Source organism: Pseudomonas sp. MRSN 12121 (assembly GCF_000931465.1).
GTDB lineage: Bacteria > Pseudomonadota > Gammaproteobacteria > Pseudomonadales > Pseudomonadaceae > Aquipseudomonas.
Map to the genome: position 1 here is coordinate 4063660 of NZ_CP010892.1, position 57671 is coordinate 4121330.

The window sequence follows — 57671 nt, forward strand, 5'->3', positions numbered from 1 at the left end:
TGGTTGATCGAACCCTTGTCGGTGATTTCACCGCGATCGATGGACGCCGGCTCGTCGAGCAGCGCGATCCATTCCAGGCGGCTGGCATTGCCACTGGCGCCGCGGTTGAGGCGTTGCAGCCAGGCGCCGAACCACTGGCGCACCGGCGCACTGGCCAGCACCTGGGCATCGCTGGCCGTCGCCGGCAGGCCGGACAGCCGCCGGCACTCGTACAGCCGGGGGAATACCAGGGCCCCCAGGCATTCGCGGTCCGGCGCAGTCACCACCAGGTCCTGGACATAGGGCGAACCTTCGAGCACCGCCCGGTTGCGCAACGGGCCGACGCTGACGAAGACCCCGGAGCCAAGCTTGAAGTCCTCGGCGATGCGCCCGTCGAACATCAGCCCCAGTTGCGGGTCGGCGGGGTCCACCAGCTTCAGCGCATCGCCGGAGCAGTAGAAGCCCTGCGCGTCGAACGCCGCGGCGGTCTGCTGCGGCGCGCGCCAGTAGCCCGGCATGATGTGCGGCCCGCGAAAGCGCCCCTCGAGCTTGCCGTCCACCGGCACCAGGCGCACTTCGCAGCCCGGCGCCGGCAGGCCGATGTAACCGGCCATGGACAGCGGCCCAGTGGTGAAGGTGCAGGACGGCGCCGCCTCGGTCATGCCGAGCCCGGCCATCATGCGGATGCGTTCGCCGCAATGGGCTTCGGCCACCCGGTCGAGGCGATCCCAGGTGCGCTGGGACAGCCCCGCCGCGGCGAAGAAGAACAGCTTGACCCGCGAGAAGAAACGCTCGCGCAACTCGGCGTCCTGCTCCAGGGCGCCGACCAGTTCTTCCCAGCCCTTGGGCACGGTCAGGTAGGCGGTGGGCGCGATCTCCCTGAGGTTGCGCAGGGTCTCGACAAACCCCTGGGCCGTGGGCTTGCCGTCGTCCAGGTAAAAGGTGCCGCCGTTGTAGAGCACGATGCCCAGGTTGTGGCTGCCGCCGAAGGTGTGGTTCCACGGCAGCCAGTCCACCAGCACCGGCGGCTCTTCGCCGAACACCGGGAAGGTCTGCAATAGCATCTGCTGGTTGGCGCAGAGCATGCGCTGGGTGGTGATCACCGCCTTGGGCAGCTTGGTCGAGCCCGAGGTGAACAGGAACTTGGCGATGCTGTCCGGGCCGGTGGCGGCGAACGCCGCTTCGGCCTCGGCGCCGCCGGGTTCCTGCAACAGGCTGGCGAAGCGGATCTGCGCCCGCCCCGCCACCCTGCCCCGGGCCACCACCAGCGGCGTGTCGGCGGGCAGCACGGCCTCGATCGCCCGCTCGAAGGCCGCGCCGTCGCTGACGAACACCAGCCCGGGCTGCAACAGGTCGCAGACATGCCGCAGCTTGGCAAAATCCTCGGACAGCAACGAATAGGCCGGCGACACCGGGCAATAGGGAATGCCCGCGTACAGGGCGCCCAGCGCCAGTTGCAGGTGCTCGATATCGTTGCCGGACAGCAGCACCAGCGGGCGCTCCGCCGACAGCCCGCGTCCCAGCAGGCCCTGGGCGATGGCGCGAACGCTCACGAGCATCTCGGCGTAGCTCACCCGGCGCCAGTCGCCTCCGTCCTGGCGGGCGGCGATAAAGGTCTGCTGCGGCCGCACCTGGGCCCAATGCAGCAGGCGATCCAGCAGGCGTCGGGGCAGCTCGCCCAGGGGTTCGCGGGAGCGCATCTGCAGGATGCCCTGCTCCTGGCTGACCTCGACCGCGGGACGGGCGATGGACACCGGGCGATAACGGGGCGCCTCGGCCTCGGCCTGGTCCTGGTCCTGGCGAGGCGGCGATCTGAATTCGGAATTCACGTGTTTGTCCTCCATCGAGGCCGCTACCGGGTTCTGCCGGAAACAAGCGGCCTGGTCATTGTCGGGCCCGCAAGCCGGCTCTTCAGATCGGGTAGTGCCGCGGCCCGTGCTGCAGGGTCACCCAGCGCAACTGGGTGAACTGCTCGATGGCCGCCTGGCCGCCGAAACTGCCGTAGCCGCTGGCCTTGACCCCGCCGAACGGCATCTGCGCCTCATCGTGCACGGTCGGGCCGTTGATATGGCAGATGCCCGACTCGAGCCGCTGGGCCAGGGCCAGGGCGCGGCTGGTATCGCGGCTGAAGATCGCTGCCGACAGGCCGAACTCGGAGTCGTTGGCCAGGCGCAGCAAGTCTTCGTCGCCCTCGCCGCGCAGCACCACCGCCACCGGCCCGAAGGACTCTTCGCGGTACAGGCGCATGGCGGCGGTGACGCCGTCGAGCAAGGTCGGCTGCAGGATGCTGCCGTGCAACTGCCCGCCCGCGACCAGCGTCGCGCCCTTGGCCAGGGCATCGTCGATCAGGCCCTTGATCCGCTCGCCGGCGCTGGCGTCCACCAGCGATCCCAGCACCGAGCCGGCAGCCTCGGGGTCACCCGCCGGCAAGCGGGCGATCTTCGCCGCCAGCTGGTCGACGAAGGCATCGGCCACCCGCGCATCGACCACCAGGCGCTCGGTGGACATGCAGATCTGCCCCTGGTTGAAGAAGGCGCCAAAGGCCGCGGCCTGCACCGCCGCCTCCAGGTCGGCGTCGTCCAGCACCAGCAGCGGCGCCTTGCCGCCCAGTTCCAGCAGGGCCGGCTTGAGATGGCGCGCCGCCAGTTCGCCGACGATGCGCCCGACCCGGGTCGAGCCGGTGAAGTTGACCCGGCGCACCGCCGGGTGGGCGATCAGCCGCTCGACAATCGCCGGGGCATCCTCGGGCGCGTTGCTGATGACATTGACCACGCCGTCGCCCAGGCCGGCGTCCTGCAGCACCTGGCCGATCAGCCGGTGCACCGCCGGGCTCAGCTCGGAGGCCTTGAGCACCACGGTATTGCCGCAGGCCAGCGGCATGGCGATGGCCCGGGTGGCGAGGATCACCGGGGCGTTCCACGGCGCGATCCCCAGCACCACGCCGCAGGGCTGACGCAGGGCCATGGCGAAACTGCCGGGCACATCGGAGGGGATGACCTCGCCCTTGACCTGGGTGGTCATCGCCGCGGCTTCGCGCAACAGGTTGGCCGCCAGTTGCACGTTGAAGCCGTACCAGTTGGCCATGGCCCCGGTCTCGCCGGCCGCGGCGATGAACTGCGCGCTGTGCGCCTGCAACTGCTCGGCGGCACGCAACAGGCGGCTGCGGCGTTCGTTGGGGGCCAGGGCGGCCCAGGTCGGGAACGCCGCCTGGGCCGCGGCCACGGCGGCATCGGCGTCTTCCAGGGTGGCGGCGGCGACGCGCGAGACCAGCGCGCCGGTCACCGGATTGCGTCGTTCGAAGGTGCGGCCGTCACGGGCGGGGCACGACCGGCCGCCGATCAGCAGGGGCACGTCCAGCATGGTGATTCCTCTTTATTGTCGTTATCGGGAATACAGGGTGGACGGGCCACCGGGCCCGCCCTGGGTCGCTCAGCGCTTGTACGCCTGCAGGCCGGGCTTGATGCTCTTGTCGTCGAGGAACTGCTTCATGCCCTGCTCGCGGCCGCCTTCGGTGTCCAGCAGGCGCGACTGGTCGAGCTTGGCGTACAGGTAATCCTCGTTCTGCTCCCAGGTCAGCTCGCGGCAGCGCTTGAAGCCATGCTTGGCCGCCCGCAGCACCACCGGGTTCTTCTCCAGCAGGTTGCGCGCCAGTTCCAGGGTAGTCTCGCGCAGTTGCGCCAGGGGCACGCTCTGGTTGACCAGGCCCATCTCGGCGGCTTTCTGCCCGCCGAAGGTCTTGCCGGTCATGATGTAGTACAGCGACTGGCGGTGGCCCACGGTGTCGGCCATGGCCTTGCTCACCAGGTTGCCCGGCGGGATGCCCCAGTTGATTTCCGACAGGCCGAACGTCGCCTCGTCGGCGCAGATCGCCAGGTCGCAGGCCACCAGCGGGCTGAAGCCGCCGCCGAAGCACCAGCCGTTGACCATGGCGATGGTCGGCTTGGCGCACATGCGCAGCAGCTTCCATTGCCATTGCGAGGCTTCGCGGCGGATTTTCTCCTGGAGGATTTCCGGCCCCGCGTCCACTTCGCGAAAGTATTCCTTGAGGTCCATGCCCGCGGTCCAGGCTTCGCCGGCGCCGGTGAGCACCAGCACGCCGGCGGCCGGGTCCTGCTCCAGGGTCTCCAGCACGTCGACCATTTCGCGGTTCAGGGTCGGGCTCATGGCGTTGCGTTTTTCCGGGCGGTTGAGAATGACCCAGGCGACGCCCTCTTCGATCTCGACCTTGACGGTTGTCCAGCGACCTTCGTAGTTGCTCATGGCGATTGCTCTCTTTGTTCTTGGCTTGAGGATGGGCAAAAACTAAACCGGCAAATTAGTTATGTCAATTAACTATTAACAAAATTAACCAAGCGATTTTCAACCCACGGAGCGCTCCCATGCAGAGGAATCTGCCGGCAGCCATAGATATCCCCGGCCAACCCCGGCAAACTGGATAGCCTTCTTAACCACTCGCCAAGGATCGACCCTGCAATGGCCACGTCTTCCAAGAATGCCGCCCCCGAGGCCCCTGCCGCCGACAGCGACGTCCAGGCGCCCCTGGACTCCGCCCTGGACGACCTGATCGGCTACGCCCTGCGCCGGGCGCAACTGAAGCTGTTCCAGAACCTGATCGGCCGGCTCTCGGCCCACGACTTGCGGCCGGCGCAGTTCTCGGCCCTGGCGATCATCGAGCAGAACCCCGGGCTGATGCAGGCCGACCTGGCCCGCGCCCTGGCGATCGAGCCGCCGCAAGTGGTGCCGCTGCTCAACAAGCTGGAAGAACGGGCGCTGGCGGTGCGGGTGCGCTGCAAGCCGGACAAGCGCTCCTATGGGATCTTCCTCAGCAAGAGCGGCGAGACCCTGCTCAAGGAACTGAAACGGATCGCCGCCGAAAGCGACCAGGACGCCACCGCCGCCCTCGACAGCCAGGAACGCGAAGAACTGCTGCGCCTGCTGAAAAAGGTCTACCAGCCGTAACCCCCCCCCACGATCCCCGTAGCCGCTGCCGAGCCCTGGCGAGGCTGCGATCGGCGGCGCAGCCGTCGCAAGCCGACCGACGCATTTTTCCAGGCAGATCGCAGATGCAGGTTTTGCGGCAACTGCGTTGCCGATCGCAGCCTCGCTGGCGCTTGGCAGCGGCTACACAGACACCACAATCCCGTAGCCGCTGCCGAGCCCTGGCGAGGCTGCGAACGGCGGCGCAGCCGTCGCAAATCGGCCGACGCGGTTTTCCTGGCGGATCGCGGACTCAGGTTTTGCGGCAACTGCGTTGCCGATCGCAGCCTCGCTGGCGCTTGGCAGCGGCTACACAGACACCACAATCCCGTAGCCGCTGCCGAGCCTCGGCGAGGCTGCGATCGGCGGCGCAGCCGTCGCAAGCCGGGGCCGGCCGGTGTGTCACCAGAGCGGCAAGCTGTAGATCACCAGGAAACGCGTCTGGTTTTCGTCGCGGAAGGCGGCGCCGGTGGGGAAGTCGTTGCGGTAGATCGACTTGCGCGCCAGCAGCCCGAGGTTCTTCAGCGGGCCGCTCTGGATCACGTAGCCCAGCTCCATCTGGAACTCACGCTCCTGGCGATCCCCGGCCTGCAGCGCCGCCAGCTCGATATGCTCGCCGCGCACATAACGCAGGCGGCTGCGCAGCCCGGGCAGCCCCAGCGCGGCGAAGTCATAGTCATGGATCGCCTGCCAGGTGCGCTCCTTGGCGTTGAGGAAGTCCGAACTCATGGTCAGCTCGCTCATGCCCATCAACTCGGTGCCGGAAAGGTAAGGCGTCGCCGTGTCGCCACTGGCATGCATGTAGCCGAGGCTGACCCGATGCCCGCCCAGGCGGTAGGCGAACAGCGCCGAGAGGTTGCGGTTGTCCACCGGCCCGGCCTTGGCGCTGCCGTCCTCGCGGCTGAAAAAACTGCGCAGGTCGCTGCTCAGCACCCCGTCCCCCAGCTTGAGGTTGTGCAGCAGGGCCAGGGTGTCCTGCTGGTAGAGGTCCGCCACTTCGGCGTGATAGGCGCGCAGGCTCAGGTCCGGATTGACCTGGTAGTCGCCCCCCAGGTACGCCAGGTGCGAGGACGTGGCCGCACCGTTGAAACGCCGGTTGGGCGAGGCGATGGCCAGCGCCTGGTAGTCGCTGGAATCACGCTTGTTGATGCGGTCGATATAGCCGGTGTTGAGCGTCAGCCCGTCGATGTCCTGCGAGCTGAGGGTGGTCCCGCGAAACGTCTGCGGCAGCAGCCGCGAGGGGCTGGCGAAGGCGAACGGCAGGAAGATCGACACATCCCCGCTCTTCACCGTGGTCCGGGCCAGGCGTAGCTTGGCGGTCGGCGCCAGCCGCGAGTAGTCGTCCGCGGCGCGCTTGTCGCTGGCCGACACCGGCAGCAGCTCGGTGCCGCTGCGGTCCGGCGACGAGTCCAGCTTGAGCCCCAGCAGCCCGCGCAGATCCAGGCCGAAGCCAACGGGGCCCGGGGTGAACCCCGACTCCAGGTTCAGGATGAACCCCTGGGCCCATTCCCGGGCCGCGCTCTTCGCGCCGTCGTCCTGGTACTCCCGGTCCAGGTAGTAATTGCGCAAGGTCAGGGTCCCGTGGCTGTCATCGATAAAGCCCGCGGCCAGCGCCTGGGCGTTCAACGCGCAAACACCCGCCAGGACGACGCACAGGCGTGCAGGCAGGGCCAGGGTCGCCGCGGGGGCGTTCCATGAGAGGTTGGGCATGGTCGAAATCCACTTATTGTTGTTGTTTTGGGAAATGGCATTCCCTGGGTCATCCAGGGGCCGCGGGCAGAGAATGGGAACAGTCGAGAACGGGCGTCAATCCACAATGACCGATAATCGAACATTAATATTGTTAACTATTTGACCTGGAATCAGCGATATCCAAACCAAGCCATTGATTCACATAAGGTTAATAGCCAGGAAAGCCAACCGGACGTCACCCTTCAATTTTTAGTTTATTTTGTTAACCTTATTTTCAGCCCACTCCTCACCCGATGAGGACGGCCCGCTGCACGCCATCAACCCCAACAAAAACAACAATGAGGTTTGCCATGGACGCTTCATCACGTCGCCCGGCCTTGACCGTCGCCCTGTGTTTTATCGTCGCCCTGATCGAAGGGTTCGACCTGCAGGCCGCCGGCACCGCCGCCGCGGGCCTGCGCCAGAGTTTTGCCCTGGACCCGAAAATGCTCGGCTGGGTGTTCAGCGCCGGGATCGTCGGCCTGCTGCCCGGCGCCTTCTTCGGTGGCTGGATCGCCGACCGCATCGGCCGCAAGAAAATCCTGGTCGCGGCGGTGCTGCTGTTCGGCCTGTTCTCCCTCAGCACTGCCTATGTCGACAGCCTCCAGGGCCTGCTGCTGGCGCGCTTCATGACCGGCCTGGGCCTGGGCGCCGCCCTGCCCAACCTGATCGCCCTGTGTGCCGAAGCCGTCGGCGAGCAACGCCGCGGCACCGCCATCAGCATCATGTACGCCGGCGTGCCCCTGGGTGGCGCCCTGGCGGCGCTGGTGGCGATGCTGTTCAGCGAACGCTGGCAGGCGACCTTCGTCATCGGCGGCCTGGCGCCCCTGCTGGTGGCGCCGCTGATGCTCCTGCTGCTGCCCGAGTCCAACGCCTTTCGCCAGCAACAGGGGCACCCCGGCCTGGCCCGCACCAGCACCGGCCAGGCGCTGTTCGGCGAGGGCCGGGCGCGGGTCACCCTGGCCTTGTGGCTGAGCTATTTCTTCACCCTGACGGTGATGTACATGCTGCTCAACTGGCTGCCCTCGTTACTGCTGGAACAGGGCTTCAGCAAACCCCAGGCCGGGCTGGTGCAGATGCTGTTCAACCTCGGCGGCGCCCTGGGCTCGGTGCTCGGCGGCCTGCTGCTGGATCGCTGCAACGGTATCAAGGTGGTGGTGGGGGTCTACGCCGGCTTGCTCGCGGCGCTGGCCGGGGTCGGCCTGTCGGTGGGGCTGCTGCCCATGGCTTGCGCCGGGTTCGCCGTCGGGCTGTTCGTGATGGCCGCGCAGCTGGTGCTGTACGCCCTGGCCCCGCCCGCCTACCCGACCCGGGTGCGCGCCACGGGCGTCGGCGCGGCGGTGGCCATCGGCCGCCTGGGCTCGGTGGCCGGTCCGCTGGCCGCCGGCCAGATCCTCGCGGCCGGCGCCGGTACCGCCGGGGTCCTGCTGGCCACCTCGCCGGGCCTGATGCTGGCCGCCCTGGCGGCCATCAGCCTGCTGGCCCGCGCGACCCCGCCAGGCGCACCCGGGCTCGACACCACCCAGGCGGCCGCGCCCAAGTCCTGATCAGCGGATGGCCGGCGCGCCCCGGCGCTCGAGCCGCTCGCGCAAAAACTCGATCAGCACTTGCACCGGCCGCGAGCCCTGCCGGTGCTGCGGGTAGACCGCCGACAAGGCCAGCGGCTCGGGCAGGAACGCGTCCAGTACCGTCACCAGTTGCCCGGCCTCCAGGGCCGCTTCGACAATGAAGGTCGGCAGGTAGGTGATGCCCATGCCGGCGATGGCCGCGTCCTTGAGCAGCTCGCCGTTGTTGACCCGCATTCGCCCGGTGACGCCGACCGCCAGGGGCTTGTTGCCCGGCCCGGCGAAACGCCATTGCACCTGGCGCCCGTGGCCATAGGGCAGGCAGTCATGCTGTTGCAGGTCCTCGGGTGCCTGCGGGGTGCCGCGCGCGGCCAGGTAGGCCGGGCTGGCGCAATACACCCGCTGGATCGAGGCGATGCGGCGGGCGATCAGGGTCGAGTCTTCCAGCACGCCGATGCGCAAGGCCAGGTCGTAGCCTTCGCCGATCAGGTCCACCGGCCGGTCGCTGAGGTCGACTTCCACCGAGACCTCGGGATAACGCTCAAGGAAAGCCGGCAGCAGATCCCCCAGGTGCGCCATGGCGAACGACAGCGGCGCGCTCAGGCGAATGGTGCCCCGGGGCTCGACGGTCTGGCCGGCGATGCCCTGCTCCACCTGCTCGACCTCGCCCAGCAGGCGCAGCGCCGACTCGTAGTAGCTCTGCCCCAGGGGCGTCACGTCCAGGCGCCGGGTCGAGCGATTGAGCAGGCGCACGCCCAGGCGCGCCTCCAGCTGCATCAGCCGGCGGCTGACGAATTGCTTGGACAGGCCCAACTGGTCCGCCGCCGCGGTGAAGCTGCCGGAGTCCATGACCTGGCAAAAAATACGCATATCTTCGAAGGGGTTCATTGTCACTTCCTGGTGGACAGCCGAGCGCTTTATAGCGGCTTTTTGGCTTTCTGGCACCTCATCGATCGGTGTCCACGGCGGAGGTTGGGTACTGGGCGACTGGCCGATCCGGGCGCAGGTACGACCTGAACCTTGGAGTCAAAAATAAGATTGGTCTGATGTAACCCCGCGCCAGAAATCAATAGCCTTGGCCCCCGAACTCCTCAGTCCGATCAGGTACAGCATGCTGTTCAAAAAAATCTTTTCTACATTGATATTGATTACCGGTTTCGGAGGAGCCAACCAAGTCCTTGCCCTATGCGCCTGGAATTCTGCTGCCCCCGTACCGACAGAATTCACCATCCCTGCCCTGCCGAGCGCCCTGACACTGTCGCCCGCCAAGATCGGCGGTGTCATGGGAACTCAGGCGGTCTATTTTGGTAACAGCTACAAATTTGGATACGACTGCACTGGCAATGACAGCAAATACGGCATGACCCTGAATGTCCCAGGCCTGGTTCCTGCCGGGCTGCCCAATGTGTATCAGAGCAATGTCGAAGGGATCGGTATCCGGCTTGGTTTTGAAAACAGAAACAACGGGAACTGGGGGGGAATCAAATACCCACCGTTTGAGTACTCAATCTCCAATGGGTACATCATGGTCGGCCCCAATCAGATGGTCATTGACTACATCCGTACCGGTATTGCTGTCGGCCAGGGGACTGTCGCCTTCGACGTGGATGCCGAATTCTGGATCACCTCCAACAGGGGCGCACGTGTAAAGATCAGCGGCAAGAATCTGCACAGCAACCTGACCAACAGCATCTACTTCAGCAGCTGCGAATCACAGGACAAGAACATCAACGTCCCCATGGGCAAGGTACTTATCCAGCATGTCCTTAATGGCAGCGCGGAGCGCAAGAACTTCAACCTCAATGTCCACTGCAATGGCATGCGCCCCAGCCAACCGGTACCGGTGAAGATTTACTTCGAAGGCGCCACCACCAGCAACGGTCTGCTGGCCCTCGACGGCGCCGGACAAACCCGGAGCGCCAGCGGCGTGGGCATCGAGCTCACCGACAGCACGGGCACCAGGCTGCCTTTCAGCAAAGACAAGGCCATCAGGCTCGACTGGCAAGGTAGCGCCCCCGAAGCCGAGCTCTATCGTTTCTCCGCCCAGGCCCGCTACGCCCCAAGCGGCGGGAAGATAACACCGGGGCAGGCCAATGCGTCGCTGACCTATATGCTCGAATACAACTGAGCGCCTGGGCCAGGATCGAAAAATGCCCGCACAACGGCGGGCATTTTTTCGATCAGCGCTAGCGCATGGCTTACTTGGCAGTGAAGGCCGAGTAGCTGTTCATCAGGTTGCGGTAGTTGGGGATGCGCTGCGACAGCAGGTTGGCCAGGCCTTCCATGTCGTTGCGCCAGTCACGCTGCAGCTCGCACGCCACGGAGAACCAGTTGACCAGTTGCGCACCGGCGGCGGCCATGCGGGCCCAGGCGGCCTGCTGCACCACTTCGTTGAAGGTGCCGGACGCATCGGTCACCACGAACACATCGAAGCCTTCTTCCAGGGCGCACAGGGTCGGGAACGCCACGCAGACGTCGGTCACCACGCCGGCGATGATCAGTTGCTTGCGGCCGGTGGCCTTGATCGCCTTGACGAAATCTTCGTTGTCCCAGGCATTGATCTGGCCTGGACGGGCGATGTACGGCGCGTCCGGGAACATTTCCTTCAGCTCGGGCACCAGCGGGCCGTTCGGGCCGGATTCGAAGCTGGTGGTGAGGATGGTCGGCAGCTTGAAGAACTTGGCGCAGTCGGCCAGGGCCAGCACGTTGTTCTTGAACTCGTTCGGCGAGAAATCCTGGACCAGCGAGATCAGGCCGGTCTGGTGGTCGACCAGCAGGACCACGGCGTCGTTGATGTCCAGGCGCTTGTAGGTTGGGTTGCTCATGTGGAACTCCTTGGTGGATGGGTAGAGCGGTGAGCGCCGGCCACAGCAGCCGGCGCCTTGGGTGGATGATCAGAAGGCGAAGCAGGAACAGCCAAACGCCCCCCAGAACCCCTGGAAGTCGCTGACCGGCACATTCGACAGGCGCGCGCGCTCGTGGCTGTGGGAGTGCACCGCGCACGGGCCGCTGCACTGGTGCACCTGGGCCACCAGCGGCGAGCTCGGGCGCCAATGCCCGGGGACCTTGACCACCGGCGACCAGTCCGGCAGCACCGGCACCGAAGGCGGCGCGAGCTTGGAGAAATCGTCGGCGGCGTACACCACCTTGCCGTCGACCACGGTCAGCACCGACTCGATCCACTTGATGGCTTCTTCCTCGACACTGAAGAAGTCCGCCGACAGCGCCGCCAGGTCCGCCAGCTGGCCGACCTTGATCTGGCCCTTCTTGCCCTGCTCCGAGGAGAACCAGGCGCTGCCATGGGTGAACAGTTCCAGCGCGGTCAGCCGCGGCAGGCCTTCGGCATGCAGCGCCAGGCCGCCCACGGTCTTGCCGCTGACCATCCAGTACAGCGAGGTCCAGGGGTTGTAGCTGGAGACCCGGGTGGCGTCGGTGCCCGCCCCCACCGGCACGCCTTCGGCGAGCATGCGCTGGATCGGCGGGGTCTGTTCGGCGGCCTTGGCGCCGTAGCGGTCGACGAAGTATTCGCCCTGGAACGCCATGCGATCCTGGATCGCGATGCCGCCGCCCAGCGCCCGCACCCGCTCAATGTTTTTCGGGCTGATGGTTTCGGCGTGGTCGAAGAACCACGGCAGGCCGTTGAACGGAATGTCGCGGTTGACCTTCTCGAACACGTCGAGCATGCGCGAGATCGACTCGTCATACGTGGCGTGCAGGCGGAACGGCCAGCGCTGTTCCACCAAGTGCCGCACCACCGGCTCCAGCTCCTGCTCCATGGTCTGCGGCAAGTCCGGGCGCGGTTCGAGGAAGTCCTCGAAGTCGGCGGCGGAGAACACCAGCATTTCCCCGGCGCCGTTGTGGCGCAGGAAGTCGTCGCCCTGGTGCAGCTTGACGCTGCCGGTCCAGTTCTTGAAGTCGGTGAGTTCTTCCTTGGGTTTCTGGGTGAACAGGTTGTAGGCGATGCGCACGGTCAACTGCTGTTCCCGGGCCAGTTGCTCGATCACCGCGTAGTCGTCCGGGTAGTTCTGGAAACCGCCGCCGGCGTCGATGGCGCTGGTCAGCCCCAGGCGATTGAGTTCGCGCATGAACTGGCGGGTCGAGTTGACCTGGTATTCCAGCGGCAGCTTCGGCCCCTTGGCCAGGGTCGAATACAGGATCATCGCGTTGGGCCGCGCCACCAGCATGCCAGTGGGTTCGCCGTTGCTGTCGCGGACGATCTCGCCGCCCGGCGGGTTCGGCGTGTTGCGGGTGTAGCCGGCGACCCGCAGCGCCGCGCGGTTGAGCAAGGCGCGGTCGTACAGGTGCAGGACGAACACCGGGGTGTCCGGCGCCGCCTGGTTCAACTCCTCCAGGGTCGGCATGCGTTTTTCGGCGAACTGGAATTCGTTCCAGCCGCCCACCACCCGCACCCACTGTGGCGTCGGGGTACGGTCGGCCTGCTCCTTGAGCATGCGCAGGGCATCGGCCAGGGATGGCACGCCTTCCCAGCGCAGCTCCAGGTTGTAGTTCAGGCCGCCGCGGATCAGGTGCAGGTGCGAGTCGTTGAGGCCGGGAATCACCGTGCGCCCCTTGAGGTCGATGACCTGGGTGGCGCTGCCGCGCAGGGCCATGGCCTCGGCGTCGGTGCCTACGGCGATGAAGCGCCCCTGGCTGATGGCGACGGCACTGGCCCGGGGCTTCTCGCGGTCGACGGTATGGAATTGGCCATTGAATAGAATCAGATCGGCGTTCATCGGCTTTCCTTCTGGATGGGAAGAGGCAAGGGACAGGCGCGGCCAGAACGCCGCCGCGGCACTGAGCAGGGAACCGGCGGCGAGCAACTGGCGCCGCAGCGGATCCCGTGGATCGTCGTTATTGGCCATGCTCGGGCTCCAGTGGGGGATGGACGACCGAGGCTTGCAGCCAGGGGGCGAACAGCCGGGTCGCCAGGGGCATGAACAGGTACACCACCGAGATCACGATAGTCAGGGTGATGAGAAAGGTCGCCGCCACGTAATTGGAGAGCCACGCATGGAGTTGCAGCACCGGCCCCCAGAGCAGCGGCACCAGCAGGGTGTGCGGCAGGATCACCAGCAGGGTCAGCAGCGCCTGCTTCCAGCGCGGCGGTGGCGCGGCGGCCTCAGGCAAGGCAAACCAGAATTCGTCGCGCGGGTGGACCTCGGTGCGGTCGCCGTCCGCCAGCATCGGCGCGGCTTCGTCCACCAGTGCCTGGCGCTGCGGCGAATCGAGCCAGCGCTGCATCGCCGCGGTGGAGCAGAAACGCAGCACGCAGGTGAACAGGTCGAGGCCGGCGCTCTTGCCGCGGATCACGTCCACGCCCAGATGCCCCTCGTACTCCCCGGCTACCCGGACGATCCGCCGCAACCAGGCTTCATAGGGTTGCTCCAGGCCGGCCTTGACCCGGTGCTTGACGATCAGCGTCACCACTTCATCGGGACCCGGTGGCTGGGCGGCTTGGGGACGATCGACATCAGACATGACGCAAGGCTCCGGTAAATCGATGATTGAGCGCCAGGCTTCCCGGCCCGGCGATGAAGATGGCGCCGAACAGGATCAACAACAGCCAGGCGAACTGCCCTTCGGCCAGGCTCCATTGCGGGTGCACCACCAGCAGCGCCACCAGCAGCACCGCGAGGATCGGCAGGCACGCCAGGCGCACCAGCACGCCGGCGACGATCAACAGCGGGCACAGCACTTCGGCGAAGATCGCCAGCATCAGCGTCAGGTTCGCGCCCAGGCCGAACGGGTCTTCGATGCGTTGCAGCTCGGCGCTGTAATCGAGCAGTTTCGGCAGGCCGTGGACCCACAGCAGAAACAGCCCGGCGCTGACCCGCAGAAACAGCAGCCCGAGGTCCCGGGCCCGCTCATCGCCTCCTGAAGCCTGCATGACGCCCTCCGTGCACGCTGGAAAATTCCGGTGCCCCACCCTTGCAGGTCACACCCTGACCGAATGGTGCCGGGGCACGGGCGGGAAAAATTGCATGTACGTGCTCTTTTTGCCCTCAGGTGACATGCAGCGCCCGCGCCTTCGGCAGCGGCTCAGGAGGCCGCGATCGGCAACGGGGCGGACATGAACTGGGCGATCCGCGAACGCAGCCAGCGCTCCGCCGGATCGTTGTCGTGCACCCCGCTCCAGGCCATCGACAGCTGCGCCGCCTCGATGGCGAACGGCGGGTCTTCGGCCCTCAGGGCGCAGCCTTCGACCAAGGCGCAGGCGGCGTAGTCCGGCACGGTGGCGATCATCTCGGTGCCGGCGAGCAAGGCCCGCAGGCCGCTGAACTGCGGTACGCCCAACACCACCCGCCGGCGACGACCGACCTTGGCCAGGTCGAGATCGATATTGCCGCTCAGGTCGCCCGAGAACGACACCATGGCGTGGGGGCGCCGGCAGTATTCGTCGAGGGTCAGGGGCTCGGGGCGGTTGTCGCCGCGCAGCACCTTGCAGCCGATGTCACGCAGCTTCTTGCGCTTGGCATTGGCCGGCAATTCGGTGGTGTAGCTGACGCCGACGGAGATCTCGCCCGACGCCAGCAGGCTCGGCATCAACAGGTAATTGGCCCGGCGCACCACCACGACGATGCCCGGGGCCTCCTCGCGCAGCCGGCTCAACAGCGGCGGGAACAGGCCGAACTCGGCATCGTCCGACAGGCCGATGCGAAACAGGTCGCCACTGCTGGCCGGGGCGAAGGCCTTGGCCCGGCTGACCGCACCGGAGATCGCATCCATCGCCGGTTGCAGCTCTTGCAGGATCGCCAGCGCCCGCGCCGTCGGCTCCATGCCGCGGCCGTTGCGCAACAGCAGCGGATCGTCGAACAGGTCGCGCAGGCGGCCCAGGGCCGCGCTCACCGCCGGCTGGCCCATGAACAGCTTTTCCGCGACCCGGGTCAGGTTCTTCTCGAACATCAAGGCTTCGAAGATCACCAGCAGGTTCATGTCCACGCGGCGCAGATCGTTACGGTTCACAGGCAGGTTCCTCTTCGATGTGTGCGGCCCGGTACGGCCCCGATCATGCCCGCCTCCGGCCCCGGAAAATTGCAGCGGTGTGCTCAATCGAGCGGCCTGCCCGCCAGCGGAATTAACAACGATTAACTCGCCCGCCCCCCGCCTGGCGCCCAAGAATGAAGCCCTCTGTGCAGACCTGTTTTCCAAAGCGGGAAGCGGCCGGGCACCGACCAGCTCGCCAGCGAGCGGTGCACCGGCGTCTTCCCCTCGACACGGAATTTCGTCATGGCCCACCTTCCGCCCCACGCCCTCAGGGCACCCGTCGCGCCCACCGGCAAAACCGCCACCGGCGGCCTTTCTCCCTGGCGCGAGAACCTGGTCAAGCAACTGATCCTCGAGCGCCTCGGCGAACCGCTGGAAGTCAGCGAACTGGCCCGGGCCTGCGCCCTCTCGCGCAGCCATTTCTCCCGCGCCTTCAAGTGCAGCACCGGCCTGTCGCCCCAGGACTGGATCCGCAACCAGCGCATCGCCCGGGCCAAGCAATTGATCCTGGACACCGACCTGACCCTGACGCGGATCAGCCTCGAATGCGGCTTCTGCGACCAGGCGCACTTCTGCCACATGTTCACCCACAGCGAAGGCATCGGCCCGTTCGCCTGGCGCTGCCGGATGCTGCGCGCACGCCCCGGCTCCATCCCACAGGCCAGCGAGACCGCCGCGCGTCTGCAGTAGCGGGCCGGCAAAAAAAACGCCGAGAGGCGCAAGCTCCTCTCGGCGTTTTTCGGTTCAACCGCGCATCAAGCCTGGATGAACGCCAGCAGGTCGGCGTTGAGCCGCTCCTTGTGGGTGTCGGTCAGGCCATGGGGCGCGCCCGGATAGACCAGCAGCTGCGCGCCTTCCACCAGCCTGGCGGCGGCGATGCCCGAGGCTTCGATCGGCACGATCTGGTCGGCGTCGCCGTGGACCACCAGGGTCGGCACGTCGAACTTGCGCAGGTCTTCGGTGAAGTCGGTTTCCGAGAACGCCTTGATGCAGTCGTAGGTGTTCTTGTGGCCGGCCAGCATGCCCTGCATCCAGAACCAGTCGATCATGCCCTGGGACGGTTTGGCGCCCGGCAGGTTGAAGCCGAAGAACGGCCCGCTGGCGACGTCCTTGTACAGCTGCGAACGGTCGGCCAGCGACGCCTGGCGCATGCCGTCGAAGACTTCCATCGGCAGGCCGCCGGGGTTGTTCGCGGTCTTGAGCATCTGCGGCGGCACCGCGGAAATCAGCCCGGCCTTGGCCACCCGGCCGGTGCCGTGGCGCCCGATGTAGCGCGCCACTTCGCCACCGCCGGTGGAGAAGCCGAACAGCACCGCGTCGCGCAGGTCCAGGTGTTCGAGCAACTGGGCCAGGTCGTCGGCGTAGGTGTCCATGTCGTTGCCCGACCAGGGCTGGCTGGAGCGGCCATGGCCACGGCGGTCGTGGGCCACGACCCGGTAGCCGTGCGATGCCAGGAACAGCATCTGCGACTCCCAGCTGTCGCTGTTCAGTGGCCAGCCGTGGCTGAACACCACCGGTTGGCCGCTGCCCCAGTCCTTGTAGTAGATCTCGGTGCCATCGCGGGTAGTGAATGTGCTCATGTTGATTGCTCCTTCAGGGGTGGGTTGAATCGGATCGATGCGCCGCCATACGCTCGGCCAGGCGTGCCACCCGCTCACCCAGGTGCGCGGCGGTACGACGGTCTTCGAGGGGCGGCGCCTGCTCGGGGGACTGTTCGACATTCGACTGGGCCATGGCCCCCAGGGAACTGCCGAGGCGGTTCAGCTGGCCATCGAAGGTGCCGGCGCCGGAGCGCGCCGGCAGCAGGTCGAGGCCGACCCAGATCATCGAATGCTGGGCGGCGAAGACCGCCATCTGCAGCAAGGTGTTGAGCTTGTCGCCGCAGAGGAAACCGGAGTTGGTGAAGCCCGCGGCCAGCTTGTCGCGCCAGGGCCGGGCCAGGTAGAACGCTGCCGTGGCCTCCATGAACGCCTTGAAGGACGCCGAGGCGCTGCCCATGTAGGTCGGGGCGCCGAAGATGATGGCGTCGGCCTGGTGCAGGCGCTCCCAGTGCTGCTCCACCTCCTCGACCGGCACCAGCCGGCAGGCGCTGCCCCGGTGGTGCTCGACACCCTGGGCCACGGCCTCGGCCATGGCCCGCGTGTGGCCATAGCCACTGTGATAGACCACTACCACCTTGCTCATCCGGCATCCTCCAGCGCTGTTCATTCCTTGGCTGGCCCGGGCGAAACACCGGTGTGCCAGAAAGCCGGATTCTTGGATGCGCGGCGGATGCGCGGCGAGTTAAACGTTGTTAATTTTCGCTGCGCCACTGCCCCGGGCTCCGCCCCTTGGAGCACCGCCAAAGCCCCTGGATACGACACTTGCGCGGGGCGCGGGACGACCACCCGCGAGCGCTGCGCCGCGCCCTGGCCCGAACCCTGCATTGCGTTGTCCGCGCAACCGCTGGAACATGCGCGGATTGCGCGAGACAGAGAGCTACAGGCCGATGGCCTGGCCGCTGTCCGCCTCCCCGCCGGTGCAGCGGGGAGCCATAAGAAAAAAGCAGTCGCAGGAGTGAGCCGTTGACCCTTTCCACCGAACAGGCCGTGCATTTCGGCCCCTACCGGGTCTACCCCGGACAACGCCTGATCCTCGAGGCCGACCAGCCCCTGCGCCTGGGTCGACGCTCGATGGACATCCTGCTGATCCTGCTCGAACACGCCGGCCAAGTGGTCAGCAAGCAGCAGTTGATCGCCCGGGTGTGGCCCACAAGCGTGGTCGAGGACACCAACCTGCGGGTGCACATGGCCGCCCTGCGCAAGGCCCTGGGCGATGGCCAGGCCGGCCAGCGCTACATCGTCACCGTGGCCCAGCGCGGCTACAGCTTTGTCGCGCCCTTCTCCCTGGAAACCAGCGAGCAACGCCCCGACAGCCCGCCGCCGGCAGCGAACGGGCACAACCTGCCGGTGCGCCACACGCGGCTGATCGGGCGCCAGGCATTGCTGGCGAACGTGATGACGCAGCTGGCGCACCAGCGCTTCATCACCCTGGTCGGCCCCGGCGGCATCGGCAAGACCACCGTGGCCCTGGGCGTCGCCGAGCAACTGATCGGCCAGTACCGCGACGGCATCCGCCTGCTGGACCTGGCGCCGATCAACGACCCGCGGATGATCGGCGCCCACCTGGCGACCCTCCTGGGCCTGGCGCTGCACGACGACGCAGCGGCCGACAGCCTGGCGTTTTTCTTGCGCGAACAGCAGATGCTGCTGGTGATCGACAACTGCGAACACCTGCTCGACGCCGTCGCGCCGCTTTGCGAGAGCATCCTGCGCACCGCGCCGCAGGTGCATATCCTGGCCACCAGCCGCGAGAGCCTGCGGGCCGAGGGCGAATACGTGCAGCGCCTGGAGTCCCTGGACTGCCCGCCGCCCATCGCGGTCCTGGACCGCACCCAGGCCCTGGGCTTCTCCGCCCTGCAGCTGTTCGTCGAACGGGCGATGGCCAGCCACGACAGTTTCGAACTGAGCCATGCCGAACTGCCCCTGGCGATCGAGATCTGCCGGCGCCTGGACGGCATTCCCCTGGCCCTGGAGCTGGCCGCGGCGCAGGTGGCCAACCTCGGCCTCGGCGGGCTGCTGGCCCAGTTGCAAGACAGCTTCCGCCTCCTGGCCCACAGCGCCCAGGCCGCGCCGGGGCGGCACCAGACCTTGCGCACCACGCTGGACTGGAGCTTCCGGTTACTCACCCCTTGCGAACAGGCCTGCCTGCGGCGGCTGGGGATCTTCCGCGGCAGTTTCACCCTGGCCTCGGCCGCGGCGGTGATAGTCGGGGAGCAGATCGCTCCCGACCGGGTATTCGGCGCGATCACCCAACTGGTGGCCAAGTCCCTGCTGAACGTGGAAGTGGGCGACGAGGAGGTGTTCTATCGCCTGCTGGACACCACCCGCGGCTATGCCCTGGAAACCCTCGAACAGGCCGGCGAATTGCCCGAGACCCGACAACGCCACGCCGAGCGTTGCCTGGCCCTGATGCAGCAGGCCCGGGACGAGTGGGAGCAGACCCCGACCGAGCTGTGGATCGAGCGCTACGTCCGCGGCCTGGAAGACCTCCGCGCGGCCCTCGACTGGGGCCTGCACACCCCCGACGCGCAACCGCTGGCGATCCGCCTGGCCGCCGTTTCCACCCCGTTGTGGCAGGAACTGTCGCTGCTGCGCGAACACGGCGGGTATGTGCGCCAGGCCCTGGCGCTGCTGGAGGCGAGCGCCGAGCCCTGCCCGCAGTTGGCCCTGGCGCTGCAACTGGCCCTGGGCAGTTGCTGCTACCACACCCAGGGCGACAGCCGCGAAGCGATCGACGCCTTCGTCAGCGCCCGGGCCCTGGCCGAACGCAGCGACGACGTCGCCGGACAGCTCAAGGCGGTGTCCGGGCACCTGGCGGTCAATCTCAGTTGCGGTCACTACCAGCCGGCCCTGGAGCAAAGCCGGCAGTTCGACGGCCTGGCGTTGCGCGGCGCGGCCCCGACCCAGTTGGCCTTGAGCACGCAACGCTTGCGCGTGCTGGCGCTGCACTTCGCCGGCCACCAGCCCCAGGCCCGGGAAAGCGCCGAACAGGTGCTGCAACTGATGACCCGCAGCGGCCATCGCGGCCGCTTCACCCGCGGCTTCGGCGTGCAGTACGACCAGAGCGTCGCGGCCCTGACGATCCTGGCGCGGATCCTCTGGCTGCAGGGCCAGCCCGAGCAGGCCTGGCGCACGGCGCGCCAGGCCCTGGACATCGCCCTGCAGATCAACCACGGCACGTCCATCTGCTACACCCTGGCGCTGGCCGGCTGCCTGATCGCCCACTACAACGGCGACAGCGCCACCGCCCGCGAGCTGCTGCGCCTGCTGCTGGAACAGGCGCAGAAGCATTCGGTGCTGCTGTTCTACACCTGGGGACGGCACTACGCCTCGGTGATCGAGGGCGCTGCGCCCACGCCCCCGGTACCCGCCGGCAGCGGGCTGGTCGGCGAAATCATGGTGACCCTGGACAGCAGCCGGGTCGACGACCTGCTGCTGCAACGGGCCGAAAGCGGCGCGGCGGGCTGGAGCACCGCGGAAATCCTCCGCGCCCGGGCCGCCGGCCTGCTGGCCGAACAGCGCCAGGACGCAGCCGAAGCCGTGTTGCAGCAGGCCCTGGAAGTGGCCAGGGCCCAGGGCGCCCTGGCCTGGGAGCTGCGCAGCGCCACCGCGCTGGCCCGGCTCTGGCAGCGCCAGGGCCAGCACCGGCGCGCCCATGACCTGCTGCGGCCGGTCTACGCGCGCTTCAACGAAGGCTTCGCCACCCCGGACCTCGCCGGCGTGCGCTTACTGCTCGACGAGCTGCAGCGCCCGCTTGCCGTCTAATACCCGCCGGGCGCGGCTGATGTAGCGCGCCTGGCGTACCTCGAACATGCGCAGCAGCCCGCCCTGCTCGAGCTTTTCCCGGGCATAGGTGCGCGTGGTATTGAGCAGCCGGTAACGCACCGGGCCGTCGCCGCGCACCACCGCCAGCAGGGATTTTTCCACCAGCCGCTGCAACGCCTGCGCCACCAGTTCGGGCAGCAGCACCGCGCAACTGATGACCCCGATGGCGGCCTCCAGGGTAAAGGCCACCTTGAACACCGCCAGCCCCTGCAACACGCTGCGTTCCAGGGGATCCAGATCGCGGTAGCTCCAGTCCAGCGCGGATTTCAGCGTCTGGTGCCGGGCCACGGCGGTGCGCCGGCCCTGGGTCAGCAGTTGAAAACAATTGTCCAGCTGGGCCTGCAGCCCCACCAGCGCCAGCGCATCGATCTGCGCCGCCGCCAGCTCGATGGCCAGGGGCAGGCCATCGAGCCGGCGGCAGATGTCACACACGGCGTGCAGGTCCTGTTCGCGCAGGACGAACCCTTGCTGGCAGGCACGGGCGCGGCTGACGAACAGTTGCACCGCCGAATGCCCCATGACCTCGGCCACGCTGTACAACTCCGCAGCCGGTGGCACCGACAGCGCCGGCAGGACGTGCAGGGTTTCCCCGGGCAGCCCCAGCGGCTCGCGGCTGGTGACCAGGATCGACAGCTGCGGCGCCAGCGCCAGCCACTGCTCGACCAGCACCCGGCAGGCGTCGAGCAGGTGCTCGCCGTTGTCCAGCACCAGCAGCAGATGCCGGGCCGCCAGTGCGTCCAGGCCGGCTTCCAGCCGCAGCACCCGAGCCACCTGCGCGGCCACTTGCGCCGGATCGTCGAGGGCCGCCAGATCGACCCGCCACGCACCGTCGCGATAGTGCGGCAACAGATGCTCGGCCACGCGCAGGGCCACCGTGCTCTTGCCGATCCCCGCCGGGCCGACCAGGGTCAGCCAGCGGCGCACCGGCAATTGCCCGACCAGGCTGGCGACCAGCGCGTCGCGACCGACCACCGGGGTGAGCCGGGCCGGCAGGTTGTGCCGGACCTGGGGCAAGGCATCCAGGGGCTGCGCCACACCCAGCGGTTCGCGCCGCACCGGGGCGGTGAAGCAGTAGCCGCGCTGCGCCAGGGTGACGATGTAGCGCTGCCCGTCCCGGCCATCGCCCAGGGCCCGGCGCAGGGCCGCGATATGCACCCGCAGGTTGATCTCCTCGACCACCGAATGCGGCCACACCCGGGCGATCAGTTCTTCCTTGCCCAGCACCTCGCCGGCGCGCTCCAGCAGCACCCGGAGGATCTCCAGGGCGCGCCCGCCCACGCCCAGCGGCCGGTCGCCCTCCAGGACCAGGCGCCGACGCGGGTGGAAGACATAGGGGCCGAATCGCAGCACCTCGTCGCTGTTCAAATCTCTGATGCCGTTCATGCCATCCCTGTGCGCCAACCTGGCCCGGTGCACGCCAAGGCAGCGTGCGGCGCGGATCCGGCCAGGCCTGCGCACCTCCCTTTCGAAATATTCCCGGATATCTTCGCAGGCACCGATGACGCTACAACTCCCACGGGGGGAGCGACACGGCCATCGCGATGCGCCGGACGGACACCCTGCCCGCCCGCACCCGGCGGCTATCCACCCTCCGCTTTTCGTAGGAGCGCCGCGTGCTCGCGATCAACGATAGCGCGGTCGGCCGGAGATCCCGCGCTGCGCAGGGCAAGCGCTAACTGAATTGCTGGCGGTACTGGCTGGGCGTCAGGCCGAGCTTTTCGCCGAACAGGAAACGCATGTGCCGCACGCTGCCGAAGCCGCTCTTGTAGGCCACGGTCTTGAGCGGCAGGTCGCTGCTCTCCAGCAGGTTGCGGGCGCGATCGATACGCGCGCTCTGCAGGAACTCCATGGGGGTCATGTTCACCTCGCGGGCGAACACCCGGGCGAAATGCCGCGTGCTCATGTTCGCGAGGCTGGCCATGCGCTCGATGCTGAAGGCTTCGTCGAGATGCTCCAGCACATGGTTCTGCACCCGGGTCACCGGGGTTTCCTGGGGCGCCACCGCGGCCGTCAACGGACTGAACTGCGCCTGTCCGCCCTGGCGCTTCATCACCACCAGCAACACCTTGGCCACGTCCTGGGCGACCTTCTTGCCGTGGTCCCGGGCGACCACCGCCAGCGCCAGGTCGATGCCCGCGGTGATACCGCCGGAGGTGATCAGGTTGCGGTCCTCCAGGTAGATCCGGTCGGTTTCCACCGTCGCCTTGGGGAAGGCGCGAATCAAGCGCTCGGTGTAATGCCAGTGGGTGGTGACCCGGTAACCGTCCAGCAGGCCGGCGTGCCCAAGGACGAACGCCCCGGTGCAGATCGAGCCATAGCAGCCAGCGCGCGGCACGGCCTCCTGCAGCCACTGCAACAACGCCGGATGCCGTTCGTTGTAGGCCCCCGGGCCGCCCGGCACCAGCAGCAGGTCATAGCCCCCGGCGGCCTGGTCGAGTTGCAGGTCGGCCTGCACGCCGACGCCGTTGGACGCGCGCAGCAGCCCCGGCTCGGTGCCGATGGTCGAGAGCCGGTAATGGTCCTTCGGTTCCAGGTAACGGTTGGCCACGGAAAACACTTCCATGGGCCCGGCCATGTCGAGCAGGAGAAAGTCGGGAAACAGCACCATTGCCACAGTTTTCATGGGTCGAAAATCACCGGTATCGAAGGAAGCGAAGCCTGACGCAGAGGCCGGCCATTATGCCCAGCCGACGTGCGAGCGTTGGCGAAGAATACGTGATTCGGTGCACATTTTTGTCAACCTGAAAGGGACAGTCTTTCAATTTCCATCTACTTATTGCGCACCAGAGTAGACATTAACCTTCTCCTCAACCGGACGACTTCTCGTCCCTACAGGAGATTTCAGCATGCTCACCCTACGCAAAGCCTCTGATCGCGGCGCCGCCAACCATGGCTGGTTGAAGTCGTTCCATACCTTTTCCTTCGCCAACTACCGCAACCCGCGGGAACAGGGTTTTTCCGACCTGCTGGTGATCAACGACGACCGCGTCGCCGCCGGCAAGGGCTTCGGCCAGCACCCGCACCGCGACATGGAGATTTTCTCCTATGTGCTCGAAGGCGCCCTGGAACACAAGGACACCCTGGGCACCGGTTCGGTGATCCGCCCGGGCGACGTGCAGTTGATGAGCGCCGGCAGCGGCGTGGCGCACAGCGAGTACAACCACTCGGCTACCCGCCCGGTGCACTTCCTGCAGATCTGGATCGTGCCGCAGGTCGCTGGCGCCAAACCGCGTTATCAGCAGGAGCACTTCAGCGCGGAGCAGAAACGCGGCCGCCTGCAACTGATCCTCTCCCCCGACGGGGCCGAGGGATCGCTGCAGGTCCGCCAGGATGCACGGGTCTATGCCGGCCTGATCGACGGCCCGGAAAGCGCCACCCTGACCCTAGACGCCGACCGCTACGCCTACGTGCATGTGGCACGCGGCAAGGTCGAGCTCAACGGCCTGGCGCTGCAGGAAGGCGATGGCGTGCGGGTACGCGATGAACAGCTGCTGAACCTGAGCCACGGCGTCGACGCCGAAGTCCTGGTGTTCGACCTGCGCCCCCAGGAACTGCCGCAGATGCCTTGAGCGACCCCTGCCTCGAACCGGAAATGGGTTCCGGGCAGGCAGCCTCATCGCGTCTTGGCATCGACGCCCATCAATTCCGTCGGCTGACGCGCTTTGTGTAGCCGCTGCCGAGCCCTGGCGAGGCTGCGATCGGCCCGACAGGGCCGCCAAGCCTGCCACCGCGTTGAATCTGGAAAATCGCGGAGCCTGCCCTGGCGAGCCCTACGGCCTCGATCGCAGCCTCGCTGGCGCTCGGCAGCGGCTACGGGAATGGGGTTTCAGGCAGGTGCTTTCGCGACGTTTTTAGCATCGATGAAGATCGGTTCTTCCGGCTGACACGCTTTGTGTAGCCGCTGCCGAGCCCTGGCGAGGCTGCGATCGGCCCGACAGGGCCGCCAAGCCTGCCACCACGTTGAATCTGAAAAAACGCGGAGCCTGCCTGGCGAGTCCTGCGGCCTCGATCGCAGCCTCGCTGGCGCTCGGCAGCGGCTACAGGGATCCGGGTTGTCAGCCAGGCCGGCCGGTAGGCCGCCGTCTTGCTTTTGATCTGAGCGCCCCGTTAACCACGATGGCCGAACGCAGGCATGCCGAGCCTCAGCGAGGCACCGAGTGGAGGGGCAAGCGTTTTTGGTTCCTTTTTAGGCGTTTGTAAAAAGGGACCCGCCGTAAGGGCGGAACCATAAGCCGCCGTGACCGCAGCAATGGATATGTACACCATCCAGAAAATGCAGCGCCAGAACGGACGTCATCGCGAGCAAGCTTCGCTCCTACAGAAGAAGCAGCCGTTACCACAGCAACGGACATGTACCCCAAAAGAAACGCCCTGCCCCCTACGCCAAGACAAGTCTTTTTCTCCCACGAAACCGCTTCCCAATCGACGCAGCCAGGAATAATGTAGAGACATCTACACCTCAAGTAATCAGCATTACATGAAAAACTGGCTAACCCTGATCCTCGGCCTCCCCACCGCCCAGGCCACAGAGCGCATGCGCGCCTGGCGCGCACTGAAGGCCTGCGGCGCCGCAGTGCTGCGGGACGGCGCCTACCTGCTGCCCGACACCCCCGCCTGCCGCGAAGCCCTGGCCGCGATCGAGCGAGACATCCTGGCAATCAATGGCACCGCCTATGTGCTACCGGTGGTGGACCCCGACGGCGCCCGCTTTACCGGCCTGTTCGACCGCGGCGAGGACTACGGCAAGCTGCGCAGCGAGATCGAGGCATGCCGCAGCCAGCTCACGGCCGACACCGCGCTGGCCAGCACCCGGCTGGTGCGCAAGCTGCGCAAGGCCTACGACCAGTTGGCCGGCATCGATTACTTCCCCGGTCCGTCCAGGCAGCAACTCGACGCGGCCCTGCTGGAGCTCGAGCGCGCCGTCAGCCGCGCCCTGTCGGCGGACGAACCCCATGGCCAGGACCTGCCGATCGCCCGGCTCGACCCCGGCGCCTACCGGGGCCGCACCTGGGCCACCCGCCAGCGCCCCTGGGTCGACCGCCTGGCCTGTGCCTGGCTGATCCGCCGTTTTATCGACCCCCAGGCGCGCATTCTCTGGCTGGAGCAGCCCCAGGACTGCCCCGCCGATGCCCTGGGTTTCGACTTCGATGGCGCGACCTTCAGCCATGTCGGCCAGCGCGTCAGCTTCGAAACCCTGCAAGCCAGCTTTGCCCTGCAAGCGCCCGGCCTGGAACGCCTCGCCGCGCTGGTGCACTACCTGGACATCGGCGGCCTCCAGCCCGTGGAAGCCGCCGGGGTCGAACGGGTGCTGGCGGGGCTGCGCAACACCCTTTCCCATGACGATCACCTGTTGGCCGCCGCCAGTGCCCTGTTCGATGGCCTGCTCGCCGGTTTTGCGCAAGAGGAACACGCCCATGACTAAAACCTGCGACACGGCAGTGGAAGCGGATCTGCCCCGGCCCGAGCCGATCGGCCTGCGCGAAGCCTTCTGGTTCTGGCTCAAGCTGGGCTTCATCAGCTTCGGCGGGCCGGCGGGGCAGATTTCGATCATGCACCAGGAGCTGGTGGAGCGGCGGCGCTGGATCTCCGAGCGGCGCTTCCTCCACGCCCTCAACTACTGCATGTTGCTGCCCGGCCCCGAGGCCCAGCAGCTGGCGACCTATATCGGCTGGCTGATGCACCGCACCTGGGGCGGGGTGATCGCCGGCGCGCTGTTCGTCTTGCCGTCGCTGTTCATCCTGGTTGCCTTGTCGTGGATGTACATCGCCTTCGGCGAAGTCCCGGTGGTGGCCGGGCTGTTCTACGGCATCAAGCCGGCGGTGACGGCGATCGTGGTGCAGGCCGCGCACCGGATCGGCTCGCGGGCGTTGAAGAACAACTGGCTGTGGGCCATCGCGGCGGCGTCCTTCATCGCGATCTTCGCCTTCGATGTGCCCTTCCCGCTGATCGTGCTGGGGGCGGCGCTGATCGGTTATGCCGGCGGCCGGCTGGCGCCCGCGAAGTTCAGCACCGGTGGCCATGGCGCTGCGCGCGCCTCCTTCGGCACCGCCTTGATCGACGACGACACTCCCACTCCTGACCACGCGCGCTTCAGCTGGCTGAAACTGACCCGGCTGGTGCTGGTGGGCGCGCTGCTCTGGGCCTTGCCGATGGGCCTCCTGACCGCGCTCTTCGGCTGGGGCGGCACCCTGACCCAGATGGGCTGGTTCTTCACCAAGGCCGCCTTGCTGACCTTCGGCGGCGCCTATGCGGTGTTGCCTTATGTCTATCAGGGCGCGGTCGGTCACTACGGCTGGCTGACCCCGACCCAGATGATCGACGGCCTGGCCCTGGGCGAAACCACGCCCGGGCCGCTGATCATGGTGGTGGCGTTCGTCGGTTTCATCGGCGCCTATGTCGGCCAGGTGTTCGGCGCCGACCAGGTGTTCCTCGCCGGCGCCCTGGCGGCGACCCTGGTGACCTGGTTCACCTTCCTGCCTTCGTTCCTGTTCATCCTCGCCGGCGGGCCGCTGGTGGAGTCGACGCACAACGAACTGAAGTTCACCGCGCCGCTGACCGCGATCACCGCGGCGGTGGTCGGGGTGATCCTCAACCTGGCGTGCTTCTTCGGCTATCACGTGCTGTGGCCGAAGGGCTTCGGCGGCGCGCTCGACTGGCCGTCGGCGCTGATCGCCATCGCCGCGGCGATCGCCCTGTTCCGCTTCAAGCGCGGAGTGATCCAGGTGCTGCTGGCCTGCGCCCTCGCCGGCCTGGCGGTGCACCTGTTGCGTTAGCGTCCCGGCGCTTCTCCAGCGGGCCTCGCGCCCGCCGGATCATCCATGGGCGAAGCGGCGCACGCCTGTGCTGGCCGCCGCGCGCAGCGTGCCGGTGGCGGGCGCCGCCGGCTCCGCGACCTCCACGCCCAACAGGCCCAGCAGCCGCGCGCGAATGCCCTGGAAACCTTCCTGGCCGGTGTCCCGGGTGCGTGGCAGGTCGATGCGCAGTTGCTCGGCGATCCTGCCGTTGGCCAGGACGATGACCCGGTCGGCCAGCAGGATGGCTTCGTCGACGTCGTGGGTCACCAGCAGCACTGCCGGCCGGTGCTTGTGCCACAGGTCGATGATCAGCCGGTGCATGCGGATCCGGGTCAGGGCATCGAGCGCGGCGAAGGGTTCGTCGAGCAACAGCAGCTTGGGCTCGCGCACCAGGCCGCGGGCCAGGGCCACGCGCTGCGCTTCGCCGCCGGAGAGGGTCGCCGGGTAGGCGTCCAGGCGATGGGCCAGGCCGACTTCGGTCAACGCTTGCACGGCGCGGGCGCGGGCATCGGGGCTGCGCAGGCCGAGGATCACGTTCTTCCAGGCGCGTTTCCAGGGCATCAGCCGTGGCTCCTGGAACACCGCCGCGCGGGCCTTGGGCACCCGTAACTGGCCGCTGTCGATGCTGTCCAGCCCGGCCAGGCTGCGCAGCAAGGTGGTCTTGCCGGAACCGCTGGCGCCCAGCAGGGCGACGAATTCGCCGGGGGCGATGTCCAGGTCCAGGCCGTCGATGACCCGTTGCTGGCCGAACTGGCGGACCACGTTGCGCAACCGCACCGGCGCGGCTTGGCTGGCGTCCACAGAATCGATGCTCGACATAATCAGTTCCTCACGAAAGATGGGCGCCAGGCCAGGGCGAAACGTTCCAGGGTGCGGATCACCCCGTCGATCAACAGGCCGAGGACGCTGTAGATCAGCAGGCAGATCACGATCACGTCGGTGCGCATGAAGTCCCGCGCGTCGCTGGCCAGGTAGCCGATGCCGGCGGTGGTGTTGATCTGTTCGACGAACACCAGGGCCAGCCAGGAAATGCCCAGGGAATAACGCAGGCCGACGAAGAACGAGGGCAAGGCGCCAGGCAGGATCACATGCCAGATCAGCTCCCGGCGGTTCAGGCCCAGGGTGTTGGCAGCCTCGATCAGCTTGGGGTCGATGTTGCGGATGCCGGCGAACAGGTTGAGGTACACCGGGAAGGTGGTGCCGGTGACGATCAGCGCGATCTTGGTGAACTCGCCGATGCCGAACCAGAGGATGAACAGCGGCACCAGGGCCAGCGAGGGGATGGTGCGCAGCATCTGCATCGGCGAATCGAGCACCACCTCGCCGCGCTTCGACAAGCCGCTGACCAGCGCCGCGACCACGCCGATGGACACCCCGATGCTCAACCCCATCAGCGCCCGTTGCAGCGACACCAGCAGGTGCCGGCCCAGTTCGCCGGAGGCGATCATCGCCCACAAAGTGCCGCCGATCTGCGACGGCGCGGCGATCACCCGCTGCGGAATCAGGCCCCAGCGCGAGGCCAGCTCCCAGAGCAACAGCAACACGATCGGGCTGATCAGCCGCAGCAACACTTCGGGGGTACGCCAGGTGCGCAACCAGGCGGGAACCCAGCGCGCCGCGCCCTGCCCCCCGCCGGCCAGGCCTGGGGCCTTGTCGATGGAAAACGAACTGGCGGCGCTCGGCGGATCGAAGGTCTTGTCGCTCATCGGGCTTCCTTCCTCATCATCGGCACAGGGCGGGAGGCGCCCTGTATCCACGTTCGAGCCATGCTATTCGCATAAAAAATCGCAGTGAAATTCTTTTTGGGCATAACCTAATATGATTAAAAATCAGATAGAAAAAGAACCGAATAAATAATTTGCATAGTAAAGCCTCGCGACCCAGACCCTTCGCCGGGCCTGCTCCTGATGCGGCATAAAATGCGCATTACTGATGAATCCATAAATTGATAATCAATAATTTTAATAATTAACTTAGAACGAAACGGCATTTCACAGCCCGCCCCCGCTGCGCCTACTTTCGACACCACGGACCGACCCCTCGCCCGGTGGAGGCTGCACTCACTCCTGCTCCATGCAGGCCTGTCCAAAAAAGGGGAAATCCACCATGAGCATCGAATTCATCGGCTACATCGGCGGCCATCAGTCGTCGGAAATCCATCCGCGCAGCGGCCCCGCCCTGCAACCCGACTATGTGGAGCAGGTGGCCCGCGCCCACGAAGAAGCCGGCTTCGACCGCGCGCTGGTGGCCTTCCACTCCAGCAGCCCGGACAACACGCTGATCGCCGCGCATGCCGCCAGCGTGACCCGGCGCCTCAAGTTCCTGATCGCCCACCGCCCGGGCTTCGTCGCGCCGACCCTGGCCGCCCGCCAGTTCGCCACCCTGGATGTGTTCAATGGCGGGCGCACCGCGGTGCACATCATCACCGGCGGCGACGACCACGAACTGCGCGCCGACGGCAGCCATATCGGCAAGGAGGAGCGCTACGCCCGCACCGACGAATACCTCGACGTGCTGCGCCAGGAATGGAGCAGCGAGGCGCCGTTCGACTACCACGGTTCCTACTACCAGGTCGAAGGCGCGCACTCGGTGGTGCAGTCGCCGCAACAGCCGCATATCCCGCTGTATTTCGGCGGTTCGTCGGCGGCGGCCATCGCGGTGGCCGGCAAGCACGCGGATGTCTATGCGCTGTGGGGCGAAACCTACGAACAAGTGCGGGAAGTGGTCGCCCAAGTGCGCGCCGAAGCGGCCCGGCATGGCCGCAGCATTCGCTTCAGCCTGTCGCTGCGGCCGATCCTGGCGGACACCGAGGAACAGGCCTGGGAACGCGCCGAGCGCATCCTGCAACAGGCCACCACGCTTGCCGAACAGAGCGGCTTCGTGCGGCGCGAGCCGCCCAACGAAGGCTCGCGGCGCCTGCTGGCCGCCGCGGCCAAGGGCTCGCGCCTGGACAAGCGCCTGTGGACCGGGATCGCCGGCCTGCTCGGCGCCCAGGGCAATTCCACCGCCCTGGTCGGCACCCCGGAACAGGTGGCCGAGGCCCTGCTCGACTATTACGACCTGGGCATCACCACCTTCCTGATCCGCGGCTTCGACCCGCTCGACGACGCCATCGACTACGGCAAGCGCCTGATCCCCCTGACCCGGCAACGGGTGGCCGAGCGCGAACGCCAACAGCGCGTCGCCTGAACGCGCCACACGCGGGTTCCGGTCCTGCTCGCGAGGGAGCGCTGCGGCTCTCCCTCGGGCCGGATCGCCAGGGCTTCGATCGGTGAACAAGATCCCCCGCGTGGGGCTCGGGCCGCGCTGCCTATTTGCCCTGGCTATTGTCGGCGCCCGCTGCCATCGGTCATCATTCGCCGCGCCCCGGCGCCACGAATGGACTCGCCCGCATGACCGCTCCCACCGCTCCCACTCCCCAGCAGAAAGCCGTCTGTGACCGCTACGGGCTACCCGTGCTTGTTCCCGAGGACATGATCGCGGTTGCGCTGGCCACCCTCGGCCGATCGCCCATCTACGGCACACGGATTGCGTTGCCGGAGGGCGGCAATGTCAGCTGGTTCATCCACTGCGGGGACTACTCGGACGCGGAGGATTTCTATCAGCCGGTCCATGCCGAGCATCTGCATGAACGGCTGCCGCATGTCATGAACTACCTCTGCCTGCCCGCGGGCGCCAGGTTCATCATCGACACCGAAGGCTACGAAGACGTCTGGATCGAAGCGCCCGATCCCGGCACCGCCGAAGCCCCGTGACACCACGTCGCCCGCTTTACCGAGCTACGTCGGAATGCCGCCCACCCGAGCCTCGCTGACGCTCGGCAACGGCTACAGGTGCGGTGAGTTAGCACGAGATCTGTAGGAGCGAAGCTTGCTCGCGATGGCGTCCGTTCAGACAGCCCGCATCGCCCGGATCGCGGGCAAGCCTCGCTCCTACCGACAGGGTCCGAACCGCAATCGCTGTCGAGCCTGGGCGGCACTCCGACGTAGCGGGCGCCAGCCAGGCACCGCGGCATATCACTCCTTGTAGGCCGTATCGCTACGCTCCAGCTGGCGGATCAGCGCGTCCCAGTGCCGGGCCACGCCGGGGCCGTCGCCCTTGCTGAAGGCTTCGGCCTGTTTCTCGACCTTGGCCACCACTTCGGCGGGCGGGAAGATCAGTTCGGCGTTGCCGGCGGCCTGGGCCGCGACCTGGATGTTGCAGGCGCGCTCCAGGCCGTGCAGTTGCTGGAACGCGTGCTCGACACTGATGCCCGCGGTCAGCAGCCCGTGGTTGCGCAGGATCAGCACGCTCTTGTCGCCCAGGTCCGCCACCAGCCGCTCGCGCTCGTCGAGGTCCAGGGCGATGCCTTCGTAACCGTGATAGGCCACCCGCCCGGAAAAGCCGATGGCGTGCTGGGAAATCGGCAACAGCCCGTCACGCTGGGCGGACACGGCGATGCCGTCGCGGGTATGGGTGTGCAGCACCGCCTGCAGGTCGGGTCGGGCGCCGTGGATCGCGCTGTGGATCACATAGCCGGCGTAGTTGATCCCCAGGCCGGTCGGGTCGTCGACCAGGGTGCCGTCGATATCCACCTTGACCAGGTTGGACGCGGTGATCTCGTCGAACAGCAGGCCGAAGGCGTTGATCAGGAAGTGCTCGTCGGGTCCCGGCACCCGCGCGGAAAAGTGCGTGTAGATGTGGTCGGTCCACTTGAACAGCGCGGCCAGCCGGTAGGCGGCGGCCAGTTTCACCCGCACGTCCCACTCTTCTGGGCTGACGCGCTGACGGACAGATTTCGAGACGCTGGATAACGGGCTGACGCTGCTCATGACAAAGGTTTCCTGGAGGTCTTGGGGGATCTCCAGCCAGCCTAGGGGAAGGCCAAAAATAATAAAAAGCACATTTTAATCTAAGCTAATTATTATTATTTTTTATCTTATCCTCGCCTCGTCCGGGCCTGTCGAGCGCCTCAGGCGGCGCTCTTGATCTTGTGCAGCGCAGCGGCCACCAGTTGGCCGAAGGCATCTACCGGGCCTTGCAGGTTGCCGAGAAAACGCGGGTAGATCAGCCACAGGTCCATCACCGGCTTGAAGTCCTTGAGCGGCATCGCCGCCAGTTGCTCGCGATGGGCGCTGCGCTCCAGCAACGGGCGCGGCACCAGGCCGAGGCCCAGGCCGTCGGCGACCAGGCCCAGTTGCAACTCGGTGCCGAAGGTCTCCAGGTTGACCCGCAGCGCCAGCCCCTGGTCCGACAGGGTGCGTTGCAATCCGGCACGGAAACCGCAGCCGTCGGGGTTGAGAATCCAGCCGTTCTGGTAGACGTCGGCGAGCTTGCACGGGCGCTTGGGCAACTGCTCCCGGGCGCAGACCACCACCAGTTCCATCTTGCCGATCGACTCGCCGACAATATTGTCCGGAAAGATCTTGCCGGCCGGAAACAGCGCCGCCGCCGCATCCAGTTCGCCGCGCTCGATCTTGCCCACCAGCTGGCTGCCCCAGCCGGTCGCCACCTGGGCGCGCAGCTCGGGGTACTCGGCGCGCAAGTGCTTGAGCGCATCGAGCAGCACCACGTCGCCGATGGTCTGCGGCACGCCCAGGCGCAGCAGCCCGGTGGGCGGCGCGTCGCTGGCCACCAGTTCGCGCAGGGCGTCCATTTCCCGCAGGATCAGGCGGCACTGTTCGTACACCCGCGTGCCGATCAGGGTGGGCTTGAGCGGCTTGGTATTGCGGTCGAACAACTCCACGCCCAGGGCCTGCTCGAAGTTCTGCACGCGCCGCGTGATGGCCGGCTGCGTCAATTGCAGGGTCTCGGCGGCGTGGCTGATGGACTGGCAGCGAATCACTTCGACGAAGGCGTCGATATCGTCAATTTTCATTTGGCCCGCACATAGAGAACAGTCGACAAGATGTTTGAAAAGCATAATTCCATTGTCGGTGGCTGGATAGCCCGCTGCATCTATCGATAACGTCTAACTCTATTCACAAGGGTTCTAAATTCCTTTCAGCTATAACCTAATCATAAAAAAATAGCATATTAAGAAAAATCATTATGCTTAAATCATAAGCACACATTTTTTCCCCGAACGATGGAACCGTCATGACCCAGGCCCGACACCCGGAGCGACTCAGAGCTTTCATTGGCGCCCTGGCGGAGTTGCTCGACAGCCAACCCCGCGAAGGCGACCTGCTGCACCGCGGCGGCCAGTTACTGGCCCAGCTGGTCAGCCATGACGACTGGCTGCCCGAGGATTTCGCCCGGCCCGATCCGCAGCACTACCAGCAATACCTGCTGCACGCCGATTCCCGGCAGCGCTTCAGCGTCGTCAGCTTCGTCTGGGGCCCGGGGCAACGCACGCCGATCCACGACCACCGGGTCTGGGGGCTGATCGGCATGCTGCGCGGCGCCGAGTATTCGCAGAGCTTCCAGCACCAGGCCGATGGCGAGCTGCGGGCCAGCGGCCCGCGCATCGAACTGCGCCCCGGCCAGGTCGAGGCCGTGTCGCCGAAGATCGGCGACATCCATCAGGTCAGCAATGCCTATGACGACCAGGTGTCGATCAGCATCCACGTCTACGGCGCCAACATCGGCGCGGTGCGTCGCGCGGTGTACCAGAGCGACGGCAGCGAAAAACTGTTCATCTCCGGTTATTCCAACGCCTTCCTGCCCAATATCTGGGACCTGTCCAAAGAGAGCCAAGCCCTATGAGCACTGCATTCACCCGCACCTACGCGCAGATCCGCCAGGCGCTGCTGGACCGTGAAGAGCTGGCCCTCGTCGATGTGCGCGAAGAGGCCCCCTTCGCCGAGGGCCATCCGCTGTTCGCCGCCAATATCCCGCTGTCGAAGCTGGAGCTGGAGGTGTATGCGCGGATTCCCCGGCGCGACACCCCGGTCACCGTCTATGACGACGGCGAAGGCCTGGCCGCGCGGGCGGTACAACGCCTGCATGAGCTGGGCTACGTCGATGTCGCGGTGCTCGAGGGCGGCCTGCAGGGCTGGCGCGAGGCCGGCGGCGAGCTGTTCATCGACGTCAACGTGCCGAGCAAGGCCTTCGGCGAGCTGGTGGAAAGCCAGCGCCACACCCCGTCGCTGGCGGCGCAGGAAGTGCAGGCGCTGCTCGACGCCAAGGCCGACGTGGTGGTGCTCGACGCCCGGCGCTTCGACGAATACCAGACCATGAGCATTCCCACCGGCATCAGCGTGCCCGGCGCGGAACTGGTGCTGCGCGCCCGGGAACTGGCGCCGGACCCGGCCACCCAAATCATCGTCAATTGCGCCGGACGCACCCGCAGCATCATCGGCACCCAATCGCTGATCAACGCCGGCATCGCCAACCCGGTGGCCGCCCTGCGCAACGGCACCATTGGCTGGACCCTGGCCGGGCAGACCCTGGAGCATGGCCAGGCGCGGCGCTTCGCACCGACCGGCGAAGCCCAGCGCGCACGGGCCGCCGAGGACGCCCGCCGCGTCGCCGACCGCGCCCAAGTCGGCCGCGCCAGCTTCGCCGACCTGCAACGCTGGCAGCAGGACGCGAGCCGCAGCACCTACCTGTTCGATGTGCGCACCCCGGAGGAATACGCCGCCGGCCACTTGCCCACGGCGCGCTCGACCCCGGGCGGCCAGCTGGTCCAGGAAACCGATCATTTCGCCAGCGTGCGCGGCGCGCGCCTGGTGCTGGTGGACGACGACGGCGTGCGCGCCAACATGTCGGCCTCCTGGCTCGCGCAGCTGGGCTGGCAGGTGTACGTGCTGGACGACCTGACGCCGGCGCATTTCAGCGAAACCGGCGCCTGGCAGGCACCGGTGCCGGCACCGCGCCAGGCCGAGGAAATCAGCGCCGAGACCCTGGCCCTCTGGCTGGCCGAGGGCGACACCGCGGTGCTGGATTTCACCAGCAGCGCCAACTACGTCAACCGCCATATCCCCGGGGCCTGGTGGGTCTTGCGCGCGCAGTTGCCGCAAGCCCTGGCCCGGGTGCCGAAGGCCGAGCGTTATGTGCTGACCTGCGGCAGCAGCCAGCTGGCCCGGCTGGCAGTGCCCGAGGTCGAGGCCCTGACCGGCAGGCCGGTGTTCCTGCTGCACCAGGGCACCGCCAGCTGGATCGCCGCGCAACGGCCGCTGGAGAGCGGCGAAACCCGCCTGGCCTCGCCGCGCATCGATCGTTATCGCCGCCCCTACGAAGGCACCGACAACCCCCACGAGGCAATGCAGGCCTACCTCGACTGGGAATTCGGCCTGGTGGCCCAGCTGGCCCGCGACGGCACACATGGCTTCCAGGTCATTTGAAAGCGGCGGGACGCGGCCGCTGAAATGAAATAACCCGGCGCAGGGCTCCTCCCCCGGACCATGCGCCGCCCCATTGGACGACAAGCGACACCCGAACCGACCCCTTCTCCAGGCGGAGGTGACCCGAACCCTCGATCACTGCCTGGAGCCTGTGCCATGCGCCTTACCCTGCCCTTCGCCCAGCTGTTGCTGGCCACCGTTCTCGGCCTCGCACCCCTGGTCCAGGCCGCCGACCTGCCGCCGCTGCGGGTGGCCAACCAGAAGTCGACCCTCAAGGTCCTGCTGGAGGTTTCCGGCGAACTGGCGAATGTGCCCTACGAGATCCAGTTCTCCGAATTTCCCGCCGCCGCGCCCCTGGGCGAGGCCCTGAACGCCGGCGCGGTGGATGTCGGCGGCCTGGGCGATGCGCCCTATGTGTTCGCCCTCGGCGCCGGCGCGCCGCTCAAGGTGGTCAGCATCGTCCACGCCCAGGGCCGCTACACCACCGCCCTCCTCGCGCCGCGGGACTCGGCGCTGAACGACGCCCGCGACCTCAAGGGCAAGCGGATCGTCACCACCCGCGGCTCCATCGGCCACTTCCTGGCGATCAAGGCGCTGCGCGGCGCCGGCCTGCGCACCAGCGACGTGCAGTTCATCTACCTGCTGCCCAGCGAGTCGCGGTTGCTGCTGGACAACGGCGGCGCCGACGCCTGGGCGACCTGGGATCCCTACACCACCATCGCCACCACGCAGAGCCAGGCCAAGGTGCTGGTCAGCGGCGACCAGCTGCTGAGCAACCACCTGTACCTGGCGGCCACGCGCCAGGCCATCGCCGACAAACGCCTTCAGCTCGACGATTTCGTCGCCCGCATCGACCGTGCCTACCGCTGGACCAACGCCCACCCCGAGGCCTACGCCGCGGCCCTGGCGCGGGTCACCGGCCTGCCACTGGAGGTGCACCTGGCGGTGGCCAGGGCCACGCACATCGAGCCGGTGGCGATCGACGCCCAGGTCATCGCCGGCCTGCAGGCCACCGCGGACATCTACCGCGAGGAAGGCCTGCTGCTCAGGCCGATCGATGTTTCCCAGGGCTTCGACCCCAGCTTCAACACCCCGCGCCCGCAACTCAACCAGGCATCGCGCTGATCCAGCGCACGGCTTCAGGAGCACACTCATGAGCAAACAACCGCGACTCAAACTCGGCGCAATGGTCCATGGCGTCGGCCACGGCTGGGGCGAATGGCGCCATCCGGACGCGCTGGCCAACGCCAGCGTCAACCTCGGTTTCTACCAGCAGCAGACGCACCTGGCCGAAGCGGCGAAGTTCGACTTCGTGTTCATCGCCGACAGCCTGCACATCCACGAGAAATCCAGCCCGCATTACCTCAACCGCTTTGAGCCGCTGACCATCCTCTCGGCGCTGGCCGCCACCACCCGGCACATCGGCCTGGTGGCGACCGTCACCGTCAGCTACACCGAGCCGTTCCAGGTCGCCCGCCAGTTCGCCTCGCTGGACCACATCAGCGGCGGCCGCGCCGGGTGGAACGTGGTCACCTCGTGGCTCAGCGGCACCGCCGACAACTTCGGCAAGGCTGAACACCCGCCGCACGCCGTGCGCTACCGCATCGCCCAGGAACATGTGGCGGTGGTCAAGGGCCTGTGGGACTCCTGGGAAGACGACGCCTTCGCCTACGACAAACGCAGCGGCGAGTTCTTCACCCCCGGCAAGCTGCATGCCCTGGAGCACAAGGGCGAGTTCTTCTCCGTGAAAGGTCCGCTCAACATCGCCCGCTCGCGCCAGGGCCAGCCGGTGCTGTTCCAGGCCGGCACCTCCGAGGACGGGCGCAACTTCGCCGCCGCCAACGCCGACGCGATCTTCGTCAGCCCCGAGCATTTCGAGGAGGCGCAGGCCTATTACCAGGACCTCAAGCGCCGCGCCCGGGGCTTTGGCCGCGATGCCGAGCAGCTGTCGATCCTGCCCGGCATCCGGCCGATCGTCGGGCGCGACGCGGCCGAGGTCGAGGACCGCTACCAGCAAGCGGTGGCGCTGGTGAGCATCGAAGACGCCATCGTCGCCCTCGGCCGACCGTTCAACGACCACGACTTCAGCCAGTACCCGCTGGACGCGCCCTTCCCCGAGCTGGGCGACCTGGGCGCCAACAGCCAGAAAGGCGGCTCGGAGCGGATCAAGCAACTGGCGCGGGACGAAGGCCTGACCCTGCGCGAAGTGGCCCTGCGCTTCTCGCGCCCGCGGCGCGACTTCGTCGGCACCCCGGAGCAGGTGGCCGATGCCATCGAGCACTGGTTCAGCCAGGGCGCGGCCGACGGTTTCATCATCAACGCGCTGCTGCCGGACGGCCTGCAGTCCTTCACCGAGCAGGTGGTGCCGGTGCTGCAACGCCGCGGCCTGTTCCGCAAGGAATACAGTGGCCAGACCCTGCGCGACCACCTCGGCCTGCCCGTGCCCGCCAACCGTTACGCGCAACCGGCGGCGGCCGACAGCGAGGCCGTGGCATGAGCGAATCCCTCAACCGGCAACTGGCCGAGCTGCACGCGCAGCGCCTGGCCACCTGGGATCCGGCGGCCCTGCAAGTCAACATCGACCAGCGCCGGCGCCTGGTGGAAGAGGCCCGGGACGCCCGCTTCGTCAAGCCCGGCGACCTGCTGGCGCCCTTCACCCTGCTCAAGGTCGAGGGCGGCAGCCTGAGCCGCGACGAGTTGCTGGCCGACGGGCCGGCGGTGCTGGTGTTCTTCCGCTTCGCCGATTGCCCGGCCTGCAACATCGCTCTGCCGTACTACGAGCGGCGGCTGTACCCGCGGCTGCGGGCGCTGGGGGTGCCGCTGGTGGCGGTCAGCCCGCAGGTGCCCGAACGCCTGGTCGAGATCAAGACCCGCCACCACCTGCAACTGCAGGTGGCCAGCGATCCGGACAACCGCCTCGGCGGGCACCTGGGCATCCTCTACCGCTTCGACGACGCCTCGCGCCGGGCCGCCCTGGCCCGGGGCAGCCACATCGGCGACGTCACCGGCACCGGCACCTGGGAACTGCCGCAGCCCACCGTACTGGTCATCGCCCGGGACGCCAGCGTGAGCTTCGCCGAGGTCAGCCCGGACTGGCTGGTGCGCACCGAAGCCGACCCGGTGCTGCGCGCCGTCGAACGATTGCTCGGGCACGTCCCGGCACAACTCGCCATCTGAACAAGGGCCCGATCATGAGCAAACACATCACACAGGGGCAGTTCAACCGACGCGAGTTCCTCGCCGCCGGCTCGTTCGCCCTCGGCGCCCTGGGGCTGTCGTCGCTGGGCCTGGCGTCAATGGGGCTGCCGGGACGCGCCAGCGCCGCCGACAACCCGCTCTCGGCGCTGACCCTGGGGGTCGCCACCTACCGCGGCCAGGACTCCTATTTCGTCGACGAGGCCGGCACCGCCGATACGCCCTACAAGGTCGAGTACGCGGAGTTCGCCGGCGGCAACCTGATCGTCGAGGCGCTGGCCTCCGGCAGCCTCGATGTCGGCGGCATGAGCGAGATCCCGCCGATCTTCTCGATCCAGAGCCATCGCCAGCCGCGCCTGATCGCCGTGTTGCAGGGCGACGTGAACAACCAGGTGTTCCTGATCCCCAAGGACTCGCCCCTGGAGTCGGTCGGCCAGCTGCGCGGCAAGCGGGTCGGCTACGTGCGTTCCACCACCTCGCACTACTTCCTGATCAAGGCCCTGAAGGAACAGGGCCTGACCCTCAACGACATCACCGCCGTGGCGCTGACCCCGCAGGATGGTTTCAGCGCCTTCCAGAGCGGCCAGCTCGACGCCTGGGTGATCTACGGCGTGTTCATCCAGCTGGCGAAATTCCGCAGCGGCGCGCGGGTGCTCAAGACCGCGCTGGGCTACCTGTCCGGCAACTACCTGATCGCCGCGCGCCCGGCGGCCCTGGACGAGCCGCTGCGCCGCCAGGCGATCCAGGACTACATCCAGCGCCAGGCGCGCACCCTGGAATGGATCAACGACAACCCCGAGCCCTGGGCGACCAAGTCGGCGCAGCTGCTGGGGGTGGACAAGGCGGTGTTCCTCGACATGTACAACAGCCGCAGCCAGCCCTCGCGGATCATCGAAGTCAACGACCAGGCCATCGCCTCGCAACAGGAGGTCGCCGACCTGTTCTTCGACGCTGGCGTACTGAGCCAGCGGCTCGACGTCGGCCCCTTGTGGGACCGCAGTTTCCGCCTGCTGCCGTTATGAACCGGCCCCGCCTTTTTCATCGAGTGAACCGACCATGAGCCTGACTTCCCAACACCCGCCCGTGCTGCAATCGGTCGAAGCCGCCGGCTTCGACGCCCTGCTCGCCCGCCTCGGCCAGCAACTGGCGGCCACGGCGGCGCAGTACGACGAGAGCGGCGCCTTCCCCCACGACAACTTCCGCCTGCTGCACCAGCACGGCCTGCTGGCCCTGACGGTGCCCAAGGCCCTGGGCGGGGGCGGCGCCAGCCTGGCCCAGGCGCGCCAGGTGATCGCCGCGGTCGCCCGGGGCGAGCCTTCCACGGCGCTGATCCTGGTGATGCATTACCTGCAGCACGCGCGCCTGCAAGACAGCCGCAGCTGGCCCGAGGCGCTGCGCCTGCGGGTGGCCGCGGACGCCGTGCGCGACGGCGCCCTGATCAACGCGCTGCGGGTCGAGCCCGAGCTCGGCACCCCGGCCCGCGGCGGCCTGCCGGCGACCATCGCGCGGCGCACCAGCGCCGGCTGGCGGATCAGCGGACGCAAGATCTACTCCACCGGCAGCCACGGCCTGAGCTGGTTCAGCGTCTGGGCCCGGAGCAACGACGAAGACCCGCTGGTCGGCGCCTGGCTGGTGCACAAGGACACGCCCGGCATCCGTATCGTCGAGGACTGGGACCACCTGGGCATGCGCGCCACGTGCAGCCACGAGGTGCAGTTCGACAATGTGCTGGTGCCCCTGGACCACGCCGTCAGCGTCAGCCCCTGGAGCGCGCCGCAAGCGGAACTCGACAGCGAGGGTTTCCTGTGGATGGCGGTGCTGCTGTCGGCGGTCTACGACGGTGTCGCCCAGGCCGCGCGGGACTGGCTGGTGGGCTGGCTGGAAACGCGCAAGCCGTCCAACCTCGGCGCGGCCCTCTCGACCCTGCCGCGCTTCCAGGAAACCGTCGGGCAGATCGACACCCTGCTGTTCGCCAGCCGCAGCCTGCTGGACGCCGCGGCCGAGGGCCGGACCCACGCCAGCCATGCCGCGCAGTTGAAGTACCTGGTCACCGACAACGCGATCCGCGCCGTCGAGCTGGCCATCGAGGCCAGCGGCAACCCCGGCCTGTCGCGCCACAACCCGTTGCAGCGGCATTACCGCGACGTGCTGTGCAGCCGCGTGCACACCCCACAGAACGACGCCGTGCTGCAAGGCATCGGCAAAGCCGTATTCGCCCAACGCCAGCCCAAGGACAAGCCATGAACCCGCTCGTGATCGCCAGCCAGCTGGACGCCGACTACAACGACGTGATCCGCCAGCGCCTCGCCCTGACCCATCCCACCGCCCGGGTGCTGGAGGTCCCGGCCGGCGTGCCGAGCGACCTGCCGGCCGAAGCCAATGTGCTGTTGGCGCGGCCGATCAACGTGCGCGGCTATGTGGCGCCGGAGACCCCGCCGCCGGGCTGGCCCTATGCCTTGCAATGGGTGCAGGTGACCTCGTCGGGTATCGACTTCTACCCGCGCTGGCTGTTCGACGGCCCGCCGGTGAGCACCTCGCGCGGCAGCGCCGCGGAGAACATCGCCGAGTTCGCCCTGGCGGCGATCTTCGCCGCGGCCAAGTCCCTGCCGGACATCTGGGTGCACGACGCGCAATGGCAGTTCACCGCACTGCGCCCGCTCAAGGGCAGCACCCTGGGAATCCTCGGCTTCGGCGCGATCGGCCGCAGCCTGGCGCGCAAGGCCCGGGCCCTGGGCCTGAACGTGCTCGCCCTGCGCCAGAGCCAGGCGCCGTTCGAGGTCGAAGGGGTCGAGGCGGCGCGGGACATCCACGAGCTGTTCGGCCGCAGCGACCACCTGGTGCTGGCCGCGCCCCTGACCGCGGCCACCCGGCACCTCGTCGATCGCCAGGTGCTGGCCAGTGCGAAACCGGGCCTGCACCTGATCAATATCGCCCGGGGCGGCCTGCTCGATCACGCCGCGCTGCTCGAGGCCCTGGACAGCGGGCGCATCGGCCTGGCCTCGCTGGACGTCACCGAGCCCGAACCGCTGCCGGACGGCCACCCGCTCTACCACCATCCCCGGGTGCGCCTGTCGCCCCATACCTCGGCGATCTCCACCACCCTGCACCAGGAGCTGGCCGACAGTTTCCTGGCTAACCTGGAGCGCTTTGTCGCCGGCCAGCCACTGGAGAATCCGGCGGATCTGCAGCGGGGTTATTAAGTAGCGCCAGCCGCTCCACCGCTATCGCGGGCAAGCCTCGCTCCTACAGACGGTGCAATCCGTAGGAGCGAGGCTTGCCCGCGATTGCGTTTTCGAACCCCACCACAACATCAGGAATACGCATCTATTAATATTTTTAAAATTACATATTTTTATAATTAACTTATAACTATTCAGACTTTTACACCGCGTATTTATACAAATATTGTTACAGCCAGCACCGACCACCCGACCAGGTGGAGGCCCACGGAACTGCATTTTTTCCGGCCGACACCACTCCACGGTCACTTGCCACACCCGAACCTGAAACCGGCTCCCAGCCCCCCGCCGCCATGGCTTCGACGCCCTGGCTCCGGTCGCGCTCGGCCGGAAAAAAACAACGACGCCAACACCGCATCCACACACCGGGGTTCACCATGCACAACTTCATCGCCCACCGCCTGACGCTGGCCGTATCGCTCGGCGCCGGGGTTTCCCTGAACCTGGCCGGCTGGCCGGCCCACGCCGCGGAAAACGGCGCCCTGCCCACGGTCACCGTCACCGCCGAACACCGCGCAGAGGACCTGCAGAAAGCGCCGCTGGCGATTTCCGCCTTCGACGAAAAGGCCCTGGACGACAAGCAGATCAAGAGCATCCGCGACCTCTCCGGGCAGGTGCCGAACCTCACGCTCAGCCGCCAGTCGATCTCCTACAGCGCACAGACCTACGGGATCCGCGGCATCGGCGAGACCGACCCGATCCAGGAAGCGGCCGTGGCGGTCTACGCCGACGACCTGTACATCCCGCGGGCGATTTCCTCGATGCTCGACTTCAACGACGTCGAACGCGTCGAAGTGCTGCGCGGGCCCCAGGGCACGCTGTACGGACGCAACAGCAGCGCCGGCGCGATCCGCGTGATCACCCGCGACCCGACCCAGGAAACCCGGGGCTTCCTCGAACTCGGCGCCGGCGACTACGACGCGCGCAACGGCCGCCTGCTGATCAGCGGGCCGCTGGTGGACAACACCCTGTTCGGCAGCTTCTCGGCGATCCGCCTGAGCCGCGACGGCACGGTATCCAACCCGACCCGCGGCCAGGACGTGAACAACATCGACATCCAGTCGTACCGCGGCAAGCTGCGCTACAAGCCAGAGGATTCGCCCTGGGACGTGCAACTGACCCTGGCCGGCACCTTCGACCGCGGCGACACCACCAGCTACACGCCGTTCGACGCCAACGGCCGCTTCGACAAGTTCAAGAGCTACAGCAGCCTCGACCCGAAGAACCGCCTCGACCAGGGCAGCTCGGTGCTGCGGGCGATCTACGCGATCGACGAGCACCTGAATTTCAAGTCGGTGACCGCCTACTCGGCGTTCGACCAGCCCGTGGACTACGACAACTCGGGGCAGGCGGCGCTGATCCAGAACAACCTGATCACCTACAAGCAGGACTACGCCACCCAGGAATTTCAGCTCAACGGCGACTATGAGCGGTTCAGTTTCAGCACCGGCCTGTACCTGTACCGCGAGAAGTTCGAGGCCGACCGCGACAACCTCACCTACTCGGTGGCACGCAACCGGGTGATCGGCCAGGGCCAGTACAGCACCACCAACACCGAGAGCTACGCGCTGTACGGCCAGGGCAGCTACAAGCTGACCCCGGAGCTGTCGCTGATCGCCGGGCTGCGCTTTACCCGCGAGCACAAGAACTTCGACTACGACAACGACGCCATCACCCCTTCGCGGCAGGTGATCGGCAACAACTTCAGCGCCGAGTCGAGCAAGTCCTGGCAGTCCACCAGCCCGAAACTCGGCTTCGAATACGCCTGGACCCCGCACCTGAACCAGTACGCCTACGTGGCCAAAGGCTTCAAGGCCGGCGGCTACGACAACCGCGCGCCGACCCGCGCCGCGGCCGAACAGGCGTTCTCCCCGGAAAACGTGACCACCTGGGAAACCGGCTTCAAGGGCGACTTCCTCGACCGCCGCCTGCGGGCCAACCTCGCGCTGTTCTACAACGACTACAAGGACCTGCAGACCAACGCCTACGACCCGGCGCTGGGGGTCAGCCTGCGCACCAACGTCGGCCAGGCGCACACCTACGGGGTCGAGCTGGAAACCCTCAGCGCCCTGACACCGGACCTGCAACTGACCTTCAACCTCGGCTACCTGCAAAGCCAGTACGACGACTTCGAGAACGCCAGCGGCGCCGGGGTCGACGCCAATGGCAAGCAGCTGGTGTTCTCGCCACGCTGGAACACCAGCGTCGGCCTCAACTACAGCATCCCCGCCGGCCTGCCCGGCACCTGGCTGGTGGGCACCGACGCGCAGTTCCAGACCAAGTCCTACGCCAACGCGCTGAACGATGACATCCAGGAAGTCCCCCAGCAGACCTTCTGGAACGCCAACACCCGCTACCTCTCCGGCGACGGCCACTGGACCACCACCCTGGCGGTGAAAAACCTGCTCGACCGCGCCTACCCGCAGTCGGTCGGCTACGTGCCTTCCAGCGGCGCCCGCTACTACGCCGTCAACGACCCGCGAACCCTCTTGCTGTCCGTGCGCTACGACCTCTGATCCCCGTTACCGGCAACCATGCCAAGGAGTGCTTTCATGGCTTTCACCCGCAGACAACTGATCTCCCGAATCGCCGCCGTCGGTGGCTATTCCGCCGCCGTCGGCGCCCTGGACGCCCTGGGCCTCGCGCCCCGGGCCGTGGCCGCAGGCTTTACCCCCTTGCAGCTGGGCAGCAGCGGCAACGGCAAGCATGTGGTGGTGGTCGGCGCCGGGATTTCCGGCCTGGTCAGCGCCTACGAACTGCGCAAGGCCGGCTTTACCGTGACCATCCTCGAAGCCCGCGAACGGGTCGGCGGACGCAACTGGACCCTGCGCCGCGGCAGCAAGGTCGAGTTCGACGACGGCATCAGCCAGACCGTGGACTTCGACGAGGGCCAATTCTTCAACGCCGGCCCGGCGCGCATTCCCAGCCATCACCAGACGCTGCTCGGCTACTGCCGCGAACTGGGGGTCGAGCTGCAAGTGCTGGTCAACAGCAGCCGCAACGCCCTGGCCCTGCCGGACGCCCGGCAGCCGGCGTTCCAGCTGCGCCAGGCGGTCAACGACACCCGCGGCCAGCTGTCGGAACTGCTGGCGCGCAGCGTCAGCCGCAAGGCCCTGGACCAGGACCTGAGCAGCGACGACCGCCAGGCGCTGCTGAATTTCCTCAAGGTCTACGGCGACCTCAACGCCGACCTGCAGTACAAGGGCTCGGTGCGCTCGGGCTACAACCGCATCCCCGGCGCCGGCGACCAGACCGGCATCACCCGCGACCCGCTGTCGCTGCAGACGCTGCTCAACCCCAAGCTGTGGGGCGCGCTGGTGTTCGACGAGATCCCCGAGTTCTCCACCACCATGTTCCAGCCGGTGGGCGGCATGGACCGCATTCCCCTGGCGTTCTACGCCAAGCTCAAGGACGCGGTGCGCTTCCACGCCGAGGTCAGCGATATCCAGACCTCGGAACACGGCAGCCGCATCACCTACAAGGATCGCCAGAGCGGCAAGACCCAGACCCTGGACGCCGACTACGCTATCGTCACCGTGCCGCTGCCGCTGCTCGCGCGGCTGCCGAACAACTTCACTGCGCCGTTCAAGGAGGCGATCCGCACGGCCCAGAGCGACCAGGCGAACAAGGTGGCGTGGCAGTCGCCGCGCTTCTGGGAGACCGACTTCAACATCTATGGCGGGCTGTCGTACCTGGACCACGAGGTCAAGGGCCTGTGGTACCCCAGCGACCGCCTGAACAGCGAGCAAGGCATCCTGATCGCCGCCTACAACATCGCCGAGGCCGCCCAGGCGTTCTGCCAGAAACCCCTGGTCGAGCAGTTCGCTTCCTCGCGCCAGGCGGTCGAGCTGCTGCACCCCGGGCACAGCGCCAAGCTGCACAAGCCGGTGGCGATCAACTGGTCCAAGGTGCCCTTCAGCAAGGGGCCGTGGATCGTCAACGACGAGGTCGGCGAGCACGCCTACCAGATCCTCAACCAGCCCCAGGGCCGCACCTACCTGGCCAGCGACGCCCTGGCCCACGGCGGCGTCGGCATCTGGCAGAACAGCGCCGCCGACTCGGCGCGACGCATCGTCAGCCTGATCGGCCGCCATGCCGAACGCCAGCAGGCGGGTGTCGCCGCCTGACTGTTCCCACTGACCTCCAGCCGATTTTTTTAAGCGCAAGAAGGACCGACCGATGAAAACCATCACTCTGCTCACAGGACTGCTCATGACCGCCACCGCCTTCGCCAGCCACGCCGACGAGATCAAGCGCATCGCCCTGCCCAACTCCGACTTTCCGATTTCCCTGGCGGTGGCGGTGCCGGCGCAGACCGACCTGCTGTTCGTCAGCGGCCTGCTCGCCGACTTGCACGACCCCAAGGCGCCCAAGGATTCCTTCGCCGCCTATGGCGACACCGCGACCCAGACCACCTCGATCCTCAACAAGCTCAAGGGCGTGCTGAACAGCCAGGGCCTCGGCCTGGGCGACGTGATCCAGCTGCGGGTGTTCCTGGTGGGCGACCCGGCCAAGGGCGGCAAGCTCGACTTCGCCGGCCTGCAGCAGGGCTACACGCCATTCTTCGGCAGCGCCGAACAGCCCAACAAACCGGCGCGCACCGCGATCCAGGTAGTGGCCCTGCCGCTGCCCGGCGGCCTGGTGGAAATCGAAGCCGTCGCCGCGCGCAAGCCGTGACCCGGCCCCCCGCCGACCTCCAGGAGCCTTCTCATGCCCAAGCGTCCAACCGTCCGTCCCGCCTCGTTCCTGCGCCCGCTGCGGCTGCCGCTGTCGCTGGCCTGCGGGCTGGCCTCGTTCACCCTAGCGGCCGCCGAAAGCGCCTCGCCCACCCTCGGCACGGTGGTGGTCACGGGCAACCGTGGCACCGCCGAACGCACCGTGACCACCAGCCCGACGCCGATCGACGTGGTCACCGGCGAACAATTGCGCGCAGTGGGCAAGCCCAGCCTGCTGGAAGCGCTGAGCAAGTTCATCCCGTCGTTCAACCTGCCCGACCGCGCCGGCTGGGACGCCAGCGGCGTGGTGCGCTCGCCGACCCTGCGCGGGCTCACCGCCTCCCACGTACTGGTGCTGGTCAACGGCAAGCGCCGGCACACCAGCGCCACCCTGAACATCAACGGCATCAACAGCGGCGCGGCGCCCAGCGACCTCGACCTGATCCCCGTGGCGGCCATCGACCACATCGAGGTGCTGCGCGACGGTGCGGCGGCGCAGTACGGCTCGGATGCGATTTCCGGGGTGATCAACATCATCCTCAAGCAGACCACCGACGGCAGCTCCGACACCACCCTCGGCCAGGGCTACGACGGCAAGCGCGGCACCGCCCAGGAAGCGCTCAACTACGGCTTCCAGGTCGGCGAGGCCGGGGTGCTCAACGTCTCGCTGGACACCCGTTACCAGGAGCGTGACAACAAGGCCGGCAGCAACGGCTACAGCAACCACTACTACCCCCAGGCCGACGGCTCGCCCGACCCGCGCGAAGCCGGCGCCAGCCACCACACCTACAAGGGCTACGGCCTGCCCCGCAGCCAGTTGGCCGATGTCGGCTACAACCTCGACCTGCCGCTGGGCGACGACCTGACGCTGTATTCGTTCTCGACCCTGGCCACCCGGGAGAACAACGACGGGCAGAACTTCCGCCTGCCCAACGGCCGCAACACCATCACCACCGGCCCCAACGGCTACCCCGACGGCTACAGCCCCTACTGGCTGGTCAACGAGACCGACTTCCAGTCGGCCTTCGGCGCCCGCGGCGAGGCCTTCGATGGCTGGGCCTGGGACCTGAGCAGCACCTACGGGCGCAACTACGCCAAGCAGCGCACCTACGACAACCAGAACCCGTCGCTGGGGGAAAACACCCCGAACAAGTTCACCTCGGGCATCTATATCGCCGACCAGCTGACCAGCAACCTGGACCTGAAGAACAGCTATGACATCGGCCTGGCCAAGCCGCTGGACGTGGCGTTCGGCTTCGAGCACCGGCGCGAAAGCTACGAGACCCGCGCCGGTTCCGAAGCCTCCTACATCGACGGCGGCTACGTGTTCCCCGCCGGCCATCCGCGCGCCGGGCAGCGCCCCGACCCGGGCGCCCAGGTGACCAACGGCATCAGCCCCGAGGACGCCCAGAAGATCAGCCGCAACAGCGTCGCCAGCTACATCGACCTGGGCTTCTACCCGGTGGAGCAGTGGTACGTCGGCCTGGCCGCGCGCTACGAGCACTACAACGAAGGCGTGGGCGCCACCCGCAGCGGCAAGCTCAGCACCCGCTACGAGTTCAACCCGCTGTTCTCGGTGCGCGGCACCCTGAGCAACGGCTTTCGCGCGCCGTCGCTGGCCAACCAGATCTTCACCGCGCGCTCGACCGGCTTCGACACCATCAATGGCGTCTACCAGTCGTACAACTACGTGATCCTGCCGGTGGACTCGGCCGGTGCCCAGGCCCTGGGCGCGCAGTCGCTGAAACCGGAGCGCTCGACCAACTTCAGCCTCGGCTTCGCCCTGACCCCCAGCGACGACCTGAGCCTGACCGTGGACGGCTACGTGATCAACCTGCGCGACCGCCTGGTGCTCAGCGAGCGCTTCCAGGGCCCGGGCGTGGCCGCCCTGCTCGACAGCATCGGCGTGCCCGCCACCGCCGGCGCCCAGTACTTCACCAACGGCGCCGACACCCGCACCTCGGGGGTCGACGTGGTGGGCAACTACCGCCAGGACCTGGCGCGCTACGGCGCGGTGAAATGGACCGCGGCGCTGAACTACAACCACACGCAGATCCTCAGCGTCAACGACACCCCCGCGCAGCTGAGTGCCCTGGGCAGCGGCTTCCAGCTGCTCGGCCGGCAGTCGCGGGCGCTGATCAGCAAGACCACCCCCAGCAGCAAGATGATCTTCTCCGCCGACTGGGCGATCCAGGACTTCGACGTCAACCTGCGGCTGACCCGCTACGGCACCTACACCGAGGTCAACAGCTCCAGCGACCCGAGCCTGGACCGCGACTACTCGGCCAAGTGGATCACCGACCTGGACGTGGCCTACAACATCGACAAACAGCTGACGGTGGCCGTGGGCGCGCAGAACCTGTTCGACAAGTACCCGGACCACATCGGCGTGAGCAACTCCTCGTTCGGCGACAACTGGGGCAGCTACTCGCCCTTCGGCTTCACCGGCGGTTACTACTACACCCGCCTGCAATACGCGTTCTGAGGGCGGCCCCGACGCCCTCGGTGGCGGCAGGCCATCACGCCCCGCCAAGGGCCTCGACGGCACAACGCAAGCGCTCTGCGCCAGGGCTTTTGCGTTTGTGCGCCGCTTTTGCCGTTCTGTGCGACAGATCGCACTTTCAGGACTCCCGTCGCGCGCCTGCATGGTGTTAGGTTGGGAAGGTTTCTGTGTGATAGCCCAGATAATTCTTAATGCAAGGAAAGCCCGTCATGAACTTCCCCCTCAAACAGCTGGCCGCGGCCACCCTGATGCTCGCCAGCCTGTCGGCGTACACCACGGCCGCCCAGGCCAATATCACCCCGCAGCAGAGCGCGGCGATTCTCAAGAGTTTCGCTGACGCCCAAGTCAGCGATTTCCGCCAGTTCCTCGCCACCCTGGCCAAGAACGAAGCCGGCCAGGGCGCCAACCTCGGCCCGGCCATCGGCGCGTTTCTCGACAACAAGACCCTCACCGCCGAGCAGCAGGACGAAATCCATCGCCTGCTCGGCCTGTATGCGCGGGTGAAATACGGCAAGGCCGCGACCCAGACCCTGATCGAACTGGTGGCCATCCCGACGGTACGCGCCGACGGCGTGCCGCAGCACGAGAACCCCGAGTTCCTGAAGATCGCCGACAAGATCAAGGGCCTGGCCGAGGCCTTCGACCTGAAGTTCCGCAACGTCGACAACCGCGTCTACGAGATTTCCCTCGACGGCAGCGGCGAAGAAGTGGTGGGCATCCACGCCCACGCCGACGTGGTGCCGGTGACCCCGGAAAACTGGGTGCTGCAGGACGGCACCAAGCTCGACCCGTTCAAGGTCACCCAGGTAGGCGACCGCATGTACGGCCGCGGCACCGAGGACGACAAGAACGGCATCGTGGTCGCCCTCTATGCGATGAAGATCATCAAGGAAGAAAAACTGCCCCTGGCGCGCAACTTCAAGCTGCTGGTGGACACCACCGAGGAAACCACCGGCGACGCCATCCCCTACTACTTCGAACGCAACCCGACGCCCAACTACAACCTGGCGCTGGACGGCGGCTATCCGGTGGTGATTGCCGAAAAAGGCTACGGCACCGTGATGGCCAGCTTTGCCCGGCGTACGGCCGAGGGCAAGGGCGCGGAGATCGTCTCGCTGACCGGCGGCCTGGCCACCAACCAGATCCCCGGCGCCTCGGTCGCCACCCTGGTCACTGACCAGCCGGCCAAGCTGGCCGCGGCCCTGCAACAGGCCGGCAGCGACTACGCCAAGCGCCACGGCGGCGACTTCAGCGTGGCCGCCAAGGTCGACGGCAAGGACGTCAAGCTGACGGTCACCGGGGTCTCCGCCCACTCCTCCGAGCCGCAGTCCGGGGTCAACCCGGTGGCGCGCATGCTCGACTTCATCAACGGCCTGAACGGCAAGGTCGCGCTCAAGCACAACCACATCACCGACGCGGCCCGCTACGCCGCCGACAACTGGGGCCTGGACTACCTGGGCGGCAAACTGGGGATCGGTTTCTCCGACGACTTCATGGGCCCGCTGACCACCTCCCTGACCTACGTCGGGCAGGATGAAAAAGCCTTCAAGCTGGCGGTCAACCTGCGGGTGCCCAAAGGCAAGACGCCGGAGGCGCTGAAGCAGGAAATCGCCGACAAGCTGGCGGCCTGGAGCAAGAAGAGCCACGTCGCGGTGAACTTCGACTACAAGATCGCCGAACCGATGTACCGCAACCCCGAGGGCGAATGGGTCAAGGCGCTGCTGGCGGTGGCCAGCGAGAACCTGGGCATGGAGCACAAGTTCGGCACCTCCGCCGGCGCCACCTCGGTGCACGAGCTGCCCAATGGCGTGCAATTCGGCCTGGCGCGTCCGGAGGCCAAGTACACCGGCCACACCGACAACGAGTTCAAGACCACCGAGCAGTTCCTGCTGGACTTGCAAATCGTCACCGAAATGGTCGGCCGCATCGGCCAGCTGCCAAAACTCTGAGTGATGCCGGGCGCGAAAAATCCGCGCCCTGATGTGAGATAAATGGCCTTCGATTCTTTTGCACTGCGTGCAACAGAATTTCAAATCAGACTGCCTGGTTCAGTCGCCGCGTCAGGCACCAGAATGTGAAGCGTGATCATGTGCTTGAGATCGTAAGGCTGACCGCCCTTTGTGATCTTCACTGTCAGCACACCCTCAGCAAAATCCGTCTCTACGTCCACACCATCATCGACCTGGTTGATGGTGTAGCCCCAGCCCTCATCAACGGGCGGAAATGGAACGAGACCGAGACACCCTGTAATCCGATAAACCCCGGTCGATACTCGCGACGAAAAAACCTCACTTCCCCCCAGAGAAACGAGGTCATAAGTCGCACCAGTTGCACCGAGAACGTTGATTGCTGCTCTAGCCATGATTAGATCGCCTTCAATGTGCCGTCTGCGGCGCGGGTTGTGTTGGCTGTTGTGTACAGTTCAGCGGTTGAGGTCCAGCCCCCTGAGTTGTTTGTTGCCCTTGCAACAATTTTTACCTGGGCTGCCCCTTGCTGGATCGCAAGTTGTGCACTGAAACCTGGCGATGAGTACGGAAAGTTAAGAACTGACGAGTAATTGAGTAGTGTTGTCGTCGTACCGTCCATTGCATAGAAACCACCAGGTAGGCCAAGTGTTTCAATTGCCTGAATCGGCGCTGTCGTGCCCGCCAGACCATAGGTGCCAATCTTCACGGCATCAGTGATTCCGTACCCCGCTAGCGTGGTGGCTTTCGCAGCTTTACCTCCCAGCGCAGTCGCCATTGTCGCTGCGAAGTTGGGATCATTCCCGATTGCTGCGGCTTGCTTGCCCAACGTATCCAGGGCGGCGGGCGCAGACCCAACCACCGCCGCAATGGCGGTTTTCACAAAAGCCGTACTTGAGGCCTGAGTTGTGTTTGTACCCGCCGCAGCTGTAGGGACAGTAGGAGTCCCGGTAAATGCCGGGCTTGCAAGCGGCGCTTTTGCAGCTAAAGCCGTTTCAGTTGCAGCAGCATCAGCCTTGGTCGCGGGGTTGAAAGTTCCGCTATGCCACAGGGTGCGCGCGGGGGTCCAGTTCCCTTGAGCATTGACTGCGCGAACGACAATCAGAACATCGCTACCGCCTTGTTCGATTGCAAGTTGTGCCGAATACCCGGCGCTGGAATATGGCAGGTTCAAAACCGACGAGTTTTGAAGCAGGCCAGTATTGCCGATGCCCATCGTGTAGAAACCGCCAGGTAGACCAATTGTGTCAATCGCGGCGTTTGGGGTCGCGGCAGCACCGAGACCGTACTGTCCAACAGCGAGCGCATCGATGATGCCGTAGCCGCCTAGGGTCGTTGGCTTGCCGGAGGATATCTTGCCCCAGTCCAAAGCCGGTATGTCAGCGGCGGCCAAGGAACCGCCAGCTGTTACGAGGCCTTTGGTGTTGACTGTGACCTTCGAATACGCCCCTGCAGCTACGCCGCTATCGGAAAGCGTCAGAGTAATAGAGACGTTGGCAGAACCGTCAAATGAAGCGCTGCCACTACCCGCGCCACCAATTGAGATCGTGCGGGCGACCGCCAACCTGGTCGCCACGCCGATTGCTGTTACACCATCGACGACCTTCTGAAGCTGGTCTTTAAGCCACTGCGTGCGGCTCGCCAGTTGCTTGGCCTGCAGGTTATCGATGCCCTCGGGGCCACCGAGGACGGGATCGGAGGTTTCGAGTTGATAGATGCCGGGCGTCCATTCAATTGGTTCAGGTAGATCGGCCATTAGCTGCTCCCACGGTTGTATTGACCGTCACGACGTGCAACACCGTTGTGCCGGATCGCGACTTCCTGATAGTCGAGAGATACCAGACGGCAGCGTGCAGGGGCGACGGAAAGAAGAAGGCGGCGCAAGAGCGCAGCCTGATCATTGGTAATGACGCGTTTTAGAAAGACGCGATAAAGAGCCCACGCAGAGGGATCGCCGTGGACGTAGGTACCATTGCGAGTGATTGAGCCGTTGCGGATCTGGTTGTTCAGACCCTCCTGGATCGTTACCTCACCGAAGCCCAGCAAGCGGATAACCTCGCGGATAGCCCATGGATTGCCCTTGTATCGATGCAACTCGGCCGAACTCTTGATCAGGTTGCGCTTGGCATCCTCAGACTCGGCCAGCAACCAGGCCGCCTCGTCGATGAGGGAGAACTGGTCGGCCAGCACAGGCAGCAGTCGCGGTTTCACCAGGTCGACCAGGTAAACCAACATCGCATTGATATCCAGGCTGTCAAACGTCTCGTTGAGGAGCTCGCAGAGCAACGCAAAGCGCTCATCACCGGCCAGGGCTGGCGGTAGCTGTTGCTCAGCCATACGCCACCCCCGCATCCTCTAGCAGGATCGATGTGCAGTTCGCCCATTCATTACTCAGCAACTCGCGCCAGGCGCTGGGTAACTCCAGCTCGGCGCGATAAACGCCATTCACCTGCAGCAGCGCCGTTATCTGCTCCTGGACAAGATCACGGCCGAGCCCGGCACGGCGTTCAACCGCATACGCGTCGGCAGTAGCCCTGGCCGCCTTCATCGCTTCGGCTCGATCTGCTGTCGCGTAAAAGGTCAGGCGCGCCTTGATCTGGTAGTTCACTTCGATGGGCGCAAGGACATGCACGGTGTCGCATAGAGGGCGCACCTTTTCACCAGAGACCTGGCTCTTGATCTGCTGCAGTAGATCGCCAGTAGGCAAGCCGGTGTTGGTAAGCGGGAACAAAGCTACATGGCCATCTAATTGACCTTCGTCCGGCCCGTGCACGGCGACATCGATGATCGACTGATGTACAGCCAAGGCATGGTAGCGATAGGCGCCACGACTGCCGGCATTGCTGAAGGCTTCAGGGGCCAGGATGATCCGCTCGCGGTAGCGGTCATCATCTTCATCCTCGGCACCTTCGGCAGTGACACTGGTGTTGGTCGCTGTTAGGCCCGCTGCAGGTGAGTTCCCGATGCTGCTGATCTGGCCGACGGCCCAACCGTTGCCAACCACCCCAGTTGCAAGACAGGTCGCCGTTGTGCCTACCTGTGTTTGGCCAGCGGGAATGATTACATCCTGGTCAGTCAGGAATGTGATCTTGGCGTCTTGGGTGCTGACCCGAGTACCGGCCGGTATCAGCAATTGCTGCTGAACTGCGGCCGGCACGCTGAAGCGGATCGGGCAACGTGCTGGGGCCGCCAACAGCCTGGGAGTTGCAACCAGTTCGCCCAGGTAATCCAAGATGGGGCCTTTTGCGAAACGCACCAGGGACTGCTCGCCGGCATTTTGAATGGCCATGTCGGAGAGCGTCTTGGCGTAGGCAATCAGGTCGATAAAAAGCCGCTCGACCTGGGCGGGATACAGGGTTTTTCCCGACTTGGCCTCATAGCGGGCAATCAGGGCGGCCTCGGTCGCGGCCGGATCGATCTCGACAAAGACGGGTTTAGGCAGCTCGCGCATAGGGCACCTCGGTCAGTTGGGTGACACCATCCGCAACACGCCACTGCACCCGCACTCTGATCTGCGACTCTTCAATCAGCACCTGCACCTGCACGACCGAGATGCGGGTTTCCCAGCGACGAAGGGCGTCGACAGTTTCCCGCACCAGGTGCGGCGTCACGCGGTTAACAGGCCAGTCGATGTACAAATGCAGGTTGCTGCCGAAGTCCGGCCGATGAGCGTCGGCGCCCTTGGGCGTGGTGAGGATGATGCGAATGGACTGGTCGATATCGCGCAAGCCCTCGACAACCTCCCCGGATGTACCGAGGGCGGGCTGCCAGTGGGTGGCGGTGATGCTGGTGTAAGGAGTGGGCGTCGTCATGCCTTCTATAGTGGATACACTGGAAGAAGACTACTTTTAATCGAGTTTAAAGACGCCTAGGACAGAGGTCGCTAATGAATGAGTTATGCCGATCAGTTGAAATGAAGCTTGCCCGTGCGGAATCACAAGCTCGGTCGTTGTCGGACTCCGTACTGACATGGGTTACAAACAACCCCTTAACCGCTGAAAGCAGGCTTCGGGATGGACGCTTTGGATTTCAGCTTATTTTGAATGAGTATCGTGAACCCCCGCCATTGGATACTTGGGGGCTTGCCATCGGAGAGTGTGTTCATAACCTAAGAAGCGCCTTGGACAATCTCGCGTATGCATTAGCACGACTCGAATGCGATCCGCCTGCGTTTCCTGGAAGAATTGCATTTCCAATTTTCACCGACAAAGCTTCGTATGAGGCCAACGGACGTCGGTGTATCAGTCAATTACCTCAGGCATCGGCTGATCTGGTAGAGCGTTTACAGCCGTTTCAACGAGATGGTTCACCTGAGTTTGGAATTGCAGCTAACGATCCGCTTGTCCTCCTTCAGTGGCTAAACAACGCCGACAAGCATCGAGTGCCTTCGGTCGTATTGATTGCACCTACAGAACTGACTCATAACATGGCTGTAAAATTCTACTCAGATGAAGACGCATCAGCGAACGTACCACCAGATGCAACCGTCTGGGCTGGCCCTCTCGAAGCTGGGGTCACGCTAATCGAGCTAAGAACAACCTGCCCAATAGAATCAGTTAGTGGTCAGTACGAAGGATACGCCAGGGTTGCTATCCAGTACGAAGACAGATTGGAACCGATAGGGCCAATGTTGGTGGCGTTGCACAAATACACTGCGCTTGTTGTTTCCCAATTCAACGTTTACTTCTAACTGAGCTATTAACAAAGCTAATGGCTATGGTGGTTCGAGTTGCCACCGACATCCAGGACAGCCCCTGTTGCATTGACGTTGCCATTAACACCGATATCGCCATTCACCTGCAGGTCGCCATTCAGGGTGACCTGCGGGATGTCCAGAGTCGCCGAGGGCGCCTTCACCACCACCGGCTCACCGGCTTCGACCGTGATGTTCCGGCCGCACTTCACCAGCAACGCCCCCACGCAATCCAATGTCATCACCCCGGCCGCACGGTCGTAGGTTGAGACCGTCCCGTCACTGAACCGCACATAGTCTGTGTCCTCGTCGACCACAGGCGGCGGCTCGGCTGTCGAATAGACCCCGCCCAGGTAAACACCACCTACACCGTCAGAGTCCAGCAGCACCGCGCCCTGTTCATTCAGCTCCGGCATCAACGGCCTGCGCTGAGTGCCCTGGGTGTTGCGCTGGGGCACGTTGAGCCAATAACTCTCAACGCCGTCACGGTCATCCAGGCGCACCCGGACGCGACAGGTCATGTAGTCCACGGCGCTGACTTCGCCGTACTCCAGTTGAACACCCATCAGGCGACCACCTCTTGTTGAATACCGTAGGTCGACAGCGCCAGGTCAGGCTTGGTGCTGTCCTGGGTCATCGAGATCGAGGGCGCCGAGACGCGGCAAGACTCCAGATCGACGATGTAGCCGCCACTGCGGGTCATTTCATGTCGGGCTGACGTGATCAGGTAGTTGCCACCGAGCATGCCAGCAGCTGCCAGCGTCACGATGTTGCCACTGACGAGGTTGGGTCGGCCCATGGCGGTCCAGGCGCCTGTTGTGCGCTCCCGGTTGGCCTTGGCCAGCTCGGCCTTGGCTTTCGCCTTGGCCTCTTCGGCCGAGGCACTGCGCTTGCGCTTCTTCTTGGTGTCGCCGCTGGTCGTGGCTTTACTGGAGCTGCTCGGCACTGCGACTGTTTCACCTTTATTGTTGATGGTGTACGAGATCAGCTTTTTGGTCGCCGGCTCCTTGTGCTTGACCTCAACGGCTTTCGGTACTTCCCGGATCTGATCGCGAAGATTGATGTTGCTCAGGTCTCCCAGTACCAGGGACGCCACCGGCACGCCCTTGACCAGTTCGCTGATGGCATGGAACACCATGCGCTTGCCGGTCACCTTGAACGCATAGTCGTACTCGCCCGCCAGGTTGCGCAGGAACACCAGGTCCGACTCCTGTTGTGTCAGCCGGTCGAGCTTGATCGGTTCGATACTGCCGATCAGCTCCAGCCCCTGGCGGATGGCGATCTGCTTGGCTACCGCGTCCAGGGTCGTGTTTTCATAGGCCTTGTGTTCAGGCGTGCGCAACGGGCTATTGATGCCGGTGCCCAGGGCGCGAATCGTGACCGTGAACGGTGGGCCTCGCAGTTCGACCCCATCGATCTCAAACCGGCCCACCGTGCGCAGCGGCTGCCCCTCCCAGCCAATGGACAGCGCCAGGCTATCGCCCTTTCCTGGATACCAGGTATCGCGCCATTTGCCTTCGGCGTCCTCCAGCTCGACATCCAGGCTATCGGCCAGGCCTGACAAGAAGTCCTGGTAGGTCAGTGACAAGAGGTGTTCGCTGATGTTGCGGGTGATATTGCGCTGCTGGTAGGTCAGGAC

49 protein-coding genes (2 of these 49 only partly in view) are annotated in these 57671 nt (G+C 66.1%); 24 read left to right on the forward strand and 25 right to left on the reverse strand.

What is annotated here, in order from left to right:
* The 3 genes from TO66_RS18490 to TO66_RS18500 all read right to left on the reverse strand — a co-directional run.
* On the reverse strand, window positions 1–1808 hold the 5' portion of the coding sequence (locus tag TO66_RS18490) for a feruloyl-CoA synthase (protein ID WP_044463630.1). It extends 91 nt beyond the left edge of the window; only the first 1808 of its 1899 coding nucleotides appear in the window; it begins with the start codon at window positions 1806–1808; its stop codon lies beyond the left edge, outside the window.
* 82 nt (window positions 1809–1890) lie between these two features.
* Window positions 1891–3339 (reverse strand): aldehyde dehydrogenase, encoded by a 1449-nt coding sequence (locus TO66_RS18495; RefSeq protein ID WP_044463631.1) that lies wholly within the window; start codon window positions 3337–3339, stop codon window positions 1891–1893.
* A gap of 69 nt (window positions 3340–3408) precedes the next feature.
* The gene (locus TO66_RS18500; protein ID WP_044463632.1) at window positions 3409–4239 is read right to left on the reverse strand and encodes a p-hydroxycinnamoyl CoA hydratase/lyase; all 831 of its coding nucleotides are present in this window, start codon (window positions 4237–4239) and stop codon (window positions 3409–3411) included.
* Window positions 4240–4452: 213 nt separating this feature from the next.
* Between TO66_RS18500 and TO66_RS18505 the strand changes: the two genes are divergently transcribed.
* A complete protein-coding gene (locus tag TO66_RS18505; RefSeq protein WP_044463633.1) occupies window positions 4453–4938 on the forward strand; it encodes a MarR family winged helix-turn-helix transcriptional regulator in 486 nt (161 codons plus the stop codon).
* Between the two features lie 420 nt (window positions 4939–5358).
* Here TO66_RS18505 and TO66_RS18510 read toward each other — a convergent pair whose 3' ends face one another.
* A complete protein-coding gene (locus TO66_RS18510) occupies window positions 5359–6666 on the reverse strand; it encodes an OprD family outer membrane porin (RefSeq protein WP_044463634.1) in 1308 nt (435 codons plus the stop codon).
* Window positions 6667–6998: 332 nt separating this feature from the next.
* On the opposite strand from TO66_RS18510, the gene mhpT reads away from it, so the two are divergent.
* On the forward strand, window positions 6999–8234 hold the full coding sequence (mhpT, locus tag TO66_RS18515; protein WP_044463635.1) for a 3-(3-hydroxy-phenyl)propionate transporter MhpT: 1236 nt from the start codon (window positions 6999–7001) through the stop codon (window positions 8232–8234).
* On the opposite strand, the gene TO66_RS18520 is transcribed toward mhpT, so the two are convergent.
* Window positions 8235–9140: a LysR family transcriptional regulator gene (locus tag TO66_RS18520; protein ID WP_044463636.1), complete on the reverse strand. Its 906-nt coding sequence runs from the start codon at window positions 9138–9140 to the stop codon at window positions 8235–8237. It lies immediately after the preceding gene.
* Window positions 9141–9363: 223 nt separating this feature from the next.
* Here TO66_RS18520 and TO66_RS18525 point away from each other — a divergent pair, with 223 nt between their 5' ends.
* Window positions 9364–10380: a fimbrial protein gene (locus tag TO66_RS18525; RefSeq protein ID WP_082061114.1), complete on the forward strand. Its 1017-nt coding sequence runs from the start codon at window positions 9364–9366 to the stop codon at window positions 10378–10380.
* A gap of 70 nt (window positions 10381–10450) precedes the next feature.
* Here the strand turns inward: TO66_RS18525 and ycaC are convergent, their stop codons facing one another.
* From ycaC to TO66_RS18550, 5 genes are all read right to left on the reverse strand, one after another.
* The gene (gene ycaC / locus TO66_RS18530) at window positions 10451–11077 is read right to left on the reverse strand and encodes an isochorismate family cysteine hydrolase YcaC (RefSeq protein ID WP_044463637.1); all 627 of its coding nucleotides are present in this window, start codon (window positions 11075–11077) and stop codon (window positions 10451–10453) included.
* A 69-nt stretch (window positions 11078–11146) separates the two neighbouring features.
* Window positions 11147–12985 (reverse strand): amidohydrolase, encoded by a 1839-nt coding sequence (locus TO66_RS18535; protein WP_044466087.1) that lies wholly within the window; start codon window positions 12983–12985, stop codon window positions 11147–11149.
* 118 nt (window positions 12986–13103) lie between these two features.
* The gene (locus tag TO66_RS18540) at window positions 13104–13730 is read right to left on the reverse strand and encodes an antibiotic biosynthesis monooxygenase (RefSeq protein ID WP_044463638.1); all 627 of its coding nucleotides are present in this window, start codon (window positions 13728–13730) and stop codon (window positions 13104–13106) included.
* Entirely contained in the window at window positions 13723–14139 is a 417-nt protein-coding gene (locus tag TO66_RS18545; protein ID WP_044463639.1) for a DoxX family protein, read from the reverse strand. Before TO66_RS18545 ends, TO66_RS18540 begins: the two co-directional genes overlap by 8 nt.
* Window positions 14140–14291: 152 nt before the next feature.
* Window positions 14292–15215 (reverse strand): LysR family transcriptional regulator, encoded by a 924-nt coding sequence (locus TO66_RS18550; protein ID WP_044463640.1) that lies wholly within the window; start codon window positions 15213–15215, stop codon window positions 14292–14294.
* 264 nt (window positions 15216–15479) lie between these two features.
* Here TO66_RS18550 and TO66_RS18555 point away from each other — a divergent pair, with 264 nt between their 5' ends.
* The gene (locus TO66_RS18555; protein ID WP_044463641.1) at window positions 15480–15926 is read left to right on the forward strand and encodes a helix-turn-helix domain-containing protein; all 447 of its coding nucleotides are present in this window, start codon (window positions 15480–15482) and stop codon (window positions 15924–15926) included.
* Window positions 15927–15991: 65 nt separating this feature from the next.
* Here the strand turns inward: TO66_RS18555 and TO66_RS18560 are convergent, their stop codons facing one another.
* Together TO66_RS18560 and TO66_RS18565 are read right to left on the reverse strand one after the other, a co-directional pair.
* Window positions 15992–16816: an alpha/beta fold hydrolase gene (locus TO66_RS18560; RefSeq protein ID WP_044463642.1), complete on the reverse strand. Its 825-nt coding sequence runs from the start codon at window positions 16814–16816 to the stop codon at window positions 15992–15994.
* Window positions 16817–16829: 13 nt separating this feature from the next.
* On the reverse strand, window positions 16830–17420 hold the full coding sequence (locus tag TO66_RS18565; RefSeq protein ID WP_044463643.1) for a flavodoxin family protein: 591 nt from the start codon (window positions 17418–17420) through the stop codon (window positions 16830–16832).
* Window positions 17421–17800: 380 nt separating this feature from the next.
* Between TO66_RS18565 and TO66_RS18570 the strand changes: the two genes are divergently transcribed.
* Window positions 17801–20602 (forward strand): winged helix-turn-helix domain-containing protein, encoded by a 2802-nt coding sequence (locus TO66_RS18570; protein WP_044463644.1) that lies wholly within the window; start codon window positions 17801–17803, stop codon window positions 20600–20602.
* Here TO66_RS18570 and TO66_RS18575 read toward each other — a convergent pair.
* Together TO66_RS18575 and TO66_RS18580 are read right to left on the reverse strand one after the other, a co-directional pair.
* A complete protein-coding gene (locus TO66_RS18575; RefSeq protein WP_044463645.1) occupies window positions 20564–22045 on the reverse strand; it encodes a winged helix-turn-helix domain-containing protein in 1482 nt (493 codons plus the stop codon). The two genes, TO66_RS18570 and TO66_RS18575, sit on opposite strands and share 39 nt — an antisense overlap.
* A 289-nt stretch (window positions 22046–22334) precedes the next feature.
* A complete protein-coding gene (locus TO66_RS18580; RefSeq protein WP_044463646.1) occupies window positions 22335–23285 on the reverse strand; it encodes a GlxA family transcriptional regulator in 951 nt (316 codons plus the stop codon).
* Window positions 23286–23508: 223 nt separating this feature from the next.
* On the opposite strand from TO66_RS18580, the gene TO66_RS18585 reads away from it, so the two are divergent.
* From TO66_RS18585 to chrA, 3 genes are all read left to right on the forward strand, one after another.
* Window positions 23509–24231, forward strand: coding sequence for a pirin family protein (locus tag TO66_RS18585; protein ID WP_044463647.1), 723 nt, complete (start codon window positions 23509–23511; stop codon window positions 24229–24231).
* Between the two features lie 908 nt (window positions 24232–25139).
* Window positions 25140–26084, forward strand: a complete 945-nt coding sequence (locus TO66_RS18590; RefSeq protein ID WP_044463648.1) for a chromate resistance protein ChrB domain-containing protein — start codon at window positions 25140–25142, stop codon at window positions 26082–26084.
* Window positions 26077–27435: a chromate efflux transporter gene (chrA, locus tag TO66_RS18595; protein ID WP_044463649.1), complete on the forward strand. Its 1359-nt coding sequence runs from the start codon at window positions 26077–26079 to the stop codon at window positions 27433–27435. The genes TO66_RS18590 and chrA overlap by 8 nt, the downstream gene beginning before the upstream one ends.
* A 39-nt stretch (window positions 27436–27474) precedes the next feature.
* On the opposite strand, the gene TO66_RS18600 is transcribed toward chrA, so the two are convergent.
* Both TO66_RS18600 and TO66_RS18605 read right to left on the reverse strand, forming a co-directional pair.
* The gene (locus TO66_RS18600; protein ID WP_044463650.1) at window positions 27475–28275 is read right to left on the reverse strand and encodes an ABC transporter ATP-binding protein; all 801 of its coding nucleotides are present in this window, start codon (window positions 28273–28275) and stop codon (window positions 27475–27477) included.
* A 2-nt stretch (window positions 28276–28277) separates the two neighbouring features.
* Window positions 28278–29162: an ABC transporter permease gene (locus tag TO66_RS18605; protein ID WP_044463651.1), complete on the reverse strand. Its 885-nt coding sequence runs from the start codon at window positions 29160–29162 to the stop codon at window positions 28278–28280.
* Between the two features lie 400 nt (window positions 29163–29562).
* On the opposite strand from TO66_RS18605, the gene TO66_RS18610 reads away from it, so the two are divergent.
* Window positions 29563–30645: an LLM class flavin-dependent oxidoreductase gene (locus tag TO66_RS18610; protein WP_044463652.1), complete on the forward strand. Its 1083-nt coding sequence runs from the start codon at window positions 29563–29565 to the stop codon at window positions 30643–30645.
* A gap of 203 nt (window positions 30646–30848) precedes the next feature.
* A complete protein-coding gene (locus TO66_RS18615) occupies window positions 30849–31211 on the forward strand; it encodes a hypothetical protein (RefSeq protein WP_044463653.1) in 363 nt (120 codons plus the stop codon).
* A 261-nt stretch (window positions 31212–31472) separates the two neighbouring features.
* Here TO66_RS18615 and TO66_RS18620 read toward each other — a convergent pair whose 3' ends face one another.
* Window positions 31473–32267, reverse strand: coding sequence for a class II aldolase/adducin family protein (locus TO66_RS18620; RefSeq protein WP_044463654.1), 795 nt, complete (start codon window positions 32265–32267; stop codon window positions 31473–31475).
* Between the two features lie 140 nt (window positions 32268–32407).
* Window positions 32408–33313: a LysR family transcriptional regulator gene (locus tag TO66_RS18625; protein ID WP_044463655.1), complete on the reverse strand. Its 906-nt coding sequence runs from the start codon at window positions 33311–33313 to the stop codon at window positions 32408–32410.
* Window positions 33314–33534: 221 nt separating this feature from the next.
* Here TO66_RS18625 and TO66_RS18630 point away from each other — a divergent pair, with 221 nt between their 5' ends.
* The 13 genes from TO66_RS18630 (at window position 33535) to TO66_RS18690 (ending at window position 51324) form a co-directional block, all read left to right on the forward strand.
* Complete coding sequence (locus TO66_RS18630; protein WP_044463656.1) at window positions 33535–34143, forward strand: cysteine dioxygenase; 609 nt, start codon at window positions 33535–33537, stop codon at window positions 34141–34143.
* Entirely contained in the window at window positions 34140–35723 is a 1584-nt protein-coding gene (locus TO66_RS18635; RefSeq protein ID WP_044463657.1) for a rhodanese-related sulfurtransferase, read from the forward strand. The genes TO66_RS18630 and TO66_RS18635 overlap by 4 nt, the downstream gene beginning before the upstream one ends.
* Window positions 35724–35879: 156 nt before the next feature.
* A complete protein-coding gene (locus TO66_RS18640; protein ID WP_044463658.1) occupies window positions 35880–36848 on the forward strand; it encodes an ABC transporter substrate-binding protein in 969 nt (322 codons plus the stop codon).
* 28 nt (window positions 36849–36876) lie between these two features.
* Complete coding sequence (locus tag TO66_RS18645; protein ID WP_044463659.1) at window positions 36877–38220, forward strand: LLM class flavin-dependent oxidoreductase; 1344 nt, start codon at window positions 36877–36879, stop codon at window positions 38218–38220.
* Window positions 38217–38900 carry a peroxiredoxin-like family protein gene (locus TO66_RS18650; RefSeq protein ID WP_044463660.1) on the forward strand — a complete coding sequence of 228 codons (684 nt, stop codon included), beginning with the start codon at window positions 38217–38219 and terminating at the stop codon, window positions 38898–38900. The genes TO66_RS18645 and TO66_RS18650 overlap by 4 nt, the downstream gene beginning before the upstream one ends.
* Window positions 38901–38914: 14 nt before the next feature.
* The gene (locus tag TO66_RS18655) at window positions 38915–39940 is read left to right on the forward strand and encodes an ABC transporter substrate-binding protein (protein ID WP_044463661.1); all 1026 of its coding nucleotides are present in this window, start codon (window positions 38915–38917) and stop codon (window positions 39938–39940) included.
* 34 nt (window positions 39941–39974) lie between these two features.
* The gene (locus tag TO66_RS18660) at window positions 39975–41162 is read left to right on the forward strand and encodes an acyl-CoA dehydrogenase family protein (protein ID WP_044463662.1); all 1188 of its coding nucleotides are present in this window, start codon (window positions 39975–39977) and stop codon (window positions 41160–41162) included.
* Window positions 41159–42118, forward strand: coding sequence for a D-isomer specific 2-hydroxyacid dehydrogenase family protein (locus TO66_RS18665; protein ID WP_044463663.1), 960 nt, complete (start codon window positions 41159–41161; stop codon window positions 42116–42118). The genes TO66_RS18660 and TO66_RS18665 overlap by 4 nt, the downstream gene beginning before the upstream one ends.
* A 416-nt stretch (window positions 42119–42534) precedes the next feature.
* Entirely contained in the window at window positions 42535–44673 is a 2139-nt protein-coding gene (locus tag TO66_RS18670; protein WP_044463664.1) for a TonB-dependent receptor, read from the forward strand.
* 36 nt (window positions 44674–44709) lie between these two features.
* Window positions 44710–46284 (forward strand): FAD-dependent oxidoreductase, encoded by a 1575-nt coding sequence (locus TO66_RS18675; RefSeq protein ID WP_044463665.1) that lies wholly within the window; start codon window positions 44710–44712, stop codon window positions 46282–46284.
* 52 nt (window positions 46285–46336) lie between these two features.
* Window positions 46337–46834: a RidA family protein gene (locus TO66_RS18680; protein ID WP_044463666.1), complete on the forward strand. Its 498-nt coding sequence runs from the start codon at window positions 46337–46339 to the stop codon at window positions 46832–46834.
* 33 nt (window positions 46835–46867) lie between these two features.
* Complete coding sequence (locus tag TO66_RS18685) at window positions 46868–49357, forward strand: TonB-dependent siderophore receptor (protein ID WP_044463667.1); 2490 nt, start codon at window positions 46868–46870, stop codon at window positions 49355–49357.
* Between the two features lie 227 nt (window positions 49358–49584).
* The gene (locus tag TO66_RS18690) at window positions 49585–51324 is read left to right on the forward strand and encodes a dipeptidase (RefSeq protein WP_044463668.1); all 1740 of its coding nucleotides are present in this window, start codon (window positions 49585–49587) and stop codon (window positions 51322–51324) included.
* 80 nt (window positions 51325–51404) lie between these two features.
* Here TO66_RS18690 and TO66_RS18695 read toward each other — a convergent pair whose 3' ends face one another.
* The 5 genes from TO66_RS18695 to TO66_RS18720 are packed head-to-tail and all read right to left on the reverse strand — an operon-like array spanning window position 51405 to window position 55151.
* Complete coding sequence (locus TO66_RS18695) at window positions 51405–51737, reverse strand: hypothetical protein (RefSeq protein WP_052506133.1); 333 nt, start codon at window positions 51735–51737, stop codon at window positions 51405–51407.
* 2 nt (window positions 51738–51739) lie between these two features.
* Window positions 51740–53095, reverse strand: a complete 1356-nt coding sequence (locus TO66_RS33790; RefSeq protein WP_052506132.1) for a hypothetical protein — start codon at window positions 53093–53095, stop codon at window positions 51740–51742.
* Window positions 53095–53676 (reverse strand): phage tail protein, encoded by a 582-nt coding sequence (locus TO66_RS18710; protein WP_044466065.1) that lies wholly within the window; start codon window positions 53674–53676, stop codon window positions 53095–53097. The genes TO66_RS33790 and TO66_RS18710 overlap by 1 nt, the downstream gene beginning before the upstream one ends.
* On the reverse strand, window positions 53669–54790 hold the full coding sequence (locus TO66_RS18715) for a baseplate J/gp47 family protein (RefSeq protein WP_044463307.1): 1122 nt from the start codon (window positions 54788–54790) through the stop codon (window positions 53669–53671). The genes TO66_RS18710 and TO66_RS18715 overlap by 8 nt, the downstream gene beginning before the upstream one ends.
* Window positions 54774–55151 (reverse strand): GPW/gp25 family protein, encoded by a 378-nt coding sequence (locus TO66_RS18720; RefSeq protein WP_044463669.1) that lies wholly within the window; start codon window positions 55149–55151, stop codon window positions 54774–54776. The genes TO66_RS18715 and TO66_RS18720 overlap by 17 nt, the downstream gene beginning before the upstream one ends.
* A 74-nt stretch (window positions 55152–55225) precedes the next feature.
* Here TO66_RS18720 and TO66_RS33415 point away from each other — a divergent pair, with 74 nt between their 5' ends.
* Window positions 55226–56029 (forward strand): hypothetical protein, encoded by an 804-nt coding sequence (locus TO66_RS33415; protein ID WP_156162081.1) that lies wholly within the window; start codon window positions 55226–55228, stop codon window positions 56027–56029.
* Between the two features lie 17 nt (window positions 56030–56046).
* Here the strand turns inward: TO66_RS33415 and TO66_RS18725 are convergent, their stop codons facing one another.
* A complete protein-coding gene (locus TO66_RS18725; RefSeq protein ID WP_044463670.1) occupies window positions 56047–56598 on the reverse strand; it encodes a phage baseplate assembly protein V in 552 nt (183 codons plus the stop codon).
* Window positions 56598–57671, reverse strand: the 3' portion of a protein-coding gene (locus tag TO66_RS18730) for a phage late control D family protein (protein WP_044463671.1). Its footprint extends 42 nt past the window's final position; 1074 of the gene's 1116 nt are visible here — the last part of the coding sequence; the start codon falls outside the window, past its right edge; its stop codon occupies window positions 56598–56600. Before TO66_RS18730 ends, TO66_RS18725 begins: the two co-directional genes overlap by 1 nt.

Coding starts and splice junctions, on each gene's coding strand:
- TO66_RS18495 (WP_044463631.1), bottom strand. CDS start 3,339: ATGCTGGACGTGCCCCTGCTGATCGGCGGCCGGTCGTGCCCCGCCCGT.
- TO66_RS18500 (WP_044463632.1), bottom strand. CDS start 4,239: ATGAGCAACTACGAAGGTCGCTGGACAACCGTCAAGGTCGAGATCGAA.
- TO66_RS18505 (WP_044463633.1), top strand. CDS start 4,453: ATGGCCACGTCTTCCAAGAATGCCGCCCCCGAGGCCCCTGCCGCCGAC.
- TO66_RS18510 (WP_044463634.1), bottom strand. CDS start 6,666: ATGCCCAACCTCTCATGGAACGCCCCCGCGGCGACCCTGGCCCTGCCT.
- mhpT (WP_044463635.1), top strand. CDS start 6,999: ATGGACGCTTCATCACGTCGCCCGGCCTTGACCGTCGCCCTGTGTTTT.
- TO66_RS18520 (WP_044463636.1), bottom strand. CDS start 9,140: ATGAACCCCTTCGAAGATATGCGTATTTTTTGCCAGGTCATGGACTCC.
- TO66_RS18525 (WP_082061114.1), top strand. CDS start 9,364: ATGCTGTTCAAAAAAATCTTTTCTACATTGATATTGATTACCGGTTTC.
- ycaC (WP_044463637.1), bottom strand. CDS start 11,077: ATGAGCAACCCAACCTACAAGCGCCTGGACATCAACGACGCCGTGGTC.
- TO66_RS18535 (WP_044466087.1), bottom strand. CDS start 12,985: ATGAACGCCGATCTGATTCTATTCAATGGCCAATTCCATACCGTCGAC.
- TO66_RS18540 (WP_044463638.1), bottom strand. CDS start 13,730: ATGTCTGATGTCGATCGTCCCCAAGCCGCCCAGCCACCGGGTCCCGAT.
- TO66_RS18545 (WP_044463639.1), bottom strand. CDS start 14,139: ATGCAGGCTTCAGGAGGCGATGAGCGGGCCCGGGACCTCGGGCTGCTG.
- TO66_RS18555 (WP_044463641.1), top strand. CDS start 15,480: ATGGCCCACCTTCCGCCCCACGCCCTCAGGGCACCCGTCGCGCCCACC.
- TO66_RS18560 (WP_044463642.1), bottom strand. CDS start 16,816: ATGAGCACATTCACTACCCGCGATGGCACCGAGATCTACTACAAGGAC.
- TO66_RS18565 (WP_044463643.1), bottom strand. CDS start 17,420: ATGAGCAAGGTGGTAGTGGTCTATCACAGTGGCTATGGCCACACGCGG.
- TO66_RS18575 (WP_044463645.1), bottom strand. CDS start 22,045: ATGAACGGCATCAGAGATTTGAACAGCGACGAGGTGCTGCGATTCGGC.
- TO66_RS18580 (WP_044463646.1), bottom strand. CDS start 23,285: ATGAAAACTGTGGCAATGGTGCTGTTTCCCGACTTTCTCCTGCTCGAC.
- TO66_RS18585 (WP_044463647.1), top strand. CDS start 23,509: ATGCTCACCCTACGCAAAGCCTCTGATCGCGGCGCCGCCAACCATGGC.
- TO66_RS18590 (WP_044463648.1), top strand. CDS start 25,140: ATGAAAAACTGGCTAACCCTGATCCTCGGCCTCCCCACCGCCCAGGCC.
- chrA (WP_044463649.1), top strand. CDS start 26,077: ATGACTAAAACCTGCGACACGGCAGTGGAAGCGGATCTGCCCCGGCCC.
- TO66_RS18600 (WP_044463650.1), bottom strand. CDS start 28,275: ATGTCGAGCATCGATTCTGTGGACGCCAGCCAAGCCGCGCCGGTGCGG.
- TO66_RS18605 (WP_044463651.1), bottom strand. CDS start 29,162: ATGAGCGACAAGACCTTCGATCCGCCGAGCGCCGCCAGTTCGTTTTCC.
- TO66_RS18610 (WP_044463652.1), top strand. CDS start 29,563: ATGAGCATCGAATTCATCGGCTACATCGGCGGCCATCAGTCGTCGGAA.
- TO66_RS18615 (WP_044463653.1), top strand. CDS start 30,849: ATGACCGCTCCCACCGCTCCCACTCCCCAGCAGAAAGCCGTCTGTGAC.
- TO66_RS18620 (WP_044463654.1), bottom strand. CDS start 32,267: ATGAGCAGCGTCAGCCCGTTATCCAGCGTCTCGAAATCTGTCCGTCAG.
- TO66_RS18625 (WP_044463655.1), bottom strand. CDS start 33,313: ATGAAAATTGACGATATCGACGCCTTCGTCGAAGTGATTCGCTGCCAG.
- TO66_RS18630 (WP_044463656.1), top strand. CDS start 33,535: ATGACCCAGGCCCGACACCCGGAGCGACTCAGAGCTTTCATTGGCGCC.
- TO66_RS18635 (WP_044463657.1), top strand. CDS start 34,140: ATGAGCACTGCATTCACCCGCACCTACGCGCAGATCCGCCAGGCGCTG.
- TO66_RS18640 (WP_044463658.1), top strand. CDS start 35,880: ATGCGCCTTACCCTGCCCTTCGCCCAGCTGTTGCTGGCCACCGTTCTC.
- TO66_RS18645 (WP_044463659.1), top strand. CDS start 36,877: ATGAGCAAACAACCGCGACTCAAACTCGGCGCAATGGTCCATGGCGTC.
- TO66_RS18650 (WP_044463660.1), top strand. CDS start 38,217: ATGAGCGAATCCCTCAACCGGCAACTGGCCGAGCTGCACGCGCAGCGC.
- TO66_RS18655 (WP_044463661.1), top strand. CDS start 38,915: ATGAGCAAACACATCACACAGGGGCAGTTCAACCGACGCGAGTTCCTC.
- TO66_RS18660 (WP_044463662.1), top strand. CDS start 39,975: ATGAGCCTGACTTCCCAACACCCGCCCGTGCTGCAATCGGTCGAAGCC.
- TO66_RS18665 (WP_044463663.1), top strand. CDS start 41,159: ATGAACCCGCTCGTGATCGCCAGCCAGCTGGACGCCGACTACAACGAC.
- TO66_RS18670 (WP_044463664.1), top strand. CDS start 42,535: ATGCACAACTTCATCGCCCACCGCCTGACGCTGGCCGTATCGCTCGGC.
- TO66_RS18675 (WP_044463665.1), top strand. CDS start 44,710: ATGGCTTTCACCCGCAGACAACTGATCTCCCGAATCGCCGCCGTCGGT.
- TO66_RS18680 (WP_044463666.1), top strand. CDS start 46,337: ATGAAAACCATCACTCTGCTCACAGGACTGCTCATGACCGCCACCGCC.
- TO66_RS18685 (WP_044463667.1), top strand. CDS start 46,868: ATGCCCAAGCGTCCAACCGTCCGTCCCGCCTCGTTCCTGCGCCCGCTG.
- TO66_RS18690 (WP_044463668.1), top strand. CDS start 49,585: ATGAACTTCCCCCTCAAACAGCTGGCCGCGGCCACCCTGATGCTCGCC.
- TO66_RS18695 (WP_052506133.1), bottom strand. CDS start 51,737: ATGGCTAGAGCAGCAATCAACGTTCTCGGTGCAACTGGTGCGACTTAT.
- TO66_RS33790 (WP_052506132.1), bottom strand. CDS start 53,095: ATGGCCGATCTACCTGAACCAATTGAATGGACGCCCGGCATCTATCAA.
- TO66_RS18710 (WP_044466065.1), bottom strand. CDS start 53,676: ATGGCTGAGCAACAGCTACCGCCAGCCCTGGCCGGTGATGAGCGCTTT.
- TO66_RS18715 (WP_044463307.1), bottom strand. CDS start 54,790: ATGCGCGAGCTGCCTAAACCCGTCTTTGTCGAGATCGATCCGGCCGCG.
- TO66_RS18720 (WP_044463669.1), bottom strand. CDS start 55,151: ATGACGACGCCCACTCCTTACACCAGCATCACCGCCACCCACTGGCAG.
- TO66_RS33415 (WP_156162081.1), top strand. CDS start 55,226: ATGAATGAGTTATGCCGATCAGTTGAAATGAAGCTTGCCCGTGCGGAA.
- TO66_RS18725 (WP_044463670.1), bottom strand. CDS start 56,598: ATGGGTGTTCAACTGGAGTACGGCGAAGTCAGCGCCGTGGACTACATG.